This is a genomic window from Cellulosimicrobium cellulans, from assembly GCF_007679345.1.
GTDB classification, from domain to species: Bacteria; Actinomycetota; Actinomycetes; order Actinomycetales; family Cellulomonadaceae; genus Cellulomonas; species Cellulomonas cellulans_A.
The window spans coordinates 1-57,063 of the sequence record NZ_VEGH01000012.1 but is presented as its reverse complement, the minus strand read 5'-3'; the positions used below and the strand labels follow the sequence as shown (position 1 = coordinate 57,063).

The window sequence follows — 57,063 nt, the reverse complement described above, 5'->3', positions numbered from 1 at the left end:
TCCCGACCACGGTGCGCCGAGCGAACCGCGGCGCCCCGGCGCCCGGCCCGCTCTCGCTGACTTGCACGATCGGCTGCCGGACCACCTGTGGCGATGCCCGTCGCGGACCCCCTCGCGGGGCGCGACGCGCCGCACGCCACCTTCACGAGTGAAGAGCAGTCCGTGACCTCGACCGACCCCAGCACCACCGACGCCCTCGCGCCCGAGGACGTCGCCGTGGAGACCATCGACACCCCGACCGCCGCCTCCGTGCAGGCCGCCGACGTGACCTTCGCGGACTTCGACGTCCGCCCGGAGATCGTCCAGGCGCTCGCCGACGCCGGCATCAGCACCCCGTTCCCCATCCAGGCGATGACCCTGCCCGTGGCGCTGTCCGGCCACGACATCATCGGCCAGGCCAAGACCGGCACCGGCAAGACGCTCGGCTTCGGCGTCCCGCTGCTGCACCGCGTCGTCGCCCCCGGCGAGGACGGCTTCGACACCCTGCCCGCCCCGGGCAAGCCGCAGGCGATCGTCATCGTCCCGACCCGCGAGCTCGCGGTGCAGGTCGCCGGCGACCTGGAGACCGCGTCGAAGCGGCGCTCCGTCCGCATCGCGCTGCTCTACGGCGGCCGCGCGTACGAGCCGCAGATCGAGATGCTGCAGCGCGGCGTCGAGGTCGTCGTCGGCACCCCGGGCCGCATGATCGACCTGATGAACCAGGGCCACCTGGACCTGTCCCGCATCAAGTGCGTCGTGCTGGACGAGGCCGACGAGATGCTCGACCTCGGCTTCCTGCCCGACGTCGAGAAGCTGCTGGCCCGCACCCCCGCCTCGCGGCACACCATGCTGTTCTCGGCCACCATGCCGGGCGCCGTCGTCGCGATGGCCCGCCGCTACATGACGCAGCCCACGCACATCCGCGCCAGCGAGCCGGACGACGCCGGCCAGACGGTCAAGAACATCAAGCAGGTCGTCTACCGCGCGCACGCGCTCGACAAGGTCGAGGTGCTGTCCCGCATCCTGCAGGCCGAGGGCCGCGGCCTGACCATCGTGTTCGCCCGCACCAAGCGCACCGCCGCGAAGGTCGCCGACGAGCTCGTCGAGCGCGGGTTCGCCGCCGGCGCCCTGCACGGCGACCTCGGCCAGGGCGCGCGCGAGCAGGCCCTGCGCGCGTTCCGCAACGGGAAGGTCGACGTCCTGGTCGCCACCGACGTCGCCGCCCGCGGCATCGACGTCGACGACGTCACCCACGTCATCAACTACCAGTGCCCCGAGGACGAGAAGACCTACCTGCACCGCACCGGCCGCACCGGCCGCGCGGGCAACAAGGGCACCGCGGTCACGTTCGTCGACTGGGACGACGTCCCGCGCTGGGGCCTGATCGACAAGGCCCTCGAGCTCGGCTTCCCGGAGCCGCAGGAGACGTACTCCTCGTCGCCGCACCTGTACACCGACCTCGGCATCCCCGAGGGCACCACCGGGCGCCTGCCGCGCTCCAAGCGGACCCGCGAGGGCCTGGACGCCGAGGTGCTCGAGGACCTGGGCGAAACCGGCAAGCGGCACTCGTCGGGCCGGGACTCCGGCTCGCGCGACGGGGGCCGCGGCGGCCGGGACTCCGGCGGGCACGGCGCTTCGCGCGACGGCGGCCGCGGGCGGTCCGAGGGCGGCACCCGGTCCGAGGGCGGCGAGGGTGGGCGCTCGCGCAGCCGCCGGCGCGGCGGCCCGGGCTCCGACGCCGGGGACGCGGTGGCCGCCGAGGGCTCGACCGGGCCCGCCGAGTCGACCACCGGCCCCGCCGAGGGCCGCGAGGACGGCGCCGCCCCGCGCCGTCGCCGCAACCGCCGGCGCACCCGCGGCGGCCGCCCGGGCGGCGAGGGCGGCGCGGCGGAGCAGACGGCCCCCGCGGAGGCCTGAGCCTCCCGCACGCACGACGACGAGGGCGCCCCGGCCACCCGGCCGGGGCGCCCTCGCACATCCCGGGTCGCTCCCGGGCGAGGTCGAGGGTCTCCCGCCGAGGTCGAGGGCTCCCGGCGAGGTCGAGGGGTTCTCCGGGGGTCTCAGCCGCAAGCACTCGACCTCGGCGCCCGCAGCGCGGCGCCCGCAGCGCGGCGGCGTCAGGCCGCGGCGTCCGCGGTCGGCGGGGCGGGGGTCGTCGCCAGGGCCCACCGGATCACGCGGGTGATCGCGCGGCCGCCGGCCGGCGCCAGCGTCGCGTCCAGCCACGGCACGTCGGGCAGTCCCAGCGGCGCCCGGGCGGCGCGGGGCAGTCCGGCGATCGCCGCGGCCGCCAGGACGCCGTACGGCAGCCGGACCGGCACGGGCAGCGGCGGGTCGGCGAGCAGGAACTCGGCCGCCTCGCGCGCCTGCGGCGTCCCGCGCAGCTCCGGCAGGTACGAGTCCAGCGCCGCGTGCAGCCCGGCCGCCGTCTCAGGCAGGTCCTCGGCCCCGAGCGCCCGCCCCACCCGCGCCGACTGCGCCACGTAGGCGTCGCAGCCCGCGGCGTCGAGCGCCCGCGCCCCGTAGCGCTGGTGCGCGGTCAGGAACGCGTGCGCCTCCGTGATGTGCACCCAGCGCAGCAGGTGCGGGTCGGAGGCGGCGTAGGGCTCTCCGTCATCCGTCACACCGGTGATCCGGTCGTGGATCGCCCGGACGGTCGCCACCGCCTGCGCCGCGTGCTCCGCGGTGCCGAACGTCGTGACGGCGAGGAACGTGCTGGTGCGCTGGAGCCGGCCCCACGGGTCGCCGCGGTACCCCGAGTGCGCCGCGACGGCCGCCATCGCCAGCGGGTGCCAGGACTGCAGCAGCAGCGCGGTCAGCCCGCCGACGAACATCGAGGCGTCGCCGTGCACCCGCCGGATCGCGTCGTCCGGGCCGAACCAGCGCGGGCCGGGCGTGCGGTGGATCCGGTCGCGCACCTGCGGGCCGCGCGGGCCGGCGACGCGGGCGAACAGCTCGTCGCCGAGCCGCCCACGCAGGGACGAGGTGGAGGTGCTCACGCGCCGATCCTCACCCCGCGGGCGCCGCTCGGCGACCCCGGCGGCGCCCCGCCGGACCCGCGCGCCCCGGCGGCCGGGCGCGCCCTCACCCGCACGCAGGCCGCCCCGCCCACGCGCAAGCCGCGCCGAGCGGGCAACCGACACGTCGAGCGAGTAGTCGGCGGATGCTCGCTCGACGCGTCGGTTGCACAGTCGGCGGAGCGGAGACGATCGCCGGGCGGCGCGGCGTCGCGCCGGCGCTACGCCGCCTTCACGAACGCCGTCACCGCGTCCGCCACCAGCTGCACCGCGATCGCCGCCAGCAGCAGGCCCGCGATCCGGGTCACCAGCGTCGTCCCCGAGTCGCCGAGCAGCCGGTGGATGAACCCCGCGAACCGCATCGCCAGGTACAGGCACACGTGCACCAGCACGATGCCGACCGCGATCGCCACCCAGTCGGCGACCGTCCCGTCGCTCTGCTGCACGAACACCATGACCGCGACGATCGCGCCCGGCCCGGCGAGCAGCGGCGTCCCGAGCGGCACCAGCGCCACGTTGACCTTGGAGTTCCCCGACGGCTGCGGCTCCTCGGACTTGCCCGTCAGCAGCTCCATCGCGACGAGGAGCAGCAGCAACCCGCCGGAGGCCTGGAGCGCGGGCAGCGAGATGTGCATGTACGACAGCAGGCTCTGCCCGAACACGGCGAACGCCAGCACGACGCCGAACGCCACGAAGATCGCCTGCCGCGCGGCCCGGTTGCGCTGCTGCCGGGTCATGGTGCCGGTGAGGCCGAGGAAGATCGGCACGGTCCCGGGCGGGTCCATGATGACGAACAGGGTGATGAAGACCTCGGAGAGGAGCCGCCAGTCGAGCACCGCGCTCATGCGCGCACCACCGCCGTGCGTCCCCGGCGCTCGATCTCGGCGAGCACCTCCGGCGCGGTCGTGTTCTCCCCGAGCACGTTGTCCTTCCCTGTTCCGTGGTAGTCGCTCGACCCGGTGACGAGCAGCCCGAGCCGGTCGGCGAGCGCGGCGAGCCGGGCGCGCTGCTCCGGCGTGTGGTCGCGGTGGTGCACCTCGAGCCCGGCGAGGCCCGCCTCGGCGAGCTCCTCGATCGCGGAGTCGGGCACCACCCGCCCCCGCCCGTCGGCGCCGGGGTGCGCGAACACCGGCACCCCGCCGGACGCGAGCACCGCCTCGACGGCCTCGGCCGCCTCCGGCGCGTAGTAGGGCACGTAGTACCGGCCGCGCGCGGACAGCAGGTCGGCGAACGCCGCGGTCCGGTCCGGGACGACGCCCAGTGCCACCAGCGCGTCGGCGATGTGCGGGCGGCCGACGACGGTGCCGGGCTGCTGCTGGGCGAGCACGTCGTCCCAGGTGATCGGCAGGTCCTGCGACAGCCGCTCCACGATCGCCCGGCCGCGGTGCAGCCGGGCGTCGCGGGTCTGCGCGACGAGGCCCGCGAGCGCCGGCGCGGCCGGGTCCTGCAGGTAGGACAGCAGGTGCACGCTGACGCCGCGCGACAGGGCGGACACCTCGGTGCCGGGGACCAGGGCGACGCCGAGCCGGCGGGCGGCGTCGGACGCCTCGGCCCAGCCGGCCGTCGTGTCGTGGTCGGTCAGCGCGACGACGTCGAGGCCGGCCGCGGCGGCCGAGGCGACCAGCTCCCCCGGGGTCTCGGTGCCGTCGGAGACCGACGAGTGGGTGTGGAGGTCGATGCGCACCGCGCAAGGCTACTCACCGGTAGGGGCCAGACCTGCGCGCAGGCCCTCGGGGCGGCCCGCGGTGCCAGACTGGGCCCATGGCCACCGACCCCACGCCCGAGACCCCCGCGCCCGCCCTGTCCGAGCCCGCCGAGGGCGAGCAGACCCTCGCGGACCGCGGCTCGAACCGCAGCCAGCGTCCCCAGTCCGCCGCGTTCCTCGACTGGGTGACCTCCGGCTGGGCCGACCGCCCGGCGAGCACCGCGGTGCCGGGCGCGGCCGCCCCGTTCACCGCCGCCCGCCGCGCGCGCCTGGCCGCCGCGTTCCCGGGCGAGCGCCTGGTGGTCCCGGCCGGTGCGTACAAGGTGCGGTCGAACGACACCGACTACCGGTTCCGTCCGCACTCCGCGTTCGCGCACCTCACGGGCCTCGGCGCCGAGCAGGAGCCGGACGCCGTCCTGGTGCTGCACCCGGCCGCCGACGGCGAGGGCGACGAGCTGCCCGGCGGCGGCCGGTCCACGCACCGCGCCGTGCTCTACCTGCGCCCGCTCGCGGGCCGGGACACCGAGGAGTTCTTCTCCGACGCCCGGTACGGCGAGTTCTGGGTCGGGCCGCGCCCGACGCTCGAGGACATGGCGACGGTCACCGGGATCACGACCGCGCACAGCGACGACCTGCGCGACGCCCTGGCCAAGGACGCGGGCGCCGACGGCGTGCGCGTGCTGGTGGTCCCGGGCGTGGACGAGGCCGTCGAGGCCGTCGTGGAGGAGATCCGCGCGACGGAGGACGCCGGGGAGCGCGACGCCGCGCTGGTCGAGGCGCTGTCGGAGCTCCGGCTGGTCAAGGACGAGCACGAGGTCGCCGAGCTGCGCAGCGCCGTCGCCGCGACCGCCGAGGGCTTCGCGGAGGTCGTCCGCCGGCTGCCCGAGGCCGTGGCGCACCGCCGCGGCGAGCGGGTCATCGAGGGGACGTTCCTGTCCCAGGCGCGCGTCGAGGGCAACTACGTCGGCTACGAGACGATCGCCGCCGCCGGGCCGCACGCCACCACGCTGCACTGGACGGACAACGACGGGCAGGTCCGCGCGGGCGAGCTCGTGCTGATCGACGCGGGCGTCGAGGTGGACTCGCTCTACACCGCGGACGTGACGCGGACGCTCCCGGTCGACGGCACGTTCACCGACGCGCAGCGCCGGGTCTACCAGGCCGTGCTGGACGCCGCGGACGCCGCGTTCGCGGTCGCCGTGCCGGGCAACCGGTTCCGCGACGTGCACGCCGCCGCGATGGAGGTCATCGCGGCCCGCCTCGACGAGTGGGGCATGCTGCCCGTCCCGGCCGCCGAGGCGCTGACCCCGGAGGGTCAGCAGCACCGCCGGTGGATGGTGCACGGCACGAGCCACCACCTCGGCCTGGACGTGCACGACTGCGCGCAGGCCCGCCGCGAGATGTACCTGGACGCGGTGATCGAGCCCGGCATGGTGTTCACCATCGAGCCCGGCCTGTACTTCCAGGTGGACGACCTGCGGGTCCCCGAGGAGCTGCGCGGCATCGGCGTGCGGATCGAGGACGACGTGCTGGTGACGGCCGACGGCAACGAGAACCTCTCGGCCGCGCTCCCCCGCCGTCCCGAGGACGTCGAGGCCTGGATGGCGGAGCTGCTCGCCCGCTGACCGGCGCGGGACGCACGACGGCCCGGGTCCCCCTCGCGCGAGGGGGACCCGGGCCGTCGGTCGTCAGTCCTGCTTCTCGGCGCCCGGCTGCCCGGGCTCCGTGGAGGCGGGCGGCTGCGGCGCCGGGGGCTGCGGCGCGAGCTGGCCGTACCGCGGCTCGGCGGGCGGCTGGGGCGCGAGCTGCCCGTACCGCGGCTGCGCCGGGGGCTGACCGGGGGCGACCGGCGGCTGGGGCGCGGCCGGCTGGCCCGGCGCCGCCTGCGGGTAGGCCGCCGAGGGGTCGGACGGGCGGGCGCCCATCGGGTGGGCGGGCGGCACCGGGGTGGCTGCGCCGACCCGCACGCCGCCGACCTCGCGCAGCATCTGCCGGGCGTCGTGCGCGCGCTCGGCCCGGCACAGCACCGCGTACTGGGCGGCGACGATCTGGCTCTGCGAGGTGAAGTCCCGCTTGCCGCGGCTGGTGGCGTAGACGAGCACCGCGAGCAGCAGGCCCGCCGCGCCGCCGAACAGCACGGCGGCGAGCAGGATGCCGGACGACCCGCCGGCCATGAGGAACAGCAGGCCGATGAACACGCCGAACCAGGCGCCGGACCCGAAGCCGCCCATCGCGACGCGGGCGTAGGTCAGGCGGCCGGTGACGCGCTCGACCATGCGCAGGTCGGTGCCGACGATCGTCACCATCTGGACCGGGAACTCGTGGTCGGAAAGGTGGTCGACGGCCTTCTGCGCCTCGAGGTACGTGCCGTAGGACGCGACCGTCTCACCCTGGGGCAGGGTGGGCGTCTGGGGGATGCGGGCACCGCCGGAGAACGACATGCGTCCATCCTCGCCCCCCGGAGGCCCCCGGCGCCAGGCGGCACGGGCGGTACGCAGGGGTTTCGTGGCCCGCGTCCAGCCTCCGGCCAGGGACGCGCCCGGCGCGCGGCCGCCGGCGGACCACCCGCGTCGCGGCGCGCTGCCCGGTGGCCCGGCGTCTACGCTGACCACCGTGAGCGGCACCGGGACCCGAGTCTTCGTCGCGCGCCTCGCCGGCACCAACGTCTTCGACCCCATCGGCGACCAGGTGGGACGGGTGCGCGACGTCGTCGTGCTGCTGCGCCCCAAGGGCGCGCCGCGCGCGGTCGGCCTGGTCGTCGAGGTGCCCGGCAAGCGCCGCGTGTTCCTGCCGCTGACCCGGGTGACCGCGGTCGACGCCGGCCAGGTCATCTCCACCGGCCTGGTCAACATGCGCCGGTTCGAGCAGCGCCCGTTCGAGACCCTGGTGGTCGGCGAGCTGTTCGACCGCGCCGTGCAGCTGGCGGACGGCTCCGGCGCGGCCACGGTCGAGGACGTCGCGATCGAGCGGCAGCGCAACGGCGACTGGCTGGTGGCGAAGGTGTTCGTGCGCAAGGACACCGGCCGCGGGGGCCTGCTGCGCCGCCGCGGAGTGCCGGAGCTGCTCGACATCGACGAGATCGCCGGGCTCGCCCGCACGGCCGCCGATGCGCAGGGCGCCGCGCTGCTGCTCCAGCAGTACGACGAGCTCAAGCCGGCCGACCTCGCCGACGTGCTGCACGACATGGGGTCGACCCGGCGGATGGAGGTCGCGGCCGCGCTGGACGACGAGCGGCTGGCCGACGTCCTGGAGGAGCTGCCCGAGGACGACCAGGTGGCGATCCTGTCGCACCTCGAGCGCACCCGCGCCGCCGACGTGCTCGAGGCCATGCAGCCCGACGACGCCGCCGACCTGCTCGGCGAGCTCCCCGACGAGCAGCAGGCCGAGCTGCTCGCGCTCATGGAGCCCGAGGAGGCCCGGGACGTCCGGCGGCTGCTGGCGTACGAGGACAACACCGCGGGCGGCCTGATGACCACCGAGCCCGTGGTGCTCGGACCCGAGACGCCGATCGCCGCGGCGCTGGCCCACGTGCGCCGCAAGGACCTCACGCCCGCCCTGGCGTCGATGGTGTTCGTCGTCCGGCCCCCGCTGGAGACGCCGACCGGCCGGTTCATCGGCGTCGTGCACCTGCAGCGCCTGCTGCGCGAGCCCCCGCACGAGGCGATCGGCGCCCTGGTCGACACCGACATCGACCCGGTGCCGGCCGACGCGCCGCTGCTCGCCGTGACCCGCCGGCTGGCGACCTACGACCTGCTCGCGATCCCCGTCGTCGACGACGAGCGCCGTCTGCTCGGCGCGGTCAGCGTCGACGACGTGCTCGACCACCTGCTGCCCGAGGACTGGCGCGAGACGGACGAGGAGGTGCAGCCCGTCCCGACGGGCGAGGTGCCCGCCGTGCGCGCCGCCCGCGGCGGCCCGACCCCGAGGGGAGGCCGCCGTGGCTGACCGTCTCGACACCCCGAAGACCGCGCGCCGCAGCCTCCTGCCCAAGCTCGAGGACGACGCGTTCGGCAAGGTCTCGGAGGGGATCGCCCGGTTCATGGGCACCCCGCGGTTCCTGCTCTGGCTGAGCCTGTTCTGCGCGGCCTGGCTGATCTGGAACTCCTGGGGACCGGAGACCCTGCGGTTCGACAAGGCCGCGAACGGGTTCACCGCGCTGACGCTGATGCTGTCGCTGCAGGCGTCGTACTCGGCACCGCTGATCCTGCTCGCGCAGAACCGGCAGACCGACCGCGACCGGGTGCAGGCCGAGCAGGACCGGCAGCGCGCCGAGCGGAACCTGGCGGACACCGAGTTCCTGGCCCGCGAGATGGCGGCGCTGCGCATCGCGCTGTCCGAGGTCGCCACCCGGGACTTCGTGCGGTCCGAGCTGCGCAACCTCCTCGAGGAGCTGGTCGAGGAGCGCGAGGCCGCCGAGGACGACGCCGCGGACGCGGCTCGCGACCCGGCCGCACGGGACCGGGTGGACCGCGGGCGCGCGGACCGGGCGCGCGACCGGGACCGCCGCGCCGCCGCCGAGGAGCGCGGGCGGACCCCCGCGGGCTGAGCACCCACCCGGGCCCCGGGCGGAGGGTGCGGTCCGCGGCCGCGCCTACGATGGACGACATGTCGCCCGCCCTGGACACCCGCGATCCCGAGGCCGTCGCCGCCGCCGTGCGGGAGGCCCTCTCCCGGGTGGTCGACCCGGAGATCCGCCGCCCGATCACGGACCTGGGCATGGTCCGGTCGGTCGACGTCGACACCACGCCTGCCGCGGGCGCGCTCGTCACGGTCGGCATCGACCTGACCACCGCGGGCTGCCCGCTGCGCGACACCATCACGAAGGACGTCACCGCGGCGGTGCAGGCCGTCGAGGGCGTCGCGGACGTGCGGATGGCGCTCGGCGTCATGAGCCCCGAGCAGCGGGCCGCGCTGACCGAGCGGCTGCGGGGCGGGGCCGAGCCCGTCATCCCGTTCAGCAAGCCGACCTCGCTGACGAAGGTGTTCGCGGTGGCGTCCGGCAAGGGCGGCGTGGGCAAGTCGTCGGTCACCGCCAACCTCGCGGTGGCGATGGCCGAGCAGGGCCTGCGGGTCGGCGTCGTGGACGCCGACATCTACGGGTTCTCCATCCCCCGGATGCTCGGCGTGACCCAGCCGCCGACCCGGGTCGACGAGATGCTGCTCCCGCCGATCGCGCACGAGGTCAAGGTCATCTCGATCGGCATGTTCGTCCCGCCGGGCCAGCCGGTCGTCTGGCGCGGGCCGATGCTGCACCGGGCGCTCCAGCAGTTCCTCGCGGACGTGTTCTGGGGCGACCTCGACGTGCTGCTGCTCGACCTGCCGCCCGGGACCGGCGACATCGCGATCTCCGTCGCTCAGCTGCTGCCGGGCTCCGAGCTGGTCGTCGTGACCACGCCGCAGCTCGCCGCGGCCGAGGTCGCCGAGCGGGCCGGGTCCATCGCGACCCAGACCCGGCAGGGCGTCGTCGGCGTGGTCGAGAACATGGCCTGGCTCGAGCAGCCCGACGGGTCGCGGCTGGAGCTGTTCGGCTCCGGCGGCGGCGCCCGCGTGGCCGAGGGGCTGTCCCGGTCGACCGGCGGCACGGTGCCGGTGCTCGGCCAGGTGCCGCTGGACATCCGGCTGCGCGAGGCCGGCGACGGCGGGACGCCCGTCGTGCTCACCGACCCGGACTCCCCCGCCGCCGTGGCGCTGCGCGGGGTGGCGGCGGCGCTGACCGCGCGGTCCCGGGGGCTCGCGGGGCGGTCGCTGGGGCTCACGCCCGTCGGGCGCTGACGCCGCGCGGCGTCCGACCCGGGTCGCCGAGGCGCACCCACCCCCGGTCGCACGCGCGCCAGACGCCGGCACTGCACGGCACGGCGTGTTGGTTCCTGTGCGGTCGTGGTGGATACTGTCGCGGTGCTCGCCAGCCAGCGTCAGGACCGCATCCTCGCGGAGGTGCGCACCCACGGGGCCGTCCGGGTCGCCGACCTGGTGGAGCAGCTGGACGTCTCGGAGATGACCGTCCGCCGCGACATCACCGAGCTCGACCGCGCCGGCCTGGTGCGCCGGGTGCACGGCGGCGCCGTCGCCGCGGACGGCGGGGCGGGACGCCCGACCGACGAGCCCGGCTTCGCGGAGAAGAGCACCTGGGCCACCGCCGAGAAGCGGGACATCGCGGCCCTGGCCGCCGCCACCCTCGAGCCCGGCCAGGCCGTCGCGCTGTCGGCCGGCTCCACCGTGCACCTGCTGGCGCAGCGGATCGCCGCCGACCCGGCCCTGCGCCCGCTGACCGTCGTCACGAACTCGCTGCCCGTCGCCCGGACCCTGCACGACGCCGCGGCCGCGCCCGGCGGCGCGGGGCTCGACGTGATCCTCACCGGCGGCAGCCGGACGCCGTCGGACGCGCTCGTCGGCCCCGTCGCCGACACCGCGCTCGCGACCCTCCGGGTCGACCGGCTGTTCCTCGGCGTGCACGGGCTCGACGAGTCCGGTCTGATGACACCGAACCTCGCCGAGGCCGCCACCGACCGCGCGCTGCTCCGCTGCGCCGCCGCCGTGACGGTTCTCGCGGACCACACGAAGTGGGGGGTGGTCGGGCTCGCCCGCATCGCACCCCTGGAGGAGGTGGACGTCGTCGTCACCGACGCCGGCCTCCCCGAGCCCGCCCGGGCGGTGCTGGCCGACGCCGGCTGCACCCTGCTCACCCCGACCGACCACCAGCCCGAGGAGCGATGACGCGCATGGAGCAGCAGCACGAGGACACCCCGGTGTGGGTCGGGGCCTGGGAGCCCGCCGCCGGGGCCGAGCGCGTGCGCGCGCTGTTCGCCGAGCGGTTCGGCGCCGAGCCGGACGGCACCTGGTCGGCGCCGGGCCGGGTCAACCTCATCGGCGAGCACACCGACTACAACGGCGGCCTCTGCCTGCCGTTCGCGCTCCCCCACCGCACGTACGTCGCCGTCCGCCGCACCGACGGCGACGCCGTGCGGCTGGTGTCGGCGCAGGAGAGCACCGGCGTCCGCGAGCTGGCGCTGCCCGAGGTCGCGCCCGGGACGGTCAGCGGCTGGCCCGCCTACGTCGTCGGGGTGGCCTGGGCGCTGCGGGAGGCGGGGCACGCGGTCGGCGGCTTCGACATCGCGGTCGACTCCTGCGTGCCCTACGGCGCGGGCCTGTCCTCGTCCGCGGCGCTCGAGTGCGCGGCCGCCGTCGCGCTCGACGCGCTGTTCGGGCTGGGGCTCGCCGGCTCCGCGGACCAGCCGGACGACGCCGGGCGCGCCGCGCTCGCCGACGCCTGCATCCGCGCCGAGAACGAGATCGCCGGCGCGAGCACGGGCGGCATGGACCAGGCGGTGTCCCTGCGGGCCCGCGCGGGCCACGCGCTGCTGCTCGACTGCCGCGACGGGTCGACCCGGCACGTGCCGTTCGACCTGGCGGCCCACGGCCTCGCGCTGCTGGTCATCGACACCAAGGCCGAGCACGCGCTCGTCGACGGGCAGTACGCCGCCCGCCGCGCCGCGTGCGAGGAGGCCGCCTCCCGCCTGGGCGTCGCGACGCTGCGCGAGATCGACCTCGACGGGCTCGGCGACGCGCTGGCCGCGCTGGCGCACGGCACCGGGCCGGTCGGCGAGGGCCGCGACGAGGTGGAGGTGCTGGTCCGCCGCGTCCGGCACGTCGTCACCGAGATCGCGCGGGTCGAGGAGTTCGTCGGCCTGCTCGACGACGGCCGGGTCGAGGAGGTCGGCGCCGCGATGGACGCCTCGCACGCCTCGCTGCGGGACGACTACGAGGTGTCCTGCCGGGAGCTCGACGTGGCGGTCGAGGCGGCCCGCGGGGCCGGCGCGCTCGGCGCGCGGATGACCGGCGGCGGCTTCGGCGGCTCGGCGATCGCCCTCGTGCGGGCCGACGAGGTGGACGACGTGGCGGCGGCCGTCGCGGCGGCGTTCGTGGCCGAGGGCCTGCACGCGCCGGCGTTCCTGACCGCGACCGCGAGCGCCCCGGCGGCCTGACCGCGGGGCGCCGGCGCGCCGTCCGCGCCGCCGAGGTTGCACAACCCGCGGGGTTCCGACGCCTCGAACCCCGCAGGTCCTGCACCCTCGGCGGCGCCTGCCCCGGCTGGGGAGAAGCCCGGCGGCATCAGGGGCGCGGGAGGCGGCCCGCGTCCTCGTGCAGGGCGAACAGCACCGAGTACGGCCGGCCGCCGGGGGTCGGGCGGCGCTCGGCCAGCTCCGTGAAGAACGCGTCCACCCGGGACATCAGCTCGTCGTGCTCCTCGCCGCTGAGCCGCACGCCCAGCCGCGTCATCCGCACCGAGTCCGGGTCCGCCTCCGCGACCTCCTCGACGAACGTGGACAGCATGAGCTGCCACTTGCCGGGGAAGTCGGGCGCGCGCCAGGACTTGCGGGTGGCCCGGTACGGCACCTCGCGGGAGCCGCGCGCGCCGCGGCGCACCGGGTCGGCGGCGAGGAAGCCCCGGTCGACCAGCGTGCGGACGTGGTGCAGCACCGTCGCGGGGTTCTTGCCCAGGCGGTCGGCGATCTCGCGGTTCGTCAGCGCGTCGTCGAGGCACATCCGCAGGATGCGCAGCCGCAGCGAGGAGGCGAGGGCGCGCGCGTCGGCGTCGAGCTCGGCGGGGTCGGTCCCCGCCTCCGGGTCGCTCCCGCCGTCCGGCGGCGGCGCCCACTGCGGGTCCGGGTCGCGGTGCGGGGTCGGGCTCATGCCGCGATCCTAGCAACTGATTGACTTTCCCCAATCAGTGGCGCCACGCTGGAGCCATGTCGACCCCCGCCCCCGCAGGACCACCGCTCGGGACCGCCGGCCCCGCGGAACCGGCCCCGCCCGCGAAGCGCCGCTCGCTCGCCCGGCACCCGGACTTCCGCCGGCTCTGGGTGGGCGACGCGTTCGGGCAGCTCGGCTTCCAGCTGACGAGCATCGCCCTGCCCGTGCTCGCGGTGCGCGACCTCGACGCGACGGAGTGGCAGATGGGCCTGCTCACCGCCGCCGAGACCGCCGCGTTCCTCGTCATCGGCCTGCCCACCGGCGCCTGGGTCGACCGGATGCGCAAGCGCCGGGTGCTCATCACGGCCGACCTGGTGCGCGCCGCGACGCTCGCGGTGGTCGTCGCGCTCGCCCTCACCGGCCACGCCTCGATGGCGGTGCTGTACGCGGGCGCCCTGGTGATGAGCGTCGCGACGGTGTTCTTCGACGTCGCGCACCAGTCGTACGTCCCGGGTCTGGTCGGGCTCGCGCACATCGGCGAGGGCAACGCCAAGCTGCAGGCGACCCAGTCGGTCGCGGGCGTCGCCGGCCCCGCGCTCGGCGGCGCGCTGCTCCGGGTGGTGGTCGCCCCCGTGCTGCTCGCGGTCAACGTGGCGACCTACCTGGTGTCCGCGCTGGCGCTGTCCCGGATCCGGAAGGTCGAGGAGCTGCCCCCGCGGGAGCACCGGCGCCCGCTCAAGGACGAGATCGCCGAGGGCCTCGGGTTCGTCGTCCGGCAGCCGCTGCTGCGCCGGATCGTCGCCTGCACCGCGATCGGCAACCTGTTCACCGCGGCCGGCTCGGCCGTGACGGTGATCTTCGCCCTGCGCACGCTCGGCCTCGACGAGGCCGCGTACGGGACCGTGCTGTCCGCGTCGGCGGTCGGCGGCCTGCTCGGCGCGGTCGCGTCGGACCGGCTGGTGCGCTGGTTCGGCGAGGGCCGGGTGATCCCGCTGTCCGCCCTCGCGTTCGCACCCGGGGCCGCGCTGACGCCGCTCGCCGCGGTGCTGCCGTTCCCGCCCCAGGTCACGCTGATCGCCGGCGGCGCGCTGTTCTTCTTCGCCGTCGTGGTCTACAACGTCGCCCAGGTGAGCTTCCGGCAGCGGGTGTGCCCGCCGCCGCTGCTGGGCCGGATGAACGCCTCGGTCCGGTTCATCGTGTGGGGCACGACGCCGATCGGCGGGCTGCTCGGCGGCTGGCTCGGGCACTCCTACGGCGCGACCCCCACGCTCTGGGTCGCCGCCGCCGGCTCGGTCCTGGCGGCCCTGCCGGTGCTGCTGTCGCCGCTGCTGCGGATGCGCGAGCTGCCGGGGGCGCCGGCACCAGAATGACGCGTTTTCGCACGTCAGGGTGACGCCCGGTTTGAGTTGCTTCGCGCATCTTGGGCAGAGTGGGGTCCGTGATCCGCCTGCTGCTGTCCGCCGTCATCGGGTTCTTCGTCGCCTCGGTCGCCCTGCGGGTCGCCGGCCTGGACGACGGGTGGGAGTGGGCGTTCGGCGTCTCGCTCGGGATCATGGTCCCGCTGATGGTGATCACCTCGATCGGCCGGTCGTTCGCCGGTTCGCGGTCCGCGCGGCCCCAGGACGTCGAGGCGGCGCTCCGCGAGAACCGGGTCAGCCTGGCGAAGGTCCTGGAGACCCGCGCCACCGGGACCTCGATCAACGACCAGCCGCTGTGCGAGATCCGGCTCGTCGTCGCGTCCCGCACCCGCCCCGCGTACACGACGACCACCCGGACCGTCGTCAACCTCGGACGGCTGCCCGGCCTCCAGCGCGGCGCCGTCGTGGTGGTCGCGCAGCTCGACGCCGAGCGGCCCGACGTCGCGCTGCTGGACCCGCCGCCCGCCGGCTGGCAGGAGATCGCCGACCGGGACACGCACGTCCGCGACCTGCCCGAGGCCCCGGTCTGGGAGGCGCCCCCGGCGCCGGGACGCGACGGGCGCGGCCTGCTCCGCATCCCGGCCGTGCTGTTCCTCGTCTTCGCGCTCGTCGGGTTCGGCGCCCGCGTGTGGCCGGTCCGGGACGCGGCGCTCGACCTCGTGCAGGGCACGCCCCTGGAGGAGGTCCGCGCCGAGGCCCAGGAGGTCGTCGAGACCGAGGCGCCCCCGGTGTACGACGTGTTCGTGGCGGCGCAGACGCGGCAGGTCGTGGACGACCTGGTGGCGGTCGCCGGCGGCACCCAGTTCACCGAGCTCGTGATGTACCGGGAGTACGTCGTCTCGGAGGCCCCCACCACGCCCGGCGCCCCGACCACGGACCAGTACAACTGGCGCGACGGGGAGGCCACCCGCGAGGGCGCCGCCACCATCCAGCCCGACCCCGCGGAGCTCCCGGACGAGCTGTTCGACGTCACCACCGTCGACTGGTCGCTCGTCGAGCCGCTCGTGGCGCAGCTGCCGGAGCTCACCGGCATCGCCGACCCGCAGGGGGCGGGGGTGCTCGTCCGGCGCGCGACCGACGTGAACGTCACCACCCCGGTGGAGTTCCACCTGTCCCTCAGCGACGACTACTACGACGCGTACCTCACCGCCGACGCGACCGGGGCGATCGTGTCCATGCACGGCGGGCACCCGGACTCCCCGTCGGCGGCCTGGGAGGCGGCGCACGGCGGGTGACCGCGCGCGCCCGGGCCGGGCGCGCCGGGCACCGCGCGCCGGGCACCGCGCCGGGGCACCGCCGCCCCGGGGCCGCACCCGGGCGCTCCCGCGCCCGGTGCGTCAGACGTCGTACGTGACGACCACCGGGGCGTGGTCGCTGAACCGGGCGTCGTACGTCGCGGCGCGGTCGATCTCCACGCTCCGGGCGCGGTCGGCGAGCGACGGCGTCGCCAGCTGGTAGTCGATCCGCCAGCCCGAGTCGTTGTCGAACGCCTGCCCCCGCCAGGACCACCAGGTGTACGGGCCCGGGCCCTCGCCGCCGTGCTCGCGGCCCAGGTCGCGCCAGCCCTGCTCGTCGAACCAGGTGTCGAGGTACGCGCGCTCCTCGGGCAGGAAGCCCGCGGCCTTGCGGTTGCCGCGCCAGTTCTTGATGTCGACCTCGCGGTGGGCGATGTTGAGGTCCCCCGCGACCACGACGTCCGCGCCCTCCCCCGCCAGCTCAGCGAGCCGCTTGGTCATGACGTCGAGGAAGGCGTACTTCTCGTCCATCTTGGGGGTACCCGCCTGGCCCGAGTGCACGTAGGCGGACACGACCGTGAGCACCCGCTGCCCCGCGCCGTCGGCCGCGGGCAGCTCGAGGTCCGCCTCGACCCACCGCCCGCTGTCGGTCGGCACGCCGGTGCCGATGCCGATGCGCACCGCGCGCATCGGCAGCCGCGAGGCGATCGCGACGCCGGCGCGGCCCTTCGTCTCGCTGGCCTCGTGCGCCAGGTGCCACTGGCCCGCGGGGAGGTGGTCGGCGAGGATCTCGTCCGAGGCGCGCACCTCCTGCAGGAGCAGGACGTCCGGCCGCCGGGCCTCGATCCAGCCGGCCATGCCCCGCTTGAAGGCGGCCCGGATCCCGTTCACGTTCGCAGTCGCTACCGTCAGCACGCGGACCATCCAACCTCATGCCACCGACACGCACGGACGGGCCCGCCCGCGCTCACGCGCCGCCCGGCGCCCGCGCGGCCGCGCGCGCCTCGGCCCGGGCCACCACCGCCGCGACGCCGTCGAGCATCAGCCGGAGCCCCCAGTCGGGCCGCCCCTCGTCGTCCTCGGCCTCGGCGTCGTCGAACGCCCCGGCGGCCAGGGCCTGCGCGAGCACGGGGTGCTCGCCGGGGTCGGTCACCGCGCGCAGCAGCGACGCGTAGTCCACCAGGGCCGGGTGCCCCGCGGTCGCCCCGCCGGCCGGGGTCCCCTCGCCGCCCGCGGCCACCTCCACCTCGGCCGCCCGCGCCGCCTGCGCCTCGGCCGCGACCACCTGGCCCTCGGCGAGCACGTGCAGCGACAGCCGCCCGACGACCGCGGTCTTCTCCGGCCAGCTCAGCGGCGTGCCGTCGAGGGCCCGGAGCCCGCGTTCCAGGAACGCCACCCGCGCCGGCCCCGGGAGGGCCGCGGCGGCCGGGGTCTGCACGGCCCACGGGTGCCGCCGGGCCAGGTCGAGCTGGTCGGCGCACCAGCGCTCGAGGGCGGCGCGCCAGGCGGGCGTGCCGCCGGGGCCCGGGTCGCCGGGGCCGGCGTCGCCCGGGGCCGCGTCGCCCGCGCCCGCCACCGCCTCCGCCAGCGCGGCGTCCAGCATCACCGCGAGCAGGTCGTCCTTGCTCGACACGTATCGGTACAGCGCCATCGTGGTGACGCCGAGCCGCTCGGCGACCCGGGCCATCGACACCGCCGCGAGCCCGTCGGCGTCCGCGAGCGCGATCGCCGCGTCCGCGATCCCGGCGAGCGTCAGGCCCGGCCGCGGCCCGCGGCGCCCGACCGGCGCCGGCCGCCACAGCACGGCGAGGCCCGGCGGGAGGTCCGGCCCGGCCTCGTCGTCGCCCGGCTCCTGCGCCGCGAGCGCCCGCAGCCGCGCCCGCTCGACCTGCCGGGCGGCGCGCTGCGCGGCGAGCCGGGCGTCGAGCGCCGCCTTCTGCGCCTCGCGCTCGGCCCGGTCGGCCTCGCGCTCGACCTCGCGGACCGCCCGCTCCTGCTCGGCCCGCAGCCGCTCGGCCTCCTTCTCCGCGGCGCGGGCGGCGCGGTCGCGGTCGCGCTGCGCCTTCTCGGCGTCCCGGCGCGCGCGCTCCCGGTCCTTCTCCGCCCGGGCGGCCTCCTTCTGCGCGGCGCGCTCGGCCTTCTCGCGGTCGCGGCGCAGGGCCTCCGCGTGCTTGCGCGCGTCGGCGTCGGGCGTGGTGGCGTCGCGGGCGGCCGCGTCGGGGCCGGCCGTGCGCTCGTCCTCGGGCTGCATCGGACTCCTTGACCGTGGGCGGATCAACTGTGTACAACATACACACCGCACCATCCGTGTACGACGTAGACAGAAAGGAGCCGGCGATGGACGCCCCGATGATCGAAACCCGGGCACTCCGCAAGGCCTATGGGTCGACCACCGTGCTGACCGGCGTCGACCTCGCGGTCGGCAGGGGCCAGGTGCTCGGCCTGCTCGGCCCGAACGGCGCGGGCAAGACCACCACCGTCGAGGTCCTCAGCACGCTGCTGCGCCCCGACGGCGGCACGGCGACCGTCGCCGGGCACGACGTCGTCCGCGAGCCCGACCGGGTGCGCGAGGCGATCAGCCTCACCGGCCAGTACGCGGCCGTGGACGAGCTGCTGACCGGCCGCGAGAACCTGCGGCTCATGGCCCGGCTCGCCCACCTCCCCCGCGCCGCCGGGCGCGCACGCGGCGACGAGCTGCTCGAGCTGTTCGACCTGGTGGGGGCCGCCGACCGGCTCGTGCGCACCTACTCCGGGGGGATGCGGCGCCGCCTCGACCTCGCGGTCGGGCTGCTGACCCGGCCGGCCGTGCTGTTCCTCGACGAGCCGACCACCGGGCTCGACCCCCGCAGCCGCTCCGACCTGTGGGCCGTCATCCGCGACGTCGTGGCCGGCGGCGCCACGGTGCTGCTCACCACGCAGTACCTCGACGAGGCCGACGCCCTCGCCGACCGGGTCGCGGTGCTCGACCACGGCCGGGTGATCGCGCAGGGCACGGCGACCGAGCTCAAGGGCCAGGTCGGCGCCGCCCACGTGGAGCTGCAGCTCGCGGACGGCCGCGCCGAGCGGGTGGCGACCGACGCGTCCGTCGCCGACGTGCGCCGGATTCTCGCCGACGTGGAGGCCCGCCGCCTGCCCGTGGAGTCCTGGCGCGTCGCGACCCCGACCCTGGACGACGTGTTCCTGACGCTCACCGGCCGTCCCGCCGAGGCCGCGCCCGCCGACGCCGCCCTGCTCGTCGGGGAGGCGTCGTGACCGCCACCGCCACCGCCACCGCGCCCGCGCGCACCACGACCCGCCCGCCCGCGGGCGGCTGGGCGCTCCGGGACAGCGCCGCGATGATCGGGCGCAGCCTGCGCCGGTCGCTGCGCACGCCCGACACGCTCATCATGGGCATCGCCCTGCCGGTGATCCTCATGCTGCTGTTCGTCTACGTGTTCGGCGGCGCGATCCAGACCGACCAGGCCGCCTACGTCGACTACGTCGTCCCGGGCATCATCCTGCTCTGCGCGGGCTACGGCGCCGCCACCACGGCCGTCTCCGTCGCCTCGGACATGACGGGCGGGCTGATGAACCGGTTCCGCACCCTGCCCGTGCGGCCCGTCGCCGCGCTCACCGGGCACGTCGTCGAGTCCGTCGTCCGCAACGCCGTGTCGACCGCCCTGGTCGTGGGTGTCGCGTACCTCACGGGTTTCCGGCCGACCGCCGGCCCGGGCGAGTGGCTGCTCACCGCCGGGCTCGTGCTGCTCTACGTGCTCGCGCTGACCTGGACGGCCGTGTGCATCGGGATGATCTCCTCGGGACCCGAGGCCGCCAACGGGTTCACCTTCGCGATCATGTTCCTGCCGTACGTGTCGAGCGCCTTCGTGCCGCCCGAGTCGATGCCGCGGGTGCTCGAGGTGGTCGCCACGTACCAGCCGGTCACGCCGGTGACCGACACGGTGCGCGCGTGGCTGGTCGGCGCGCCGGGCGGCCAGCCGCTGGTCGCGCTGGCGTGGTGCGCAGGCCTGCTCGTCGTCGCGCGGCTCACCGCGGCCTGGCTGTTCCGCCGGCGCGCGACCCGCTGAGGGCGGCGGCCGCCCCCGGGGACCGTCGGCGCGCGTCGCCGGCGGTCCCCGTCGTCACAGCGCGACGCCGAGCCGGGCCGCCAGGCGCTCGGTGTCCGCGCGGTGCCGCGCGCCGCCGTCCGCGTACTCGAGGCACCACAGCAGCTGCTGGACCGCGGCCCGGTCGTCCGCATCCGCGGGCGACCCCGGCATCGAGTCCCACAGGGCGGCCCGGGCCGCGTCCGCGTCGGCCGGCCCGGCCCACGCGCTGTCCCAGTCGAGCACCGCCGCGAGCACCCAGCCCGGACCCGCGGGCCGCACGAGCACGTTCGCGTGGTGCAGGTCGCCGTGCACGAGCACCGCCCCGTGCGACCCGTCGAACAACGCCCCGTGCCGGTCGAGCGCCCGCTCGGCGGCCCGGAGCCGCCACCCGCCGGGGACCCGGGCGCGGGTCCGCCGGAGCAGCGCGTCCCGCTCGCCCGCCGGCGGGTCGCCCAGGTCGCCGAACCCCGGCTGCGCGACGCGCCGCAACCGCGTCAGCACGTCGTCCAGCGCGCCGAGGACCACCCGGCGGGTCTCGTCGGCGGCGCCCGGGTGCACGTCGGACCACCGGCGCCCCCCGACGTGCTCCGTCACGTGCACCTGCGCGCCGCCCACCACCCGCGCCGCGACCGTCCGCGGGACCGGCACCCCCGCGCCGCGCGCGGCCTCCTGCGCGCGCGCCGCCCGCAGCAGGTCGGGAGCGCGGCCCGCGGGCGCGCACTTCACCACCAGCCGCTCGCCGTCCGGCCCCGTCACGGCGAGCACGGCCGCGCCGCCGTCGCCCGCGAGCACGCCCGTCGTCCGCGCGCCGGGTCCGAGCACCGCCGCGAGCACCTCGTCCACGGACCCTCCTCCCGCCCGCCCCCATCGTGGCAGCCGCGGGACGCCACCCGGGGGTCCGCGACGCGCCGACGGTCGTCCCCAGGTCCCGGTCGAGGGGGTGACCGCGGGCGTCCGCGGTGGTGGGATGGGGTGCATGACCCTCCCTCCCCCGGCGGGCGCCGCACCCGCCGCCGGCCCCGGTGCCGGAGCCGCCCCCGACGCGGCGCCCGGCGGCACCGTCCCGCCCGGACGCGCGCTGGCCGTCGAGTCCGCCGGCGTGGACGTCATCGCCGACCGCGACCGCAAGGGCACCCCGCGCCAGCTGTTCTGGCCGTGGTTCGCCGCGAACGTGTCCGTCCTCGGCCTGTCCTACGGCGCGTGGGTGCTCGACTTCGGGGTCTCGTTCACCCAGGCCCTCGTCGCGAGCGTCGTCGGCATCGTGTTCTCGTTCCTGCTCTGCGGAGTCGTCGCGCTCGCCGGCAAGCGGGGCTCGGCGCCCACCATGGTGCTGTCCCGCGCGGCGCTGGGCGTACAGGGCAACCGCGTGGCCGCCGTGCTGTCCTGGCTGCTCACCGTCGGCTGGGAGACGATCCTCACCGCGCTCGCCACCCTGGCGACCGCCACCGTCGTCGAGGCGCTCGGCTGGGGCGGCGGCACCGGGGTCCAGGTCGTGGCGCTGGTCGTCGTCGCGGGGCTCATCATCGCGGGCGGCGTGTTCGGCTTCGACCTGATCATGCGGATGCAGACCGTCATCACCGTGGTCACCGCCGTGCTCACCGTCGGCTACGTCCTGCTCGTCCTCGACCACGTCGACACCGCCGCCGTGACCGCCCTGCCGTCGGGCACCGCCCAGGCGTTCATCGGGGCGCTCGTGTTCATGATGACCGGGTTCGGGCTCGGCTGGGTGAACATGGCCGCCGACTACTCCCGGTACCTCCCCCGGCACACCTCCGGCCGCGGCGTCGTCGGGTGGACCACCTTCGGCGCCTCGCTCGCGCCCGTCGTGCTGCTGCTGTTCGGCCTGCTGCTCGCCGGCTCCGACCCCGAGCTCCGGGCGGCCATCAGCGACGACCCCATCGGCGCGCTGACCACCATCCTGCCGACCTGGTACCTGGTGCCGTTCGCGATCGTCGCCGTGCTCGGCCTGATCGGCGGGGCCGTGCTCGACATCTACTCGTCCGGGCTGGCGCTGGTCTCGACCGGCCTGCCCGTCAGCCGGCCCGTCGCCGCCGGGATCGACGGCGTCATCATGGTGCTCGGCACCATCTACATCGTGTTCGGCTCCGACACGTTCTTCGGCGTGTTCCAGGGCTTCCTCATCACGCTCGGCGTCCCGATCGCGGCCTGGGCGGGCATCATGATCGCCGACGTGCTGCTGCGCCGCCGCGACTACGACGACCTCGACCTGTTCGACCCGCGCGGCCGCTACGGCCGGGCCGCCGGGGTGCCGCTCGCGCTGCTCGGCTTCGGCACGGTGCTCGGCTGGGGGCTCGTCACCAACGCGTCCGCCGGGTGGCTGTCCTGGCAGGGGTACCTGCTCGGGCCGTTCGGGCTGGGCGGGACCTCCGGGGCGTGGGCGTACGCCAACCTCGGGGTGCTGGTGGCGCTGGCGGTCGGGTTCCTCGGGACGCTGCTGCTGCGGCGGGGGGCGGTGCGGCGGCAGGAGGCGCGGCCGCCGTCGGCGGGCGTGGATGCGGAGGCCGGCGCGGGGGTGGCGCGGTGACCGGTGCGCAGGCCGCGGACGGCGCGGTCGACGTGGACCGCGCCGGCGGCGCGGGCAACGCGGGCGGTACGAGCGGCACGGGTGGCGCGGACCGCGCGGACCGCGCGGACGCCGCGAGCGGTGCGACGGCGCCGGGGGCGCACGGCCCCGGCGGCGCGACGCCGGGGCGGGCGGTGCTGGTCGTGGTCGACATGCAGCCGGTGTTCGCCGACGCGGACAGCCCCTGGGCCGCGCCGCGGTTCGGCGAGGCGCTGCCGGTGGTCCGCGCGCTCGCCGAGCAGGCCGGCGCCGAACGGACCGTGTTCACCCGGTTCGTGGCGCCCGACCGGCCCGAGGGGGCGTGGGTCGCGTACTACGCCGACTGGCCGTTCGCCCTGCAGCCCGAGGACGCCCCGGCGTACACGATCGTGCCCGCGCTCGCCGACCTCGCCGCAGGGGCCGCCGTCGTCACCGCGACCACCTTCGGCAAGTGGGGCCCGGACCTCGCCGCGCACGTCGGTCCCGGCGACACGATGCTGCTCACCGGGGTCTCGACCGACTGCTGCGTCCTGTCCACCGCCCTGGCGGCGGCCGACGCCGGCGTGGCCGTGCGCGTGGTGGCGGACGCGTGCGCGGGCGCGGACGACGCGGGCCACGCGCGGGCCCTGGACGCGATCCGGCTGTACGCCCCGCTGGCGGACGTGATCGACGCGACCACGGCGGGCGCGATCCTGGCGACCACCACGGCACCCCCGGCCGCCTGACGCCCCGCGCGCACCGTCCGACCCGGCACGAGGCGGAGCACGCGAGGTCGAGCGTTTCGGCCCAGGTCGAGCGTTTCGGCCCAGGTCGAGCGTTTCGGCCCGGCGCGTCGCGGCAAAACCTCGACCTCGGCGGACCGGGCACGGACAGCGCGACCCGGGCGTCGCGCTGTCGCTCAGGCCCGGCGCTCGGCGGACTCCACCACGTTGGCCAGCAGCATCGCGCGGGTCATCGGCCCCACCCCGCCGGGGTTCGGGCTCACCCAGGCAGCCACCTCGGCCACCCCGGCGTCCACGTCGCCCGCGATCCGGCTCTTCCCCGTCTCCGGGTCGGACACCCGCGACACGCCCACGTCGACCACCACGGCGCCCGGCTTCACCAGGTCGGCCGTGAGGATCCCCGGCACCCCCGCGGCGGCCACGATGACGTCGGCGTTCCGGGTGTGCTCGCCCAGGTCGGCCGTGCCGGTGTGCGTGAGCGTCACCGTCGCGTTCACCGCCCGGCGGGTCAGCAGCAGCCCGATGGACCGCCCGACCGTGGTGCCGCGCCCGATGACCGTGACATCCGCGCCCGCGAGCGAGACGCCGTGCCGGGTGAGCAGCTCGATGATGCCGCGCGGCGTGCAGGGCAGCGGGGAGTCGATCTCCTCGTTGACCCGGAGAACCAGCCGGCCGAGGTTGGTCGGGTGCAGGCCGTCGGCGTCCTTGTCGGGGTCGACGAGCTCGAGCACCCGGTTGGTGTCGATGCCGCGCGGCAGCGGGAGCTGCACGATGAATCCGGTGCACGCCGGGTCCTCGTTCAGCCGCCCCACCGCCGCCTCGATGTCCTCCTGGGAGGCGTCGGCCGGCAGGTCCTCGCGGATCGAGGCGATGCCCACCTCCGCGCAGTCGCGGTGCTTGCCGGCGACGTAGGACACCGAGCCCGGGTCCTCCCCCACCAGCAGGGTGCCGAGCCCGGGCGTGATGCCGCGCTCGGCGAGCACCGCCACCCGCTCCTTGAGCTCGCTCTTGATCGCGGCGGCCGTGGCCTTGCCGTCGAGCGTCTTCGCCGTCATGTCGCAGCCCCGGTCAGTACTGCTGGAGGCCGGGGTACAGCGGGAACGCGTCGGCCAGCTTGGCCACCCGCGCCCGCAGGCCCTCGACGTCGGCGGACGCACCGGCGGTCAGCGCGGTCGCGATGATGTCCGCGACCTCGGTGAACTCGGCGTCGCCGAACCCGCGGGTCGCGAGTGCCGGGGTGCCGATCCGCAGGCCGGAGGTGACGCGCGGGGGCCGCGGGTCGAACGGCACCGCGTTGCGGTTGACCGTGATGCCGACGTCGTGCAGGAGGTCCTCGGCCTGCTGGCCGTCGAGCTGCGAGTTCCGCAGGTCCACCAGCACCAGGTGCACGTCGGTGCCGCCCGTCAGCACGGACACGCCCGCGGCGGCGACCTCGGGCGACACCAGACGGTCGGCGATGATCCGCGCGCCGTCGATGGTGCGCTGCTGGCGGTCCTTGAAGTCCTCGCCGCCGGCGATCTTGAACGACACGGCCTTGGCGGCGATGACGTGCATGAGCGGGCCGCCCTGCTGGCCCGGGAACACGGCGGAGTCGATCTTCTTGGCGTACTCCTCGCGGCTCAGGATGAAGCCCGAGCGGGGACCGCCGATCGTCTTGTGCACGGTGGACGACACGACGTCCGCGTACGGCACGGGCGACGGGTGCAGGCCCGCGGCGACCAGGCCGGCGAAGTGCGCCATGTCGACCCAGAGCTTCGCGCCGACCTCGTCGGCGATCTCGCGCATCGCGGCGAAGTCGAGGTGCCGCGGGTAGGCGGACCAGCCGCCGATGATCACGGCCGGGCGGTGCTTGAGCGCGGCCTCGCGGATCGCCTCGGGCTCGATGAGGAAGGTGTCCGGGTTCACGCCGTACGCGCCGACGTCGTAGAGCTTGCCGGAGAAGTTGATCTTCATGCCGTGCGTCAGGTGGCCGCCGTGCGCGAGCTCGAGGCCCAGGATGCGGTCGCCGGCGTTGGCGAGGGCGTGCAGCACCGCGGCGTTCGCGGTGGCGCCGGAGTGCGGCTGGACGTTGGCGTGCTCGGCGCCGAACAGCTCCTTGGCGCGGGTGATCGCGAGGGTCTCCGCGATGTCGACCTGCTCGCAGCCGCCGTAGTACCGGCGGCCCGGGTAGCCCTCGGCGTACTTGTTGGTCAGCACGGAGCCCTGCGCCTGCAGGACGGCGCGCGGGACGAAGTTCTCGCTCGCGATCATCTCGAGCGTGCCCTGCTGGCGGGCGAGCTCCCCGTCCAGGACCGCCGCGATCTCCGGGTCCACCTGGGACAGGTTCTGGTCGAGCAGGGGCGTGTTCTCGGCGCTCATGCGTCTCCTCGGCAGTCGGCGGGCGCGGTCTGTCGACCGCACACCGATCGATGGTGTGGGGTGACCGCGGGGCCCAGGCGTCCGACCCGACGTCGTGCTGCTGCGTCGCTCCCCGGTGGTGACCCACCTGTGCGCCAGTCGCGACCCCGTCAGGGTAGCAACGTCCCCGGCCGATCGGGACGGGGGTCCGCGGATCGGTCCGACGGTGCGCCTCAGGCCGAGGCGGGGGCCTCCGCGTCGGCGTCCCCGAGGATCCGCCGCAGGTAGGCGTACGTGAGGTCGCCGACCGTCTGGTCGTGCTCGTGCGTGTAGCCGTGCTTCTCGTACAGCGCGAGGTTGTGCACCGAGTCCCGCCCGGTGAACACCCAGATCTCCTCCACGTCCTCGGGCAGGTGCGGCAGGATCGCGAGCAGCAGCTGGGTGCCGATGCCGTGGCCCTGCTGGTCGGGCGCGACGGCGAACCGGCCGAGCGTGGCCTTCTTGCCCTCGAGCACCACGCGGATCGACCCGACCAGGCGGTGGCCGGCCCACGCGCCCAGCGTGACGACGCCCTCGGCGGCGAGGTCCGCGCGCAGCTCCGACAGCGTCTGGGTCAGCGGCGGGATGTGCGGGTCGTCGTACTGCTGGGCCTCGGTGACGAAGGCGGCACGGCGCAGCGTCAGGAGCTCGCCGGCCTCGGCGTCGACGACGGGACGGATGGTCACCTCGGTCTCGCTCATGCCCCCATCGTCTCAGGAGGTGCGCGCCCTCGGCAGCCCGGAGGTCCCGGTGTCGTCAGGATTCCACCCGGCGGACACCCGCCCGCCCCTGGACGCCCCCGGCCGCCGTGCGCGGGCGCGGGTACCCTCCCCTGCGTGACGACCCCGACCTCCACGCCCGGCACCGCCACCTCCTGGGTGCTGTCGCTGTCCTGCCCCGACCAGCCCGGCATCGTCGCCGCCGTCGCGGGGCTGCTCGCCGAGCACGGCGGGAACATCACCGAGTCGCAGCAGTTCGGCGACCCGCTGTCGGGGCTGTTCTTCATGCGCGTCGAGGTCGTCGCCGAGCGCACCCGCGAGGAGCTCGAGCAGGCGCTCGCCGCGCTCGCCCCCCGGTTCTCGATGGACTGGTCGCTGGACGTCGCCGGCCGCAAGGTCCGCACCCTGCTGCTCGGCTCGACCGCCGCGCACTGCGTGAACGACCTCGCGTTCCGCCAGCGGTCCGAGGGCCTGCCGATCGACATCGTCGGCCTGGTGTCCAACCACACCGCGCTCGCCGACCTGGCCGCGTTCTACGCCATCCCGTTCCACCACGTGCCCGTCACGAAGGACACCAAGGCGGCGGCGGAGGCCCGGCTCCTGGAGCTCGTCGAGGAGCTGGACGTCGAGCTCGTGGTGCTGGCCCGGTACATGCAGATCCTGTCCGACGACCTGTGCCGCGCGCTGGCCGGGCGGGTCATCAACATCCACCACTCGTTCCTGCCGTCGTTCAAGGGCGCGCGCCCGTACGCGCAGGCCCACGACCGCGGCGTGAAGCTCATCGGCGCGACCGCGCACTACGTGACCGGCGACCTCGACGAGGGCCCGATCATCGAGCAGGACGTCGAGCGGGTGGACCACTCCCGCGCCGTCGCGGACCTGGTCGCCCTGGGCCAGGACGTCGAGCGCCGGGCGCTGGCCCGTGCGGTGCGCTGGCACGCGGAGCACCGGGTGCTGCTGGACGGGCACCGGACGATCGTCTTCCGCTGACGGCTGGCTGCTACTTTTCCATCAGAGCTGATGAAAAAGTAGCAGAGCGTGAGGTGTCCGTGGATCTGAGCAACCCGATCTCCGCTGTCGTCCCCAGCCTGGAGGGGCGGGTGCTCGTCGTCCTCAGCAGGGCCGAGGCTCCGCTGACCGGGTCCCGCGTGGCCGACCTCGTCCCCGGGGCGTCGAACCCCGGGGTGCGAGCGGCGCTGGCGCGGCTGGTGGAGCAGGGCACCGTGCTGGCCGCCCGGTCGTCGCACGCCGTGCTCTACCGCGCCAACCGGGAGCACCTCGCGTGGCCTGCCATCGAGGCCGCAGTCCGGTTCGCGGCGCACACCCACGACGCGCTGCGGGAACGGCTCGTCGCTCTCCTCGTCGAGCGCCTGGGCACGGATCGCGCGGCGCGGACCACCATCGCGCTCTACGGTTCGGTCGCACGCGGCACGAGCGACCGGCGCAGCGACGTCGACCTGGTGGTGCTCAGCCCGGACGACGTCGCCGCCGCCGAGGCCGAGCAGCTGCTCCTCGACATCACCGAGGGCGTCGAGCGGTGGACCGGCAACGCCTGCTCCGTCTACGAGCTGTCCACACATCGCCTGATGGCCCTTGTCCGGGCCGCCGACCCGATGGTTCGGTCGTGGCTGGACGATGCCACCACGATCAGCGGCCCGGACCTGAGGGAGCTGCTGCGAGCCCACGGAGCGTGACCACGTGCCGCCACGGACGACGAGGATGACCCCGGCGTCCGCCCGCGAGCGCGCCGAGATCGCGCGGGAGCACCTGCGCGTGGCGGAGGAGCGGCTCGCGGCGTGCACCGACGGGCCGTCCCGGGAAGCGAGCGTGTCCGCCGCCAACGCCATCAGCGCCGCGGCCGACGCGATCTGCGGCATCGCGCTGGGGCACCCCAGCAGCGGAGCGGACCACCGGGAGGCCGCGGCGCTGCTCGCGCAGGTCGCGGACGGCGCCCGGCTCGCACGACGGCTGGTGCGGCTGACGGCGCAGAAGTCCCAGGCCCAGTACGGCGACTACGTCACCGCCCGGGTCGCGCGGGACGTCACGGCGTCCGCCGGCCGCCTCGTGTCGGCACTCCCCCGGTACGGCGTCTGACCCGACCCACGCCTCAGAGCGTCGCCGGCCGGGTCGTCGGCCGCGCCGCGCGCCCCGTCGGCGTGATCCCCGTGATCGCCGCGATCAGGTCCTCGTAGGAGGCGTGCTCGGCGTCGAAGTCGCCGTTGATCCGCCCGAGCCGCAGCACCACGATCCGGTCCGCGACGGCCTGGACGTCGACCATCGAGTGGCTGATCATCACGACGCCGAGCCCGCTCTCGCGCAGCCGCTCGACCATGTTGAGCACCTCGGCGGTCTGCGAGATGCCGAGCGACGCCAGCGGCTCGTCCAGGACGACCACCCGCGGGTTGCCGACCAGGGTGCGCGCCACGGCGACGGCCTGCCGCTGCCCGCCGGACAGCGCGCGCACGGGCGCCCGGACGGACGGCACGCGCGCGGCGAGCTGGCTCAGCACCTCCCAGGCGCGGCGCTCCATGCGCCGCTCGTCGAGGATCCCGGCGCGGCGCAGCTCCTGGCCGAGGAACAGGTTCTGCACGACGTCGAGGTTCTCGGCGAGCGCGAGGTCCTGGAACACGGCGGCGATGCCGAGCTCGCGCGCGGCGCGCGTCGACGGCATGGTGACGGGCGAACCGTCGACCTCGATCGTCCCGGCGTCAGGGGCGAGCGCCCCCGACATCACCCGCGCGAGCGTCGACTTGCCCGCGCCGATGTCGCCGACGATGGCCACGACCTCGTGCGCGTGGATGTCGAGGTCCACGTCGACCAGCGCGCGCACGGCGCCGTAGTTGCGGGAGACGCCCCGCACGGACAGGACGGGGGTGCCCGGTGTCCGGCTCATCGGTCCTCCTCCGCTGCGTCCTTGCCGCGTGCCGTGCTGCACCGGCTCATCCTGCCACCGCCATCGACTGGGCAATACCGGCGTGGTCCAGCGCCAGGGCGAGCGCGCCCCGCACCTCGGCCGCCGTGCCCAGCTCCGAGACGACCACCTCGACCGGCCCGGCGGTGCTCGGCAGGGTGCGCTGCGCGAGCACGCTCCGGAACGTGTCCAGCAGGATCGGGCCCGCGTCGGCGAGCCGCCCGCCGACGACGACCAGCTCGGGGTCGAACAGGTTGCAGGTGTTCGCCGCGGCCACCGCGAGCAGCCGGCCGGCGTCGGAGATCACCCGGCGGCAGCCGGGGTCGCCGTCCTGCGCGCGGGCGATGACGTCCGACAGCGTGAGGTGCCCGTGGCTGGACTCGAGCATCCGGAGCAGGGCGGGCGCGCCGATGAGCGCGTCGAGGCAGCCGCGGTTGCCGCACCGGCAGATCGGGCCGTTGTCGTCGATCGTGATGTGCCCGAACTCGCCGGCCGCGCCCGTTCGGCCGTGGAAGACGCGCCCGTCGACGATGAGGCCGCTGCCGACGCCGTGCGAGACCTTGAGGTAGGCGACGTGCCGCTTGCCCCGGGCGGCACCGTGCCGCAGCTCGGCGAGCGCCCCGAGGTTCGAGTCGTTGTCGACCCGGACCGGCACCCCCAGCCGGCGCTCCAGCACCTCCGGCACCGACACCCCGTCCCAGCCGCGCAGCACGCCGACGGACACGATGCGGCCGGTGACCGGGTCGACGGGGGCGGGCACGCCGACCCCGACCGACAGCACCTCGGACATGGTCGCGCCGACCGAGTCGACGAGCTCGGTGAGCAGCAGCGACGCGCGTTCCAGGCCGGCGTCCGCGCGGTGGTCGGGCGGCAGCGGCATGCGCTGGTCGGCGACGATCCGCTGGGCGACGTCGGCGATGGTCACCCGCAGCGAGCGCGAGCCGAAGTGGATGCCACCGACCAGCCCGAGGTTGCGCGCGAGGGTGACCTGCTGGGCGCGGCGGCCGCTGCGGGAGGTGGGCGCCGTGGCGAGGACCCCGGCGCCGGTGAGCTCCTTGACGATGTTCGACACCGTGGCGGGTGACAGCCCCGTGACACCGGCCAGCTCGACTTGCGTGAGTGAGCCACGCTGCTGGACGGCACTCACGATCCGGGCGCGGTTGGCTTCACGGAGTGAAGATTGCGAACCCGGGGTCACTCTCTCAGTGCCCACGTAGCAGAGGATACAGGCGCACGCACTCCGATCCGGCACCCCGGGAGCACCTACCGATGTGCGTTCACTGCGTGACGGCAAGCGGGACGCGCACGGCCGCCGCCCGCGGAGTGCGGGCGGCGGCCGTCGGGGTCGTGCGGCGCGGGGGTCAGCCCAGGCGCGCGGCCAGGTTCTCGTCGAGGGCCGCGAGGAAGTCCTCGGTGGTCAGCCACTCCTGCTCGGGGCCGACGAGCAGCGCGAGGTCCTTGGTCATCTTGCCGCTCTCGACCGTCTTGACCACGACGTCCTCGAGGGTCTCGGCGAACTGGGTGACCTCGGGGGTGCCGTCCAGCTTGCCGCGGTGCTTGAGACCGCCGGTCCACGCGAAGATCGACGCGATCGGGTTGGTCGACGTCGGCTTGCCCGCCTGGTGCTGGCGGTAGTGCCGGGTCACGGTGCCGTGCGCGGCCTCGGCCTCGACGGTCTGGCCGTCCGGGGTCATGAGGACCGAGGTCATCAGGCCGAGCGAGCCGAAGCCCTGCGCGACGGTGTCCGACTGGACGTCGCCGTCGTAGTTCTTGCAGGCCCAGACGTAGCCGCCCTCCCACTTCATGGCGGAGGCGACCATGTCGTCGATCAGGCGGTGCTCGTAGGTGAGGCCGGCCTCCGCGAACGCGGCGGCGAACTCGGCGTCGAACACCTCCTGGAACAGGTCCTTGAACCGGCCGTCGTAGGCCTTGAGGATCGTGTTCTTGGTCGACAGGTACACCGGGTACTGCCGCTGCAGGCCGTACGCGAACGAGGCGCGCGCGAAGTCGCGGATCGACTCGTCGAAGTTGTACATGGCCATCGCGACGCCACCGGCGTCCGGGTAGGTCACGACCTCCTGCTGGATCGGCTCGGAGCCGTCCGCCGGGGTGAACGTCAGGGTCAGCGTGCCCGCGCCCTGCACGGTGAAGTCGGTCGCCTTGTACTGGTCGCCGTGGGCGTGGCGGCCGATGATGATCGGCTTGTTCCAGCCCGGCACCAGGCGCGGGATGTTGCTGATGATGATCGGCTCGCGGAAGACCACGCCGCCGAGGATGTTGCGGATCGTGCCGTTCGGGGAGCGCCACATCTTCTTGAGGCCGAACTCCTCGACCCGGGCCTCGTCCGGGGTGATCGTCGCGCACTTGACGCCGACGCCGTGCTCCTTGATCGCGTGCGCCGCGTCGATCGTGACCTGGTCGTCCGTCGCGTCGCGGTTCTCGATCGACAGGTCGTAGTAGCGCAGGTCGATGTCGAGGTACGGATGGATCAGGCGGTCCTTGATGAACTGCCAGATGATCCGCGTCATCTCGTCACCGTCGAGCTCGACGACCGGTCCAACCACCTTGATCTTCGCCATGCGGCCAGATTACTTGACGTCGAGAGACTTTGCGGGCGACCGGCGCCGGGTCGGGCGGCATCCAGGCGACGCACAGCGATCGGTGGCATGCTCGACGCGTGTGCCCGACCGGGGCTGCGCGTGACGCGCCCGCAGGTCGGACCCGGTGCGGGGCCGCCGAACGGCGCGGCCCGCGCCCGTCATCGCACCCGGACGAACGGATCATCATGTCGCAGGACAAGCCCGAGCCCGCCGAGGCCCCGGACGCCCCCACCGGCGCCACCGCCCCGCAGCAGGGCACCCCGGCCGAGCCCACGGCCCCGGCCGCCGGCTCCCCCGTGACCCCGACGCCGTCCGCGCCGCCCGCCGGCGCGGCCGTCCCCGCGCCCGCCCCGGCGAGCGCCCCCGCGCCGACCGCCGCTCCGGCGCCCGCCGCCGCGCCCGCACCCGCCGCGGTCCCCGTCGGCTACGGCGCGGCCAGCGGCTACGGCACCGCCTCCGCCGTCGCGGCGGACGAGGACGAGGTCGAGATCCAGGCCGTCCGCGCCACCCTCACCGGCCCCTCGCTCGTGGCCCGGGTGGGCGCCGAGCTGTTCGGCACGTTCGTCGTGGTCCTCGCGGGCCTCGGCGCGGCGCTGTTCGCCTCGGTCAGCGGCGCCGGTGTCATCGGCATCGCGCTCGGCTTCGGGTTCGGCACGATCGCGGCGTTCGTCGCCGTGTCGCACGTGTCCGGCGGCCACTTCAACCCGGCGATCACGCTCGGCAGCACGCTGGCCGGCCGCACGCCGTGGGCGCACCTGGTGCCGTACTGGCTGGCCCAGGTCGTCGGCGGCGCGCTCGCGTCCGCCGTCCTGTTCGTGGCGGCCACCTCGCTGCCCGCGCTCGAGGGCAACGAGCGGACCTTCTTCGGCGGCACCGCCAACGGCTACGGGGAGCACTCCCCGATCGCCCAGTCGACGGGCGGCGACGGGTTCGGCCTGATCGCCGCGCTGCTGCTCGAGGGCGTGCTGGCCGCGATCCTCGTCGGCGTCTACCTCGGCGCGACCGACCGGCGCGGGCGCACCCGCCAGCAGGCGGCGTTCGCGGTCGGTCTGACCGTGGCGTTCGGGATGCTCGTGGCGTACCCGGTCACCGGCGGCTCGCTGAACCCGGCGCGCTCGACGGCCGCGGCGATCTTCTCCGAGTCGTGGGCGTGGGGCCAGATCTGGGTGTTCTGGGTCGCGCCGCTCGTCGGCGCCGCGCTCGCCGCGCTGCTCTACCGCGCGTTCGCGACCGCCCCGGCGGACGACGACGTGCTCGACGAGGACCTGGAGATCGACGAGGTCGAGGTCGAGGTGCAGCCGGCGCGCTGACGCGCGCACAGCTCCCGCGCAAGGGCGGCGACCCGGTCGGGTCGCCGCCCTTCGTCGTCCCCGCGGCGGGCGCGGGGCCGGGCGGGGGGGCCGGGGCCCCGTCAGGGGACGTACGGGGCCGGGACGATCTGCGACAGCACGCCGATCGTCACCGCCAGACCCGCAAGCACCGCGACGTCCACGGCCCGCCGGCGCACGACCAGGGCCGCCGGGGCGCGCCGCACGACCGACCGGACCACCGCGCAGCAGGCGAGGAACCCGGCCAGCGCGAGCGCGCCCGTCGGGGTGCCGGCCGCGAGCGCGAGCGCGACGCAGAACAGCACCGCGCCCGCGATCACCCACAGCGACCAGTTCCGGTCCGCGGCGAGCGAGGCGCGGGCGATGGCGCGCGGGTCGAGCGGCTCGCCGTCGGGGCCGAACCGCTCGTCCTCGGGCGAGGGGCGACCGGCGGCCGCGGGGGGCACGACCCCGTCCTGGCTCACGTGCGCCTCCCTCTCCGCGGCGCGGCGACCGTCGCGCACCGTCACCGCCGAGGCTACCCCGCGCCGCTGAGCCGGCCGCGGCTCCGACGACCGCGTCCTGCGCGCCCGCCGCGAACGGCGCCGGCACACCGGATCGGGACCGGCACGCTCGATCGGGACCCCGCGACATCGGTGCCTTCGCCCGAGATCGGTGCTCCGCGGCACCGATCTCGGCGCGAACCGCCGATCTCGGCGCCCGGACGCCGGCGGCGCGACGGCTCGGCGGGCCCGCGGTGGCGCGGGGTCCGACGCCCTCGGGACCGGCGGCACGCCGCCCGGACGGGTCGGCGCAGGCCCGGGCGGCCCGGCCGCGGCGCGTCGGTGCAGGCTACGGTGGCCGGGTGCCTGATGCCGGACCCGCCACCGCCCGTCCCGACCCCGGCACCGGGACGCCCGGGCCCCCGGCCGCGCCCCGCTCCGTCGTGGTGGTCGGCGCCGGCATCGCCGGGGCGCGCACGGTCCTGGAGCTGCGCGCCCAGGGCTTCGACGGCCGGGTGACGCTGCTCGGCGCGGAGGGCGTGGCCCCCTACGACCGGCCACCGCTGTCCAAGCACCTGCTCGACCGGCCGGCTCCCGCGTGGCTGTCCGACGAGCTCGGCGCCGACGCGCTCGCCGCCGCCGACGACGTGCGGCTCGGCACGCCGGCGACCGCGCTCGCGGTCGACGACGGAGGCGTGCGGGTCGGCACCGCGGACGGGGACGTCGTCGCTGACGCCGTGGTCGTCGCGACCGGGGCCGCCGCCGTCCGCCCGGCCGGGTGGTCCGGCGCGCTGACGCTGCACACCGCGGCGGACGCGGAGCGGCTGCGGTCGGCGCTCGGGTTCCCGCACGGCCTCCCGCCCGGGACCGGGGCCACGGACGGCGCCGACGGCTCCCCCGCCTCCCCGCGCCGGCTGGTCGTGGTCGGCGCCGGCTGGGTCGGTGCCGAGGTGGCGACCGTCGCGGCGGCGGCCGGCGTGGACGTCACCGTGGTCGAGGCCCGTCAGGCCCCGCTGATGACGGCGCTCGGGCCGGAGGTCGGCGCCCTCACGGCGCGGTGGTTCGCCCGTGCGGGCGTCCGGCTCCTGACGGGGGTGTCCGTCGCGGCGGTCGAGACCGGCGTGACGGGCGAGCCCGGCGCGGTGCGGCTCTCCGACGGCACGGTGCTGCCGGCGGACGTGGTGCTCGCCGCGATCGGTGCTCGGCCCGCGACGGGTTGGCTGGCGGGCGCCCTGCCGCTCGAGCCGGACGGGTCGGTGCTCGTGGACGAGCGGCACGCCCCGGTCGGCGGCCCGTGGCGGGTGCGGGTCGTCGGCGACGCGGCCAGGCGCCGGTCCGCGCGGCACGGCTGGGTGCCGGGCGGGCACTGGGACGCCGCCCTGCGCGGGCCCGCGGTCGCGGTGGCGGGTCTGCTCGGCCACGAGGCCGCCGAGTCGGACCTGGCGCCGTACGTGTTCTCGACGCAGCTCGGGCACGAGCTCGCGCTCTACGGGCTGCCCGGCGCGGACGACGAGGTCGTGCTGCGCGGCGACCCGGCCGGCGACGACGGCTGGACGGCGCTCTGGTTCGCCCCGGGCGGCGGGGCGACCGGCACGCTGACGGCGGTGTTCGCCGTCGACCGGCCGCGGGACGTGGGCGGGGCGCGGCGGCTGCTCGCCGGCCCCGCGCTGCCGGTCCTGGACCGCGCGCGGGCGGCCGACCCGGCGGTCGCGCTGCCTCGGGCCGTCGCGGGCTGAGGCCGTCGCGCGCCGAGGCCCGTCGCGCGCCGAGGCCCGTCGCGGGCTGAGGCCGTCGCGCGCCGAGGCCCGTCGCGGGCCGAGGGCCGGTCAGCCCACCCGGTCCCGCGCGAGCCCGCCGGGCGCCGCCGACCGGGCACCGGTGTCCCGCGCGTCGGCGAGCTCGGCCCCGGTGAGCGCGTACGAGAGCCCTCGGTGCCCCCGGCTCCACGGGACCGACAGCACCCAGACCACCACCAGCACCGGCTGCGCGAACGCGGCGACGGCACCGGCGACGTCCACGACGTCCCGCGCCGGGCCGAGCCCCGACGCACCGCCCGGCCACGTCCCGGGCAGCGCCGCCAGCACGGTGAGCAGCCCCCACAGCCCCGCCCCCAGCGCGCCCCGCGCCGCCCGCACCCCGAGCGGGCCGCGCCCCGTCGTCCCGTCCGCCCGCTGCCACCGCGGCTCGAGCCACATCGCCCGCTGTCCGAGCGACGCCCCGCTCCCGAGCAGCGGCGGCAGCCACAGCAGGGCCGCGACGGGCAGCACCGTGCCGATCAGCAGCTCGACAGCGTCGCCGTCGCCCGGGAGCGGCCGCCCGCTCGCGAGCAGCAGGAGCCGGTACGCGACGGTGATCCCGTAGCCGACGAAGGTCACCAGCGCCGCGTCGACGAGCATCCCGGCCCAGCGCCGGGTGACGGTCACCGGCCGTGGCAGCGAGCGCCCCGCGGCGAGGTCACCGGGACGCGGCATCCAGCCGAGCACCACGGGCGCGACCAGGGCGCCGAGCAGCCCGCCGAGGGTGTTCGTGAGCAGGTCGTCCACGTCGCCCAGCCGGTACGCGCAGCCGATCAGGCCGAAGACGCCGGTCGCCTGGGTCGTCTCGACGAGCAGGGACGCGCCGGCCGCGGACAACGTGCTGCCGAGCACCCCCCAGCCGAGGTACCGCCGGGCGAGCACGCCCCACGGGACGAACAGGAGCACGTTGAACACCACCTGCAGCACCGCCGCGCTGCGCAGGGTGGCCCCGAGCCCGAGGCCCGCGGTGTCCCGCCGGATGTCGGCGACGAACTGGAGCGGTCGCAGCTGCGGACCACCCACGCCGTACCGCGCGCACCACGCGGCGAGGTCGCCCGAGGGCAGCGGCAGCAGCGTGTACGCCAGCAGCGCGACCCCGTACACGGCGACCGCCGCGGCGCCGACGAGCCGCCACCCGCTGAGCCGGCCGTACCGTCGGCTCTGCACCACGAGCACCGGCACCAGCAGCACGGCGAAGGCCGCGAGCCCGCCGACGACGCCCACCCACGCGGGCCAGGTCCACCGGTCCATGCCGCCACGCTAGGGGGCGGACGACCCGGTGGCCTCCCCGGTGGGCGCCTCGGACGCGGGCGTGGTGGGCTGGTCCGTCGCGGGAGCGGTGGGCGACGCGGTGGCCTCGGCCTCGGCCTGCGCGGCGAGCTCCGTGCTCACCTGCTCGATGAACGCCAGCAGCGCGTCCGCGTCGCCGAGGTCGCCGGTGTACGGCTGCCCGCCGACCAGCACGACCGGGCTGGTGGTGACGCTGCCGACGTCGTACGGCACGGACCGCGCCGCGCGGGCGGTCGCCTCGGTCGCCCAGTCGGTGAAGCCGCCGTCCGTGATGCAGCCGGCGACCGTCTCGTCGGCGACGCCGGCGTCCTGGACGAGCGCGAGCAGGTCGCCGTCGTCGATGCCGTCCTCGTCGAGGTCGGGCTGCGCGGCGAGCAGCGCGTCGTGCACGGCGAGCACGCTGTCCGGCGTCGTGTCGGCCACGCACGCGAGGGCGCCGGCGGCGCGGGCGGAGTAGTCGCCGGTCGTGACCATGCTGCCCAGCAGCGAGTCGTCCGCCGCCGGGGACGCCGACGGTGCGGCGGAGACCGCCGGGGACGGCGTGGGGCCGGTGCGCACCGTCGCCCCGTCCAGCAGTGCCAGCGGGTGGATCTCCAGCGTCGCGTAGCCGGCGGTCACCCACTGCTCGATGGACGCCGAGTTCGCCGTCCAGAACGTCTGCGCCTCGGGCGACCGGTAGTCCAGGTAGAGCACCAGGTCCAGCACCCCGGTGCTGCGGTCCACGGCGGTGGCGACCGGCGACTCCCCCGGGTCGAGCGCGCTCGTCCGGCTCGCGGCGACGGCGCTCCCGTCGCCGGTGACCACGATGCCGTCGGACAGCATGTTGTGCGGGCCGACCTGCCCGGCGCGGACGGAGGCCTGGACGGCGAGCGCCGTGATCACGCCGGCCGCGACGACCGCGGTGCCCGCGCCCGCCCAGCCGAGCCGCCGGTTCCGCCGCCGCCGCTGCGCCTGCCGCTCCCGCTCCAGGCGGGCGAGCTCACGGGCGAGCGCCTTGCGGTCCTTCTTCGGCAGCTTCTCCTGGGCCGGGGGTCGTGCGCTCATCGGTCGCTTCCTGTGCGGGGGGTCGGACGCCGGACGCGCCGCCGCACTCCGCGGCGCCGCGCCCACCAGCGCCGACGCTCCCGCCCCCACCTGCCGACACCCTGGGCCGACCCTGGGCGCAACCTGTGCGTCCGACGCCGGTCCGCGCCGCCCCCGCGCGCCGCCCGCGCCGACCCCGCGCGCTCGTCCGGCGCGCGCCGCCCCGCGCGCCGCCCCGGGCCACCCCGGTCCACACCGGCGCCGACGTAGGACCGTCGCGCCGAGATAGGACCGTGCACGGCCCTATCTCGGCGTGGAGGTCCTATCTCGGCGACAGCGGGAGCGCGCGGCCCGGCGAGCTGGAGCGCGCGGCCCGGCGGGCGGGGGCGCGGCCCGCCGCGGCGGCGCGGGTCAGCGCCGGCGGAAGCGGAGGGTGACGAGCTGGAACGGCCGGAGGTCGAGCGCGACCGCCGCGCCCGCCGCCCCGGCCGCCCCAGCGGTCTCGTCCGCCCCGGCGCCCCCGCCCGCCGGGGACCCGGCCGCCCCCGCGGGCACGACGGCCCGCGCCGCGACCTCGCGCTCCAGCAGGTCGACCTCGACCACGCCGGCGGCGTCGAACCCGGCGGACACGGTCGCCCGCGCCCGCCCGCCGTGCGCCTCGTACAGCCGCACGACCACGTCGCCCGACCCGTCGTCCGCCAGCTTGACCGCCTCGACGACCGCCCCCGGCCCGTCGACGGTCACCAGCGGCGCGACGTCCCGGCCGCCCCGGACCTCGCGCACCGGCAGGTTCGCCCGATACCCGTCGACGACCGCCTCGGGGACGCCCGCGCCGACGTGCAGCACGGACAGGAACCGGTGCCGGCCCTGGTCGGCCTCGGGGTCGGGGAACAGCGGGGCCCGCAGCAGCGACTGCCGGAGCACCGTGGCCGTCCGGCCGTCGTCGGCGACCGCCCGGGTGACGTCGTGGCCGTAGGTGGCGTCGTTGGCGACCGAGACGCCGTAGCCGGTCTCGCCGACGTGCAGCCAGCGGTGCGCGCAGATCTCGTACCGCGCCTCGTCCCAGGAGGTGTTCGTGTGCGTGGGCCGGTGCACGTGGCCGAACTGGGTCTCGGCGGCGGACCGGTCGGCGTGCACGTCGAGGCCGAACGCGAGCTTGAGCAGGCGCTGCCGCTCGTGCCAGTCGACCTCGGTGACGATCTCGACCGCGCGGGTGCCCGGCCGGAAGGTCAGCTCCTGCACGATCGTCGAGTCGCCGACGGTGCGCGAGGTGCGGATCACGGCGCGGTCGGGCTTCTCCGCCACCACCTCCAGCACGTCGGCGTCGAGCAGGTCCTCGACGGTGCGCCGGTACTCGGCGTCGATGTCCCACGCGTCCCACTGCCGGGGGACGTCGCGGTGCACCTGGAGCAGGTTCGCCAGGTGCCCGGGCGCGACCGCCTCCCGGTCGGCGGCCAGGTCGCGGACGGACGCGAGCTGCCCGCCGGGCGTGAGCCGCACGTCGAGCGCGTCGGTGCGCACCCGCAGCGCGTCGCCCTCGCGCAGCACCTCGACCGACCCCGTCGACCCCGGCACGGCGCCGTCGTCCGACGCCCGTGCCCCGCCCAGCGCCGGCACCCCGTCCCTCGGGTGCGGCGCCGCGTTCAGCCGCACCGTGCGGTCGCCGTCGCCGACCAGGACCGCGAGCGCCGCGTCGATCACGGCGGTGGCCCGGACCTCGACGTCGGCGTACGCCTCCTCCGCCTGCCGGTAGACCCAGCCGATCGACGACCCGGGCAGGATGTCGTGGAACTGGTGCAGCAGCACGACCCGCCACAGCGCGCGCAGCTCGTCGGCCGGGTAGGCGGCGCCGGTCCGCACGGCGGCGGTCGCGGCCCACAGCTCGGCCTCGCGCAGCAGGTGCTCGCTGCGCCGGTTGCCGCGCTTGGTGCGCGCCTGCGAGGTGTAGGTGCCGCGGTGGTACTCCAGGTACATCTCCCCGGACCACACCGCGGGCGACCCGGGCCCCGCGTCCGCCAGCTCGGCCTCGGCGCGCTCGAAGAACGTGTTCGGCGACCCCAGCTCGACCTCGGGCAGCCCGCCGAGCGACCGCGCCCGGTCCGCCGCGGCGAGCATCTCGCGCGTCGGCCCGCCGCCGCCGTCGCCCCAGCCGAACGGCACCAGCGACTCGGAGGCGACGTCCTTGTCCGCGAAGTTCCGCTCGGCGTGCGCGAGCTCCTTCGGCGACAGGTCGGAGTTGTAGGTGTCGACCGGCGGGAAGTGCGCGAGCACCCGGGACCCGTCGATGCCCTCCCAGTGGAACGTGTGGTGCGGCATCCGGTTGGTGTCGTTCCAGGACAGCTTCTGCGACAGGAACCACCTCGACCCCGCGGCGCGGACGATCTGCGGCAGTGCACCGGTGTAGCCGAACGAGTCCGGCAGCCACACGTCCTGGGTCTCGACGCCGAGCTCGTCGAGGAAGTACCGCTTGCCCTCGACCATCTGCCGGGCGAGTGCCTCGCCGCCCGGCATGTTGGTGTCCGACTCGACCCACATGCCGCCGACCGGCACGAACTGGCCCGCCGCGACCTTGGCGCGGATCCGCTCGAACAGCTCCGGGTGCCGCTCCGCCACCCAGGCGTACTGCTGCGCCGACGAGCACGCGAACACGAAGTCCGGCCGCTCGTCCATCAGCGCGACGACGCTGGCGAAGGTCCGCGAGCACTTCCGCACCGTCTCCCGGGCCGGCCACAGCCAGGCGGAGTCGATGTGCGCGTGCCCGGTCGCGAGCACCCGGTGCCCGCCCGGCGCGGCCGGCACGTCGAGCACCGGCCGCAGCACCGCCCGGCCCGCCGCGGCGGTGCCGGCGACGTCGGACGGGTCCACCGCGTCCACCACCAGGTCCAGCGCGCGCACGGCCCGGGCGTACCGGGTGGAGGCCGGGTCGACGACCTCGACCAGCCCGAGCACCGCGAGCAGGTCCTGCCACAGCTCCCAGACCTCGACGTCGCGCAGCACGACCTCGGCGGACCGCAGCGCGTACAGCGGGTCGGTGCCGGCGGTCAGCGGGTCGCCGAGCGGCGTCGGCCCGTACCAGGTGCTGCTGCCGACGTCCGGGTTGCCGGCGGCCTCGACGTAGACGTCGACCCGGCCCTCGGCCCACGGCACCGCCTGGTTCCGCGGCGACAGCCCCTTGACCGCGACGCCGTCCGGGCGGAGCACCAGGCCCTCCGCCTGGAACCCCGGCTGGGTCGTGGTGAACCCGAGGTCGATCGCGAGCTCGACCGCCTGCCGGCCCTCCCGCACCCCGTCGGAGTCGAGCCACCCGGCCGGGACGTCGCCGGTCATCCGGAACCACGTCGTGCTCCACGGGGCCCCCCACGGCGTCCCCGGCGGCGCCGCGGCGTACGCCTGCGCCACGGCCTCGGCGAACGGCACCGGCTCCCCCGGCGCCGTCCAGGCGGTGACGTCGAGGGGCGCGCGGTCGGCGACGACCGCCGGGGCGAGCCGCTCGTGCAGGAACCGCTGGACGCGCTGGACGACGGCGGCGGAGTGCTCGACGGGCATGGTGGACCTTCCTGACGGCGTGCGGTGATCGGGTCGAGAGGGCGGGGCGCGGGCGTCAGCCCTTGACGGCCCCGGACATGGCGAACGAGCCCCCGGAGAACCGCTGCACCAGCAGGTACAGCACGAGCACCGGGACCGAGTAGAGGATCGAGAACGCCGCGAGCCGGCCGTAGGCGACCGTCCCGTAGGTGCCGAAGAAGCTGTAGATGGCGACGGCCGCGGGCTGGTTGTCGGGCGAGAACAGCAGCACGAACGGGACGAAGAAGTTCCCCCAGGCCTGCGTGAACACGAAGATGAACACCACGGCGATGCCCTGGCGCATCAGCGGGACCACGATCCGGCGCAGCGCGGTCATGGAGCCGGCGCCGTCCACCCAGGCGGCCTCCTCCAGGGACACCGGCACGGAGTCCATGAAGTTCTTGGTCATCCAGATCGCCATCGGCAGCGACGTCGCCGCGAGGAAGAAGATCGTCCCCGGCACCGAGTCGAGCAGCCCCAGGTACACGAACAGCGCGTAGACCGGGACCATCATCGCCGTGATCGGCAGGCAGGTGCCGAACAGGATCGAGTACAGGAACGGCTTGCGGAACCGCATCTGGTAGCGCGACAGCGGGTAGGCCGCGAGCACCGACGCCAGCACCGTGACGACCCCGGTGCCGAGGGACAGCACCAGCGAGTTCCACAGCGGCCGGAAGGTGGCCTCCCAGGTGAGGATCTCGGTGAAGTTGTCCGTGGTGACCGACTCGGGCAGCTTGACCGACACCGTCGCGGCGGGGTCGAGCGACGCCAGCACGATCCACGCGAGCGGCACCAGGAACGCGATGCCGACCACCACCAGGGCGAGCGTGACCAGCAGCCGGCCGGTGCGGCGCCGGGGCGACGCGACGGACGGGACGTTGCGGCCGGCGCGCCGGCGGGCCGACGACGCCACCGGGGCGGTGGGGGCGGTGAGCGCGGCCATCAGTCCACCTCCGGCTTGAGCACGCGGATGTACACGATCGAGAACACGGCCCCGACCAGCAGCGTCACCGTCGCGATCGCCGTGCCGTAGCCGACCTGCGCGAACTTGAACGCCTCCTGGTAGGCCAGCACGGGCAGCGTCGAGGAGTCCGTGCCGGGGCCGCCGCCGGTCATCACCCAGATCAGGGTGAACACCGCGAGGGTCTGCAGGGTCGTGAGCATGAGGTTGGTCGAGATCGACCGGCGGATCATCGGCAGCGTGATCCGGAAGAACCGCTGCGGGCCGGTGGCGCCGTCGATCGCGGCGGCCTCCGTGACGTCGGGCGGCACCTCCGACAGCGCGGCGCCGTAGACCATCATCGAGAACGCGGTCCCGCGCCAGATGTTCGCGAGGATGACGGCGAGCATCGGCACCGAGATGAGCCAGGTCGGCCCCTCGAGCCCGAACCAGCCGAGCACCTGGTTGAGCGTGCCGTCGGTGGAGAAGAACGCGTACAGCGCGAACGCCGCGACGATCTCCGGCAGCACCCACGCCACGACGACCAGCGCGGACACCACGGCGCGCAGCGGCTTCGCGGCGGCCCGGAGCAGCAGCGCGAGCGCCATGCCGAGCACGTTCTGCCCGATCACGGCCGACGCCCCGACGAACACCACCGTCAGGACGACGGCCTTCCAGAAGCCGTCGTCGGTGAGCAGCTCGGCGTAGTTGTCCAGGCCCACGAACTCCGGGTTCGCCGCCTTGTAGCCGGTCAGCGCCTGGTTGGTCAGCGAGCCGTAGAACGACCACAGCACCGGACCGGCCAGGAACACCAGCATGAGCGCGACCGCGGGCAGCAGCGGCAGCAGCCGCAGCGCGGTCCGGCCGGGCCGGCGGCGGGGGCGGCGGAACCCGCCCCCCGCCGCCGGCCGGTCCAGCGTGGCGGCCGTCATCAGCCGGCGGCCTGCGTCGCGTCGTCGCCCACGATGGACGCCAGCCCCTCGTCGTAGGTGGCCGCCGCCTCCTCGGCCGTCGCCTGCCCGGTCGCCACCGACTCCGCGGCGACCTGGATGTTCGACGAGATCTGCGAGTAGTCCGGGGTCGCCGGGCGGAAGTGCGTGTAGTCGACCAGCGAGCTGAAGAACTCGAACGACGGGTTGAACCCCAGGTACTCCGGGTCCTCCGCGACGTCGGTGCGCACCGCGATCTGGCTGTTCTCGGTGTCGTACTTGAGCGAGTTCTCCTTGTTCAGCGCCGTGGCGATGAAGTCGAACGCCGCCTGCGGGTCGCCCGCGTGCGCGCCGACCGCGAGGGTCCAGCCGCCGGACATCGAGGTGAAGCCGGGCTCCTGCCCGTCCTGGGTCGGCATCGCGGCCATGCCCAGGGTCTCCTCCCACTCGGGCCAGGCGTTGTCGCCGGTGATCCAGCCGCCCGGCAGCCAGGAGCCGTCGACCGCCATCGCGAGCTTGCCCTGCGGCAGCAGCTCGGTGGCGACGCGGGCGCCGACCGACGCGTCGAGCGCGATGTCCAGCGACGGCGCGAGGCCCTCGCCGTAGATCGTCTCGAGGAACGCCAGCGAGTCGGTGAAGCCCTGCGAGCCGGTGATCCACTTCTGGGTGTCGGCGTCGTAGAGCTCGTCGTCGGTGCCGTAGAGCAGCATCTCGAAGCCCTGCATCGTCGTGGCCTCGCCCGCGGCCTTGCCGGCGTACACGTTGATCGGGGTGACGTCGGGCAGCTTCTCCTTGATCGTCCGGGCGGCGGAGAGGATGTCGTCCCAGCTCTCCGGCTGCCAGTCCGTCGGGAGGCCGGCCTGCGCGAACAGGTCCTTGTTGTAGTAGAGCCCGCGGGTGTCGGTGCCCATCGAGACGCCGTAGACCTTGCCGTCGTCCCCGAGCCCGGCCTGGCGCGCGGTGTCCGGGAACTGGTCCCAGTCCTCCCACGCCTCGACGTACTCGTCGATCGGCTGCAGGTAGCCGGCCGCGGCGTCCGAGCGGATCTGGAAGGTGTCCTCGTAGATGACGTCCGGCGCGGTGTCCGCCGACCCGTTCATCAGCGCGAGCTTGGTGAAGTACTGGTCCTGCTCGGCCTCGATCGGCACGAGGTCGACCGTCATGCCCTCGTTGGCGGCCTCGTACTCGGACTTGGCCTTCTGCAGCAGGTCGTCGAGCTGCACGAACTGCGCGGTCTTCTGGTAGGCGACGGTGATCGTCGAGTCGTCGGCGGCGCTGTCGCCGCCACCGCCGCTGCACGCGGCGGTGAGACCCAGGGCGAGGACGGCCCCGGACGCGAGGGCGGACTTCTGCAGACGCATGGATGCTCCTTTGCTCCACGTGCACGGCCCCGGGCGGCGCTGCCCCGGACCCGATAACTACAACGTCTGGATGAATTGCTGTCAAGGCTCGGGCGTGCGCCGAGACGCAACCGTGACGTCGGGCCGATGTCAAAGATGTTTGACATCACGCAGCGCGCGGCTCTACCGTCGGCGATGTCAAAGATCTTTGACATCCCTCGGCCGGAGCGGAGCGGGCCATGTCCTACCAGGAGAAGAACACCTGGGCCTTCGGCGTGATCGCCGTGCTCGGGTACGCCGCGTACGTCGCGGTGGTGCTGTCCCGGGCCGCGGGCGGACCGCTGACCGGCGTCGCCTACGCCGGCCCGATGCTCGCCTCGATCGGCGCGGCGGTGCTCGCCGGGATCGTCGCGGGGATCGTGCTGGGCGCCACGTCGCGGGACCGCGGGGTGCGGGACGAGCGGGAGCGCGGGATCGAGCGGATGGGCGAGCACGTGGGGCAGGCGTTCCTCGTGCTCGGCGGCGTCGGCGGCCTGGCCCTGGCGCTGCTGGAGGCGGACCACTTCTGGATCGCCAACGCCCTGTACCTCGGGTTCGTGCTGTCGGCGGTGCTGTCCGCCGTCGCCCGGGTCGTGGCGTTCCGCCGGGGGGTCGGCCCGTGGTGAGGCCGACCGCGGTGACCAACCGGATCCGTGCGCTGCGCACGGAGCGGGGGCTCACCCAGGCGCAGCTCGCGGAGCTGCTGGGCGTGACCCGGCAGACCGTCATCGCCGTCGAGCAGGGGCGGTACTCCCCCTCGCTCGAGCTGGCCTTCCAGATCGCCCGGGCGCTCGGGCGGTCCATCGACGAGGTGTTCGCGTACGAACCGGACGGGGGACGGCCATGAGCACGACGAGGACGACGAGGGCGACGAGGGCGACGAGGACGACGACGGGCACGACGGTGCGGGCGGTCGTGCGGGACCGGTACGCCGGGCCGGCGGACCTGCGGGTGACGCAGCGCGAGCTGCCGCCGCCGACCGGCGACCAGGTGCACGTGCGGGTGGCGGCGGCGGGCGTCGCGATGGGCGACTGGCACCTGGTGACCGGCCTGCCCTCGGTGATGCGCCTGGTCACCGGCCTGCGCGCCCCGCGGGAGCCGGGGGTGGGCCTGGACCTCGCGGGCACCGTGGCGGCGGTCGGGCCCGACGTGGCGGACCTGCGGCCGGGCGACCGGGTGCTCGGCTGCGGCCGGGCCGCCTTCGCCGAGGTCGCCGTCACGCGGGCCCGGCGGGTCGCCGCCCTGCCCGCCGACGTGCCGTTCACCGCCGCGGCCGCGGTCCCGACCAGCGGCACGACCGCCCTGCACGCGCTGCGGTCCGGCCGGGTGCAGGCCGGGTCCCGGGTGCTGGTCCTCGGCGCCGGGGGCGGGGTCGGGACGCTCGCGGTGCGGCTCGCGGTGCTCGCGGGGGCCGAGGTCACGGCGGCGACGGCCCGGGCCGGCGCGGCCGGGGCGCTGCTGGCGGCCGGCGCCACGGCGGTCGTCGACCGGTCCGCCGGCCCGGCGGCGCTCGGCTCCGGGTACGACGCCGTGCTGGTCACCGGGGGCCTCACCCCGCTGCGCGACCTCCGCCGCCTGCTCGGCCCGCGCGGGTCGCTGGTGCTGGTCGGCGCCGAGGGCGGCGGCCGGGTGCTCGGCGGCGGGCTCGCCCGCCAGGCGCGCGCCGCGGCCCTCGACCCGTGGGTCCGGCACCGGCTGCGCAGCGTCGTGTCCCGGGAGAACCCGGCGGACCTCGCGCGGCTGCGCAACCTGCTGGCCGGCGGCGACCTGGCGCCGGTCCTCGACCGGACCTACCCGCTGGCGGAGGCCGGCGCCGCGATCGAGCGCGTGGCCTCGGGCGCCGCGCGCGGCAAGGTGGTGCTCACGGTCGCCTGACGCCCGCCGGGGTCAGCTGACCAGCAGCAGGTCCGTCGGGCGCGGGGTGAACGCGCGGCTGAGCAGGATGCACCCGGCGCCGACGGCGCCGACCTGCGGCCCGAACGCCGACGACGACGCCGTGAGCGCGTGCCCGCCCGGCACCGGGTGCGCCGCGATCTCGGCCTCCAGCGCCGCGGCGGCGTGCGGCGCGATCCGGTCCCACAGCGGTCCCCCGGCCAGCACGGCGGGGACGTCGAGCAGGTCGGTGAGCACGCCCGCCGCCATGCCGACCCGCCGGCCCGCGAGCGCCAGCACCTCGCGCGCCCCCGGGTGGCCCGCGTCGGCGGCGGCGCACAGCGCGGTCACCGCGTCGTCCACGGCGCGCGGGTCCGTGCCGTCGCCCCAGGCCGGCAGGTCGACGCCCGCCGCGCGGCCCTGCTCCGCGAGCGCCTCCGCCCGCAGCACCGCCCCGAGGCAGCCGCGCCGGCCGCACCAGCACCGGGCGCCCTCGGGGTCGGCGATCAGGTGCCCGGACTCCCCCGCGTTGCCCGAGACGCCGCGCACCACCTCGTCGTGCAGCACCGTCGAGACGGCGACGCCGGTGCCGAGGTAGAAGAACACGAAGTCCGACGCGTGCTCGCCGGGGTGCCAGAGGTGGGCGCTCGCCGCGGCGATCACGTCCTTGTCGAGCACCGCCCGCAGGCCCGTGCGCTCGGCGACCGCGTCCCGCAGCGGCACGTCGTGCCAGCCGGGCAGGTGCGGCGGGTCGAGCACCACGCCCGCCTCGACGTCGATCGGTCCGGGCGCCGCGATCCCGACGCCGAGCACGCGGTCCCGGTCCACGCCCGCCCCGGCGATCAGTCCCTCGATCTCGGCCACCAGGCCGGCGACCACCGCCTCGGGGTCCTCCGGGACCGGCGTCGGCACCTGCGCCCGCGCGACGACCTCGCCCGACAGGTCGAGCAGCACGAACGTCATGGTCGCCGGGTCCAGGTGCACGCCGACCGCGAACCGGCTCACCGGGTTGAGCCGCAGCAGCGTGCCCGGCCGGCCGGGACCGCGGCGCGCCGCCTCGCCCTCCTCGACCACCAGGCCGAGGTCGAGGAGGCGGCGCGCCACGTTCGTCACGGTCTGCGGGGACAGCCCGGTCCGGCGGGCGACCTCGGCCCGGGCCAGGCCCCCGCCGGCACGCCGCACCACGTCCAGGACGACCGTCTGGTTGAAGTCGCCCATCCGCGGCAGGTTGGTCCCGCGACGCATCCGTGCCTCCGTCCGTCACCCGCCCCGGGGCGCGGCAGCGCGCGCCGGTCGGTCCGACGCATCATGGCAGACGGTCGGCCACCCCCTCGCGCGCGGCCGCGGCCGCGGACCGGGCCCGCGCGCGGACCAGCAGCGTGCCGCCGCCGACCGCCGCCAGGGCGGCGAGCAGGCCGAGCAGCAGCTGCGGGCCGGTGACGGCGAGGCCGCCGCCGGTGCCGGCCGGGGCCGACGCGGCGGGGTCGCCGGCGCCGCCGGGGGCACCGCCGGGGTTGCCGGGCGCGCCCGGGTCGGCGGGGCCGGGGTCGACGGGGCCGGGGTCGACGGGGCCCGGGGCGTCGCTCGGCCGGACCAGCACCGCGACGGTCCGCGCCGGCACGGTCACCGTCCCGGTCGCCGCGTCCCAGGTGGTGGTCCGCACGACGTCGTCCGCGCCCGCGGCCTGCACCGGCGACAGGGTGTAGGTCGCACCGGCCAGCCCCGGCAGCTCCTGCGTGACGGCGTCCGGCGACGCGTTGAACACGACGAGCAGCCCGTCGAGGTCGGCGTCGACGTCCGGACCGACGGTGTCGTCGACGTGCATGACGATCACGCCCGGGCTCGCGTCCGCCCCGGCGTCCGGGAACGTGAGCTTCTGCCGGATCAGGTCGGCGTCGCCGAGCCGGAACAGCGGCGTGGAGAACCGCAGACGCAGCAGGTCGTCGGCGGCCGCGCGGGCGGTGGTGATGTCCGCGGCGGTCGGCTTCAGCGCCGCGTCCTGGAGCAGAGGGGTCATCTGCGGCCACTTCTCCGCGTTCGCCCACGCGCCCGGCAGCCCGCGGCCGAAGCCGTTGTCCCGGCCGGTCCAGTCGATGGCGTTGAACCAGTCGCCGGAGTCGTAGCTGTCCCGGTCGAGCGACTTGGACCGCAGCTGGTCCGTGCCCGCGTGCCAGAACGACACCGTCTGGGAGAGGGCCGCGGTGGCCTGGGACAGCGTGTTCATCCGGACCCGGTCGGCCATCGAGGTGCCCTGCGGCAGCTTGATGGTCAGCAGGTCGAACAGCGTCTCGTTGTCGTGCGCGTCCACGTAGCCGACCACCTCCTCCGGGGAGTCCGCGTACCCGGCGGGCGCCCCGCGGTAGTCGACCTGGTCGCCGCGCAGCACGTCCCCGGTGTGCGTCGTCAGCACGTAGTCGCGGAGGTTGCCGGCCAGCCCGAGCCGGACGACGTCGGTCGCGAGACCCAGGTCCTCGTACTCGGCGGCCGACCCCGTGTTCACCGTCGACGCGTCGCCGAGCTGCGCGGGCTGCCCGTTCGGGTCGGTGGCGAGCCCGGTGCCGAAGCCCTGCGTGAACATCGACGAGCCCTCGACCGGCGACCCGCCGTGCACCGCGTCGCGGAGCCGGTCGGAGAACGTGCCGATCCCGGTGCCGCCGAGCTGCCCCTGCGTGGCCTGCTCGAACAGCGCGTTGCCGGCGACCTCGCCGAAGTCCCAGCCCTCGCCGTACAGGTACACCGCCGAGCCGTCGACGCCGTCCGCCTCGACGGTCAGCGCGTCCAGCGCCGCCCGCACGGCCAGCATGTTCGCCTTCGAGTGGTGGCCCATCAGGTCGAACCGGAAGCCGTCGACCTTGTAGTCGCGGGCCCAGGTGACCACCGAGTCGACCATGAGCTTCTCGGCCATCGCGTGCTCGGTCGCGACGTTCTGGCAGCAGGTGCTGGTCTGCACCTGGCCGGTGCCGTCGAGCCGGTGGTAGTAGCCGGGGACGACCCGGTCCAGCACCGACTTCGCGTCCTGCCCGCTCGCCGCGGTGTGGTTGAACACCTGGTCGAGCACGACGCCCAGCCCCATGTCGTGCAGCGCGCCGACCATGGTGCGGAACTCCGCGACGCGGGCGCCGCCGTCCGGATCCGTCGCGTACGAGCCCTCGGGCGCGGTGAAGTGCCACGGGTCGTAACCCCAGTTGAAGCCGTCGCGCTCGCGGATCGCGCCGACGGCGGCCTGCTGCTCCGTGCCCGCGGGGCCGAAGCCGGTCAGGTCGCCGGTCACCGCCTGGGCGGCCCGGTCCTCCTCGATCGACGCGATGTCGAACGTCGGCAGCAGGTGCACCGTGGTCAGCCCCGCGTCGGCGAGCTCCCGCAGCCGCGCGGTGCCGTCCGACTCCCGGGCGAACGCCAGGTAGGTGCCGCGCTCGGCCTCGGGCACGGTCTGGTCGGCGATCGAGAAGTCGCGCACGTGCAGCTCGTAGATGGTGTGGTCCACGGCCCGCTCGACGACCGGCTGGGCCGTGTCGGCCCACAGCGCCGGTTGGAACGCCGGGTCGGCCAGGTCGACCGCGACGGCGTGCGTGGAGTTCAGCGTCAGCGCGACGGCGTACGGGTCGGTGACGACGTTGGTCTCGACCCGGCCGGTCGACGGCACGTAGACCTCGACCTCGTACCGGTAGCGGGCGCCGGACCATGCGGGGTCACCGGTGACGGACCAGGTGCCGTCGGCGGCGCGGGTGGTCGCGACGCGGGTCGGGGCGGTCGCGAGGTCCGCGCCAGCCGCCCAGGTCAGCAGCGTGACGTCCTGCGCGGTCGGTGCCCAGAGCCGGAAGGTCGGGGCGCCCCCGGACCAGGTGACCCCGAGGTCCGCGTCGGCGGCCGAGGCGTACAGGTCGTCGAGCACGCCCGGGACCTGGACACCGGTGAGGGCGGCCAGCCCGTCGGCGTCCGCCTGGGAGACCTGGACCTCGCCGGTGAGGAGCGCGGCCGCGTCCGTCCCGGGCGCGACCCGGAGCGCCACGGCGCCCGCGAGCGCCGGGAAGTCGGCCCGCACGTCCGCGGGCAGCCCCGCCACGTCGTAGGTCAGCGGGACCTCGCCGGTCCCCGCGGGCCCGGTCACCGCGCCGTCGGTGACGCCGATCCCGCCCTCGGGCGCGTGGTGCAGCGCCCAGGTCAGGTCCGCCGGGTCGGCGCCGCCGAGCAGGTCGCGCGGCCAGGCGAGCAGGTCGGCGCGCACCCAGTGCGCCCGCTGCTGCCCGACGCCGGTCAGCGGCGGGTTCTCGACGGTGATCTCCAGCAGGTGCGTCGCGACGTCGTACGCGAACGACACCTGCTCGCCGTCGGACGTCGCGAACGTGTAGTTGTCGCCACCCACCGCGCCTCCCTGGCCGTAGTTGACGTCCCACGACATCCCGTGGGCGACCTTGACCTGGTACGAGCCTGCCGGGATCTGCGTCGTCGACCACTCGTACACGCCGTCGCCGTCCGGGTCCTTGGCCCAGGTGGCGAGGCAGTCGGGGGCCCAGTCGCCGGGGCAGCCGACCTCGGACTGGTACGAGCCGGGCAGCGTGACGACCGGACCCTGGGCGGTGCTCTGGAAGTCGCCGGACACCGGGTCCCAGTAGAACGTCACGTCCACCGGCACGCCGCCCGGGTCGCCGGGCACCGTGTACGCCACGTTCGCGCCGCCGACGACGCCGCCGGCGCCGTAGGCCACGTCCCAGGTCCCGTCGAGCGCGACCTTGTACTCGTAGTCGCCCGGCGGCAGCGCGAACGTGCCCTGCCAGACGCCGTCGGGGCGCTCGGCGAGCTGGGCGTCGTCGCAGTCGGGCTGCCAGTCGCCGGTGCAGCCCATCGCGGTGTTGTGGCTGCCAGGCACCGAGACGGACGTGAACCCGGCGGCCGGGTCGGCGGCGGCGGGACCGTCGGCGTCGGCGGGGTCGTCCGCCCCCGCCGTCGCGGCGCCGGAGACCAGCAGCGCGCCGGCGGCCAGCAGGGCGAGGACACGGCGGGCGCCGCGGGGTTCGAGGGGTGTCCGGGGCGCCACGGAAGGGCGCCTACGGGCGTGCGTCATCACAGGACTCCATCGTCGGGGGTGAGCGTCAGCAGCGCGGCCACCTGCGACTGTATCGGCTTGCAGAAAGGGACTGCAACGACTTGCAGGTGCCGGCTGCGCCCCCGACGGCACGAGGCCCACGCCTTCCGGCGCGAACCCCCGAGATCTCGGGAGGCGCGACCGGGAACCGTAGGCCTCGTGCGGGACCGCCCCCGCGTCAGTGGGCGAAGTGGCGCGTGCCCGTCAGGTAGAGGGTCACGCCGGCCGCCGCGGCAGCCGCGACGACCTCCTCGTCCCGGACCGAGCCGCCGGGCTGCACGACCGCGCGGACGCCGGCGTCCAGGAGCACCTGCAGGCCGTCGGCGAACGGGAAGAACGCGTCCGACGCGGCGACCGCGCCGCGCGCCCGCTCGGCATCGCCCGCGTTCGCCCGCTCGACCGCGAGCCGGCAGGAGTCGACCCGGTTGACCTGGCCCATGCCGACGCCGACCGACGCGCCGCCGTCGGCCAGCAGGATCGCGTTCGACTTCACGGCCCGCACCGCGCGCCAGGCGAACGCCAGGTCCGCGAGCGTCGCGGGGTCGGCCGCCTCCCCCGCGGCGAGCGTCCAGGTCGTCGGGTCGTCGCCCGCCGCGTCGATGCGGTCGACCTGCTGCATGAGCAGCCCGCCGCTGATCGGCCGCAGCTCGACGCCGGCGGACGGCGCGCCCTCGACGACGAGCAGCCGGATGTTCTTCTTGCGGCTCAGCACCTCGAGCGCCTCGGGCTCGTACGCGGGCGCGACGACGACCTCCGTGAACACCTCGGCGATCTGCTCGGCCGCCGCCCGGGTCACGGTGCCGTTCGCCGCGATGACGCCGCCGAACGCCGACACCGGGTCGCAGGCGTGCGCCTTCGCGTGCGCGTCCGCGATGTCCGCCCCGACGGCGATCCCGCACGGGTTGGCGTGCTTGATGATCGCGACCGCCGGGCCGTCGTGGTCGTGCGCCGCGCGCCAGGCCGCGTCCGCGTCGACGTAGTTGTTGTACGACATCGCCTTGCCGTGCAGCTGCTGCGCCTGCGCCAGCCCCGCGGCCCCGTACCCGGAGGTGTACACCGCGGCGCGCTGGTGCGGGTTCTCGCCGTAGCGCAGCACGTCCGCGCGGTCCCAGGTCGCCCCGACCCAGGCCGGGAACCCGGTGCTCACGCCGTCGACCTCGTCGGTCGTCGTCGCGACGTTGCCCATCCAGGACGCCACCGCGACGTCGTAGGTGGCCGTGTGCACGAACGCCTGCGCGGCGAGCCGGGTGCGCTCGGCCAGCGTGAAGCCACCGCCCTGCACGGCCGCGACCACCTCGTCGTACCGGGCGGGGTCCACCACGACCGCGACGCTCGGGTGGTTCTTCGCCGCGGCGCGGACCATCGACGGGCCGCCGATGTCGATCTGCTCGACGCACTCGTCCGGGGTCGCGCCCGAGTCGACGGTCTGCGTGAACGGGTACAGGTTGACGACGACCAGCTCGAACGGCGCGACGCCGAGCTCGTCGAGCTGCGCCAGGTGCTCGGGGCGGCGGGTGTCCGCGAGGATGCCGGCGTGCACGCGCGGGTGCAGCGTCTTGACCCGGCCGTCCAGGCACTCGGGGAACCCGGTCAGCTCCTCGACCCGGGTCACCGGCACGCCCGCGGACGCGATGGTCCCGGCGGTCGACCCGGTGGACACGAGCTCGACACCCGCGGCGTGCAGGGCCGTCGCGAGCTCGACGAGCCCGGACTTGTCGTAGACGGACAGCAGCGCGCGGCGCACCGGGCGGCGGGTGCTGTCCGCGGTCGGGTCGGCGACGGGCGCGACGGGCGGCAGGGCGTGGGACATGGCGGTCCTCCGGGTGGTCGGTCGGGCACCACGGTGGGTGCCGCTCGGGACCCTGCACCCAGGCGAACGGTGCGTCGGCGGGACTGCGTCGGTCGCTCCCCGGTGGTCAGTTCCACCTCTACGCCAGTCACGACCGAGGACGAGCCTAGCCGACGGCCGCGCGGTCGCGCTGCCGGGCCGCCCCGGCCCGCGTCGCCGCCCGCGCCGCCGTCACTCCGTGCGGCGGCCCTTCGCGAAGTACGCGATCGGGCCGACCCAGTTCACCAGGATCGCCAGGCCCCACGCGGCCTTCGGGCCGTTCACCTGGGCCGGCGGGCGCTTGGCGAGGTCCCGGTAGGCGGCGGCGGTCAGCGCGAGCTGCGCCGCCGTCACCACGACCGTGCCGACCTTGCGTCCCGCGCTCAGCTCCGACCAGCGCCTGCCTGCGTGTGCGTGTCCCATGGGCCGACGCTACGCGCGCCGGTCGCCACGGCGCGCGGGCCGGAGGTCCCTGCGTCCGCGGCCGTCAGCCGACCGTGACCGTGCGGCCCTCGACGGTCAGCCCACCCGCGACGATCCGGCCGACCCAGTCGACCAGCAGCCGGCGCTCGGCGACCTTGATCCGCTCGTGCAGCGTCGCCTCGTCGTCCCCGGGCTCGACGGCCACGGCCACCTGCGCGACGACGGGCCCCGTGTCCACCCCGGCGTCCACCACGTGCAGGGTGCAGCCCGTCACCTTCGCCCCGAACGCCAGCGCGTCGCGGACCGCGTGCGCCCCGGGGAACGCGGGGAGCAGCGCGGGGTGGGTGTTCACGACGCGGCCTCCGAACCGGTCGAGGACGGCGGCGCCGAGGATCCGCATGAACCCCGCCGACACGACGAGATCCGGGCGGAACACCGCGATCGCCTCGGCCAGGGCGCGGTCCCACGCGGCGCGGTCCTCGAAGTCGCCCGGCGCCACGACGGCGGTCGGCACGCCCGCCGCCCGCGCCAGGTCCAGCCCGCCGGCGGACGCGCGGTCGGCGACGACCCCGACGACGCGACCCGGGTACGCGGGCCCGTCGTGCGCCGCGAGCAGGGCCGCGAGGTTCGACCCTCCGCCCGAGACCAGCACGACGAGCCGTCCGCCGGCGCGCGTGGCGGGTCGGGGCGCGTCGGGGGTGCTGTGCGGTGCGGGGGCGGCCATGCCCGCACCCTAACCGTCCTTCCGCCGGGCCCGGATCCGCGCCCGCGCGCCCGGGCCGGGTCCGCGCGGGGCGGGCGCGACGCGGCGCGGGTGCGCGAGAATGGGCCGCGTGAGCAACCCGTACGCCCCGCCCTCGCCCGACCGCGCACCCGCGGACGGTCCCGGGCGCGCGGACGGCGGCGACCCCACCGACCCCGCGGACCCGACCGGTCCGACGCGCCCCGGTCCCGCGGGCCCCACCGGCCCCGGCCCGTCCGGCCCGGGCCACCCGCTGCCGCCGCACCCCGTGCCCGGCCCGCCCCAGCCGCGTCCGCACCCGGGGCCGGCCGCGCCCCCGCCGTCGCCCGAGGCGCTCGCCCGGGTGGGTCGGCTGGTGCGGCACTTCGGCGTGTGGCTGCTCGCCGGGGTCGCCGTCACGCTGCTGCCGCTGCCGTGGCGGTTCGCGGCGATCGCGTTCCTGGTCGGCGCCGTGGTGACCGGCGTCCGCGCGCTGCGCGCCGTCGTCCGGTCCGGGCTCCGGGGCGGCGTCGGGGCCATGCTGGTCGCGGGGCTGCTGATGACGGGCCTGGTGCTGGTCGGCTCGCTCGGCTCGCTGGCGACCTGGCGGATCGACGCCGACCGGCAGGCCTGCCTCCAGGGGGCGCTCACGCGCTCGGCGGAGGCGGCGTGCGAACGCGCCTACGACGACGCGGTGGGCGACCTGACGAACCGCCTCACCGGCGGGCGCGGCTAGCCCGTTCCGCGGCCCCGGGGGGCGCGGGCGAGGCGTCGGACGCCCCGGGGCGACCCGGGCTCAGTCCCGGCGGGCCCGCCCGGTCACGGCCGCCCACGCCCGCCGCGCCGCCCCCGCGACCGCCGCCCGCACGTGCCGGTCCCCCGGCAGCAGCACCACGAGCGCCCCCGCCGCCACCCCGCCGGCCACGGCGAGCGCGACCAGCACCGGCTCGGGCCCGAGCTCGGTCATCCGCCCCGGACCGATCCCCCCGCGCGCGAGCGCCGCGAGCACCAGGGCGCCGAGCCCCGCGACCACGGCGGCGACGAGCCCGGCGACCGGGGCGTCGAGCGCGCGCTCGGTGACCAGCCGTCGGCGCAGCACGAGCGCGGCGGCGGCGCCGGCGAGCAGGGTGACGACGGGGACGGCGACGAGCACCCCGCCGGCGACGTCCGGTGCCGGGAGCGCCCCGAGCAGCGGCACGGCCGGCAGCGCACCGGCCTGCACCCCGCCGACCGCGAACGACGTGCCCGCGCCGACCGCGAACCCCGGACCCGTCAGCCAGGCGAACGCCCAGAGCACCAGCGTCGGCGCGTAGGCGAGCTCCCCGACGGCGAGCACGATGCCCCCGACCGCGTCGAGCCGCAGGCTCCGGACCACCTCCGCGACCGCGCTGCGGCCGGTCACCACCCAGAGCGTCGCGAGCACGGCGGCCAGCAGCACCAGCGTCGCGAGCGCGGTCGTCCCCGCGGCGACGCCGTGCGCCACGGGCTCGGGCAGCCGCGACCGCACCGGCTCCACGACGTCCCGGAACCGGGGCGCCTCGGGGCGGCGCAGCAGCCCGGCGCCCAGCCCGAGCGCGGCGACCACCGCCCCGCCGAGCAGCCCCGCCCCCAGGTGCAGCAGCGGCACCCCGGTGGCCAGCCCGACCACGAGCACCACGCCCAGGTACGCGCCGACCCCCGCGCCGAACGCCGACCGGGTCGCGTACCCCGAGCGGCGCGCGGACGCGTAGCAGCCGAACAGCGCGAGCGCGGTCAGGCCCAGCGGCACCAGCGTCACCATCGGGGCCACGGTCATCGGGACGCCGTGCGCGAGCAGCCACAGCCCCGCGGCCACCTCGACGGCGCGGGTCCACGGGATGCCGGTCGTCGCCGGGGCGGCGGAGGTGGCGACGTAGGCGGCGATCGCCGGCAGCACGACGACGAGGAGCGAGAGCAGCGCCGCCTGCAGCCCGGCCAGCATGCCGCCGACCCACCGCGGGGCGCCGTCGAGGTCGCTGACGAAGAACCGCGGCGAGCCGGCGTCGTCCACGACGCGTCGACGCGACCGCCCGGAGCCACCGGCCCCCGCCCCGCCCGCGGCCGCGCCACCGCGCGGGCCCGCGCCACCGCCCGGGCCGGCACCGCGGCCCCCGGGCGCGCCGGAGCCGCGTCCGTCGGGGCGGGTGCCGGGCGGGGTGCTCACCGCCCCATGGTCCCCGCCGGACGCCGCCGGGCGGCCCAACCGCCCCGGCGCGCCGCGGGGTGGCGTGCCCCACCCCCGGGTGCGCGCCCGCGCCGAGCGCGCCGGTTCCGCGCGGGCCGGATCCGCGCGGGCCGGATCCGCGCGGGCCGGATCCGCGCGGGCCGGGTCCGCGCGGGCCGGATCCGCGCGGGCCGGATCCGCG

The 57,063-nt window shown here is 76.2% G+C and carries 49 protein-coding genes and 2 riboswitches; of the genes, 22 read left to right on the top strand and 27 right to left on the bottom strand.

Annotation, left to right across the window (positions count from 1 at the left end; all coding sequences use genetic code 11):
* Positions 1-162: 162 nt before the first annotated feature.
* Positions 163-1,896, top strand: coding sequence for a DEAD/DEAH box helicase (locus tag FS882_RS15560; RefSeq protein WP_410053291.1), 1,734 nt, complete (start codon positions 163-165; stop codon positions 1,894-1,896).
* Between the two features lie 200 nt (positions 1,897-2,096).
* Here FS882_RS15560 and FS882_RS15555 read toward each other — a convergent pair whose 3' ends face one another.
* The 3 genes from FS882_RS15555 to FS882_RS15545 form a co-directional block, all read right to left on the bottom strand.
* Entirely contained in the window at positions 2,097-2,978 is an 882-nt protein-coding gene (locus tag FS882_RS15555; protein WP_158374295.1) for an oxygenase MpaB family protein, read from the bottom strand.
* Positions 2,979-3,217: 239 nt separating this feature from the next.
* The gene (locus FS882_RS15550) at positions 3,218-3,841 is read right to left on the bottom strand and encodes a MarC family protein (protein ID WP_158374293.1); all 624 of its coding nucleotides are present in this window, start codon (positions 3,839-3,841) and stop codon (positions 3,218-3,220) included.
* Entirely contained in the window at positions 3,838-4,680 is an 843-nt protein-coding gene (locus FS882_RS15545) for a PHP domain-containing protein (protein WP_158374291.1), read from the bottom strand. The genes FS882_RS15550 and FS882_RS15545 overlap by 4 nt, the downstream gene beginning before the upstream one ends.
* 77 nt (positions 4,681-4,757) lie before the next feature.
* Here FS882_RS15545 and FS882_RS15540 point away from each other — a divergent pair, with 77 nt between their 5' ends.
* Positions 4,758-6,326, top strand: coding sequence for an aminopeptidase P family protein (locus tag FS882_RS15540; RefSeq protein ID WP_158374289.1), 1,569 nt, complete (start codon positions 4,758-4,760; stop codon positions 6,324-6,326).
* 63 nt (positions 6,327-6,389) lie between these two features.
* On the opposite strand, the gene FS882_RS15535 is transcribed toward FS882_RS15540, so the two are convergent.
* On the bottom strand, positions 6,390-7,142 hold the full coding sequence (locus FS882_RS15535; RefSeq protein WP_158374287.1) for a general stress protein: 753 nt from the start codon (positions 7,140-7,142) through the stop codon (positions 6,390-6,392).
* A 172-nt stretch (positions 7,143-7,314) separates the two neighbouring features.
* Between FS882_RS15535 and FS882_RS15530 the strand changes: the two genes are divergently transcribed.
* The 5 genes from FS882_RS15530 to galK all read left to right on the top strand — a co-directional run bounded on the left by FS882_RS15530 (position 7,315) and on the right by galK (position 12,683).
* Positions 7,315-8,646, top strand: coding sequence for a magnesium transporter MgtE N-terminal domain-containing protein (locus FS882_RS15530; protein WP_158374285.1), 1,332 nt, complete (start codon positions 7,315-7,317; stop codon positions 8,644-8,646).
* Entirely contained in the window at positions 8,639-9,247 is a 609-nt protein-coding gene (locus tag FS882_RS15525) for a DUF1003 domain-containing protein (protein ID WP_158374283.1), read from the top strand. The genes FS882_RS15530 and FS882_RS15525 overlap by 8 nt, the downstream gene beginning before the upstream one ends.
* 50 nt (positions 9,248-9,297) lie before the next feature.
* Positions 9,298-10,473, top strand: a complete 1,176-nt coding sequence (locus FS882_RS15520) for an Mrp/NBP35 family ATP-binding protein (RefSeq protein WP_410053290.1) — start codon at positions 9,298-9,300, stop codon at positions 10,471-10,473.
* A 123-nt stretch (positions 10,474-10,596) separates the two neighbouring features.
* The gene (locus tag FS882_RS15515; protein WP_158374279.1) at positions 10,597-11,415 is read left to right on the top strand and encodes a DeoR/GlpR family DNA-binding transcription regulator; all 819 of its coding nucleotides are present in this window, start codon (positions 10,597-10,599) and stop codon (positions 11,413-11,415) included.
* Between the two features lie 5 nt (positions 11,416-11,420).
* The gene (galK, locus tag FS882_RS15510; RefSeq protein ID WP_158374277.1) at positions 11,421-12,683 is read left to right on the top strand and encodes a galactokinase; all 1,263 of its coding nucleotides are present in this window, start codon (positions 11,421-11,423) and stop codon (positions 12,681-12,683) included.
* Between the two features lie 127 nt (positions 12,684-12,810).
* Here galK and FS882_RS15505 read toward each other — a convergent pair whose 3' ends face one another.
* Positions 12,811-13,392 carry an ArsR/SmtB family transcription factor gene (locus FS882_RS15505; RefSeq protein WP_158374275.1) on the bottom strand — a complete coding sequence of 194 codons (582 nt, stop codon included), beginning with the start codon at positions 13,390-13,392 and terminating at the stop codon, positions 12,811-12,813.
* Positions 13,393-13,448: 56 nt separating this feature from the next.
* Between FS882_RS15505 and FS882_RS15500 the strand changes: the two genes are divergently transcribed.
* A complete protein-coding gene (locus FS882_RS15500; RefSeq protein ID WP_158374273.1) occupies positions 13,449-14,762 on the top strand; it encodes an MFS transporter in 1,314 nt (437 codons plus the stop codon).
* 68 nt (positions 14,763-14,830) lie between these two features.
* Positions 14,831-16,045 carry a hypothetical protein gene (locus FS882_RS15495; protein ID WP_158374271.1) on the top strand — a complete coding sequence of 405 codons (1,215 nt, stop codon included), beginning with the start codon at positions 14,831-14,833 and terminating at the stop codon, positions 16,043-16,045.
* 102 nt (positions 16,046-16,147) lie between these two features.
* Here the strand turns inward: FS882_RS15495 and FS882_RS15490 are convergent, their stop codons facing one another.
* Together FS882_RS15490 and FS882_RS15485 are read right to left on the bottom strand one after the other, a co-directional pair.
* On the bottom strand, positions 16,148-16,960 hold the full coding sequence (locus FS882_RS15490; RefSeq protein WP_158374269.1) for an exodeoxyribonuclease III: 813 nt from the start codon (positions 16,958-16,960) through the stop codon (positions 16,148-16,150).
* Between the two features lie 52 nt (positions 16,961-17,012).
* Positions 17,013-18,296, bottom strand: coding sequence for a TetR family transcriptional regulator (locus tag FS882_RS15485; protein ID WP_187365324.1), 1,284 nt, complete (start codon positions 18,294-18,296; stop codon positions 17,013-17,015).
* 98 nt (positions 18,297-18,394) lie between these two features.
* Between FS882_RS15485 and FS882_RS15480 the strand changes: the two genes are divergently transcribed.
* Together FS882_RS15480 and FS882_RS15475 are read left to right on the top strand one after the other, a co-directional pair.
* Positions 18,395-19,297 (top strand): ATP-binding cassette domain-containing protein, encoded by a 903-nt coding sequence (locus FS882_RS15480; RefSeq protein WP_262348342.1) that lies wholly within the window; start codon positions 18,395-18,397, stop codon positions 19,295-19,297.
* Positions 19,294-20,109 carry an ABC transporter permease gene (locus FS882_RS15475; protein ID WP_262348341.1) on the top strand — a complete coding sequence of 272 codons (816 nt, stop codon included), beginning with the start codon at positions 19,294-19,296 and terminating at the stop codon, positions 20,107-20,109. The genes FS882_RS15480 and FS882_RS15475 overlap by 4 nt, the downstream gene beginning before the upstream one ends.
* A 54-nt stretch (positions 20,110-20,163) precedes the next feature.
* On the opposite strand, the gene FS882_RS15470 is transcribed toward FS882_RS15475, so the two are convergent.
* Positions 20,164-20,973, bottom strand: coding sequence for a phosphotransferase family protein (locus tag FS882_RS15470; RefSeq protein WP_187365323.1), 810 nt, complete (start codon positions 20,971-20,973; stop codon positions 20,164-20,166).
* Positions 20,974-21,106: 133 nt separating this feature from the next.
* On the opposite strand from FS882_RS15470, the gene FS882_RS15465 reads away from it, so the two are divergent.
* Together FS882_RS15465 and FS882_RS15460 are read left to right on the top strand one after the other, a co-directional pair.
* Positions 21,107-22,675 (top strand): purine-cytosine permease family protein, encoded by a 1,569-nt coding sequence (locus tag FS882_RS15465; RefSeq protein ID WP_158374261.1) that lies wholly within the window; start codon positions 21,107-21,109, stop codon positions 22,673-22,675.
* A complete protein-coding gene (locus tag FS882_RS15460; RefSeq protein ID WP_316043649.1) occupies positions 22,672-23,418 on the top strand; it encodes an isochorismatase family protein in 747 nt (248 codons plus the stop codon). Before FS882_RS15465 ends, FS882_RS15460 begins: the two co-directional genes overlap by 4 nt.
* A 173-nt stretch (positions 23,419-23,591) precedes the next feature.
* Here the strand turns inward: FS882_RS15460 and FS882_RS15455 are convergent, their stop codons facing one another.
* The 3 genes from FS882_RS15455 to FS882_RS15445 all read right to left on the bottom strand — a co-directional run bounded on the left by FS882_RS15455 (position 23,592) and on the right by FS882_RS15445 (position 26,492).
* Positions 23,592-24,470: a bifunctional methylenetetrahydrofolate dehydrogenase/methenyltetrahydrofolate cyclohydrolase gene (locus FS882_RS15455; protein WP_158374259.1), complete on the bottom strand. Its 879-nt coding sequence runs from the start codon at positions 24,468-24,470 to the stop codon at positions 23,592-23,594.
* A 13-nt stretch (positions 24,471-24,483) separates the two neighbouring features.
* Positions 24,484-25,773 (bottom strand): serine hydroxymethyltransferase, encoded by a 1,290-nt coding sequence (gene glyA / locus FS882_RS15450; protein WP_158374257.1) that lies wholly within the window; start codon positions 25,771-25,773, stop codon positions 24,484-24,486.
* A 64-nt stretch (positions 25,774-25,837) separates the two neighbouring features.
* Positions 25,838-25,925: riboswitch (ZMP/ZTP riboswitch) on the bottom strand.
* A 60-nt stretch (positions 25,926-25,985) separates the two neighbouring features.
* Positions 25,986-26,492 (bottom strand): GNAT family N-acetyltransferase, encoded by a 507-nt coding sequence (locus FS882_RS15445; protein ID WP_158374255.1) that lies wholly within the window; start codon positions 26,490-26,492, stop codon positions 25,986-25,988.
* A gap of 135 nt (positions 26,493-26,627) precedes the next feature.
* Here FS882_RS15445 and purU point away from each other — a divergent pair, with 135 nt between their 5' ends.
* The 3 genes from purU to FS882_RS21080 are packed head-to-tail and all read left to right on the top strand — an operon-like array spanning position 26,628 to position 28,604.
* On the top strand, positions 26,628-27,500 hold the full coding sequence (gene purU / locus FS882_RS15440) for a formyltetrahydrofolate deformylase (protein WP_158374253.1): 873 nt from the start codon (positions 26,628-26,630) through the stop codon (positions 27,498-27,500).
* Positions 27,501-27,559: 59 nt separating this feature from the next.
* A complete protein-coding gene (locus FS882_RS21085; protein ID WP_187365322.1) occupies positions 27,560-28,204 on the top strand; it encodes a nucleotidyltransferase domain-containing protein in 645 nt (214 codons plus the stop codon).
* 25 nt (positions 28,205-28,229) lie between these two features.
* Positions 28,230-28,604 (top strand): hypothetical protein, encoded by a 375-nt coding sequence (locus FS882_RS21080; protein ID WP_187365321.1) that lies wholly within the window; start codon positions 28,230-28,232, stop codon positions 28,602-28,604.
* A 13-nt stretch (positions 28,605-28,617) separates the two neighbouring features.
* Here FS882_RS21080 and FS882_RS15430 read toward each other — a convergent pair whose 3' ends face one another.
* From FS882_RS15430 to FS882_RS15420, 3 genes are all read right to left on the bottom strand, one after another.
* Entirely contained in the window at positions 28,618-29,403 is a 786-nt protein-coding gene (locus FS882_RS15430; protein WP_158374249.1) for an ATP-binding cassette domain-containing protein, read from the bottom strand.
* 46 nt (positions 29,404-29,449) lie between these two features.
* Positions 29,450-30,568 (bottom strand): ROK family transcriptional regulator, encoded by a 1,119-nt coding sequence (locus tag FS882_RS15425; protein ID WP_316043651.1) that lies wholly within the window; start codon positions 30,566-30,568, stop codon positions 29,450-29,452.
* Between the two features lie 214 nt (positions 30,569-30,782).
* Positions 30,783-32,000, bottom strand: a complete 1,218-nt coding sequence (locus FS882_RS15420) for an NADP-dependent isocitrate dehydrogenase (RefSeq protein ID WP_158374245.1) — start codon at positions 31,998-32,000, stop codon at positions 30,783-30,785.
* Positions 32,001-32,206: 206 nt separating this feature from the next.
* On the opposite strand from FS882_RS15420, the gene FS882_RS15415 reads away from it, so the two are divergent.
* A complete protein-coding gene (locus FS882_RS15415) occupies positions 32,207-33,331 on the top strand; it encodes an MIP/aquaporin family protein (protein WP_158374243.1) in 1,125 nt (374 codons plus the stop codon).
* Positions 33,332-33,432: 101 nt separating this feature from the next.
* Here FS882_RS15415 and FS882_RS15410 read toward each other — a convergent pair whose 3' ends face one another.
* The gene (locus FS882_RS15410; RefSeq protein WP_158374241.1) at positions 33,433-33,813 is read right to left on the bottom strand and encodes a DUF3017 domain-containing protein; all 381 of its coding nucleotides are present in this window, start codon (positions 33,811-33,813) and stop codon (positions 33,433-33,435) included.
* A gap of 380 nt (positions 33,814-34,193) precedes the next feature.
* Here FS882_RS15410 and FS882_RS15405 point away from each other — a divergent pair, with 380 nt between their 5' ends.
* Positions 34,194-35,567: an FAD-dependent oxidoreductase gene (locus FS882_RS15405; RefSeq protein ID WP_158374239.1), complete on the top strand. Its 1,374-nt coding sequence runs from the start codon at positions 34,194-34,196 to the stop codon at positions 35,565-35,567.
* A 90-nt stretch (positions 35,568-35,657) separates the two neighbouring features.
* Here FS882_RS15405 and FS882_RS15400 read toward each other — a convergent pair whose 3' ends face one another.
* The 6 genes from FS882_RS15400 to FS882_RS15375 form a co-directional block, all read right to left on the bottom strand.
* Complete coding sequence (locus FS882_RS15400; protein ID WP_158374237.1) at positions 35,658-36,878, bottom strand: VanZ family protein; 1,221 nt, start codon at positions 36,876-36,878, stop codon at positions 35,658-35,660.
* Between the two features lie 9 nt (positions 36,879-36,887).
* Complete coding sequence (locus tag FS882_RS15395; protein WP_158374235.1) at positions 36,888-37,961, bottom strand: DsbA family protein; 1,074 nt, start codon at positions 37,959-37,961, stop codon at positions 36,888-36,890.
* A gap of 390 nt (positions 37,962-38,351) precedes the next feature.
* Positions 38,352-41,486, bottom strand: coding sequence for an alpha-mannosidase (locus FS882_RS15390; protein WP_158374233.1), 3,135 nt, complete (start codon positions 41,484-41,486; stop codon positions 38,352-38,354).
* A 55-nt stretch (positions 41,487-41,541) separates the two neighbouring features.
* Positions 41,542-42,447, bottom strand: coding sequence for a carbohydrate ABC transporter permease (locus FS882_RS15385; protein WP_158374231.1), 906 nt, complete (start codon positions 42,445-42,447; stop codon positions 41,542-41,544).
* A complete protein-coding gene (locus FS882_RS15380; protein ID WP_158374229.1) occupies positions 42,447-43,376 on the bottom strand; it encodes a carbohydrate ABC transporter permease in 930 nt (309 codons plus the stop codon). The genes FS882_RS15385 and FS882_RS15380 overlap by 1 nt, the downstream gene beginning before the upstream one ends.
* Positions 43,376-44,734, bottom strand: a complete 1,359-nt coding sequence (locus FS882_RS15375; RefSeq protein WP_158374227.1) for an extracellular solute-binding protein — start codon at positions 44,732-44,734, stop codon at positions 43,376-43,378. The genes FS882_RS15380 and FS882_RS15375 overlap by 1 nt, the downstream gene beginning before the upstream one ends.
* 218 nt (positions 44,735-44,952) lie before the next feature.
* Between FS882_RS15375 and FS882_RS15370 the strand changes: the two genes are divergently transcribed.
* From FS882_RS15370 to FS882_RS15360, 3 genes are read left to right on the top strand one after another with little or no spacing between them, the layout of a single operon-like run.
* Positions 44,953-45,378, top strand: a complete 426-nt coding sequence (locus tag FS882_RS15370) for a hypothetical protein (protein ID WP_158374225.1) — start codon at positions 44,953-44,955, stop codon at positions 45,376-45,378.
* Complete coding sequence (locus FS882_RS15365; RefSeq protein ID WP_158374223.1) at positions 45,372-45,599, top strand: helix-turn-helix transcriptional regulator; 228 nt, start codon at positions 45,372-45,374, stop codon at positions 45,597-45,599. Before FS882_RS15370 ends, FS882_RS15365 begins: the two co-directional genes overlap by 7 nt.
* Positions 45,596-46,627, top strand: coding sequence for a zinc-binding dehydrogenase (locus FS882_RS15360; RefSeq protein ID WP_222848239.1), 1,032 nt, complete (start codon positions 45,596-45,598; stop codon positions 46,625-46,627). Before FS882_RS15365 ends, FS882_RS15360 begins: the two co-directional genes overlap by 4 nt.
* Positions 46,628-46,639: 12 nt before the next feature.
* Here the strand turns inward: FS882_RS15360 and FS882_RS15355 are convergent, their stop codons facing one another.
* From FS882_RS15355 to purN, 5 genes are all read right to left on the bottom strand, one after another.
* Entirely contained in the window at positions 46,640-47,869 is a 1,230-nt protein-coding gene (locus FS882_RS15355) for an ROK family protein (RefSeq protein ID WP_158374221.1), read from the bottom strand.
* A 61-nt stretch (positions 47,870-47,930) separates the two neighbouring features.
* The gene (pulA, locus tag FS882_RS15350) at positions 47,931-51,659 is read right to left on the bottom strand and encodes a pullulanase-type alpha-1,6-glucosidase (RefSeq protein ID WP_316043648.1); all 3,729 of its coding nucleotides are present in this window, start codon (positions 51,657-51,659) and stop codon (positions 47,931-47,933) included.
* A gap of 226 nt (positions 51,660-51,885) precedes the next feature.
* On the bottom strand, positions 51,886-53,517 hold the full coding sequence (gene purH / locus FS882_RS15345) for a bifunctional phosphoribosylaminoimidazolecarboxamide formyltransferase/IMP cyclohydrolase (RefSeq protein WP_158374216.1): 1,632 nt from the start codon (positions 53,515-53,517) through the stop codon (positions 51,886-51,888).
* A gap of 49 nt (positions 53,518-53,566) precedes the next feature.
* Positions 53,567-53,658, bottom strand: a riboswitch (ZMP/ZTP riboswitch).
* Between the two features lie 69 nt (positions 53,659-53,727).
* A complete protein-coding gene (locus FS882_RS15340; RefSeq protein ID WP_158374214.1) occupies positions 53,728-53,958 on the bottom strand; it encodes a PLDc N-terminal domain-containing protein in 231 nt (76 codons plus the stop codon).
* A 64-nt stretch (positions 53,959-54,022) separates the two neighbouring features.
* Positions 54,023-54,682 carry a phosphoribosylglycinamide formyltransferase gene (gene purN / locus FS882_RS15335; protein ID WP_158374212.1) on the bottom strand — a complete coding sequence of 220 codons (660 nt, stop codon included), beginning with the start codon at positions 54,680-54,682 and terminating at the stop codon, positions 54,023-54,025.
* 109 nt (positions 54,683-54,791) lie between these two features.
* Here purN and FS882_RS15330 point away from each other — a divergent pair, with 109 nt between their 5' ends.
* A complete protein-coding gene (locus FS882_RS15330; protein WP_158374210.1) occupies positions 54,792-55,415 on the top strand; it encodes a hypothetical protein in 624 nt (207 codons plus the stop codon).
* A gap of 60 nt (positions 55,416-55,475) precedes the next feature.
* Here FS882_RS15330 and FS882_RS15325 read toward each other — a convergent pair whose 3' ends face one another.
* Positions 55,476-56,708, bottom strand: coding sequence for a DUF6350 family protein (locus FS882_RS15325; RefSeq protein ID WP_158374428.1), 1,233 nt, complete (start codon positions 56,706-56,708; stop codon positions 55,476-55,478).
* Positions 56,709-57,063 lie beyond the last annotated feature (355 nt).

Bases quoted from the DNA above. Each gene is read 5' to 3' on its own strand.
- FS882_RS15540 (WP_158374289.1), top strand. From the start codon at position 4,758: ATGGCCACCGACCCCACGCCCGAGACCCCCGCGCCCGCCCTGTCCGAG.
- glyA (WP_158374257.1), bottom strand. From the start codon at position 25,773: ATGAGCGCCGAGAACACGCCCCTGCTCGACCAGAACCTGTCCCAGGTG.
- FS882_RS15550 (WP_158374293.1), bottom strand. From the start codon at position 3,841: ATGAGCGCGGTGCTCGACTGGCGGCTCCTCTCCGAGGTCTTCATCACC.
- FS882_RS15385 (WP_158374231.1), bottom strand. From the start codon at position 42,447: ATGGCCGCGCTCACCGCCCCCACCGCCCCGGTGGCGTCGTCGGCCCGC.
- FS882_RS21080 (WP_187365321.1), top strand. From the start codon at position 28,230: ATGACCCCGGCGTCCGCCCGCGAGCGCGCCGAGATCGCGCGGGAGCAC.
- FS882_RS15480 (WP_262348342.1), top strand. From the start codon at position 18,395: ATGATCGAAACCCGGGCACTCCGCAAGGCCTATGGGTCGACCACCGTG.
- FS882_RS15455 (WP_158374259.1), bottom strand. From the start codon at position 24,470: ATGACGGCGAAGACGCTCGACGGCAAGGCCACGGCCGCCGCGATCAAG.
- galK (WP_158374277.1), top strand. From the start codon at position 11,421: ATGGAGCAGCAGCACGAGGACACCCCGGTGTGGGTCGGGGCCTGGGAG.
- FS882_RS15520 (WP_410053290.1), top strand. From the start codon at position 9,298: ATGGACGACATGTCGCCCGCCCTGGACACCCGCGATCCCGAGGCCGTC.
- FS882_RS15415 (WP_158374243.1), top strand. From the start codon at position 32,207: ATGTCGCAGGACAAGCCCGAGCCCGCCGAGGCCCCGGACGCCCCCACC.
- FS882_RS15445 (WP_158374255.1), bottom strand. From the start codon at position 26,492: ATGAGCGAGACCGAGGTGACCATCCGTCCCGTCGTCGACGCCGAGGCC.
- FS882_RS15465 (WP_158374261.1), top strand. From the start codon at position 21,107: ATGACCCTCCCTCCCCCGGCGGGCGCCGCACCCGCCGCCGGCCCCGGT.
- FS882_RS15395 (WP_158374235.1), bottom strand. From the start codon at position 37,961: ATGAGCGCACGACCCCCGGCCCAGGAGAAGCTGCCGAAGAAGGACCGC.
- FS882_RS15400 (WP_158374237.1), bottom strand. From the start codon at position 36,878: ATGGACCGGTGGACCTGGCCCGCGTGGGTGGGCGTCGTCGGCGGGCTC.
- FS882_RS15505 (WP_158374275.1), bottom strand. From the start codon at position 13,392: ATGAGCCCGACCCCGCACCGCGACCCGGACCCGCAGTGGGCGCCGCCG.
- FS882_RS15535 (WP_158374287.1), bottom strand. From the start codon at position 7,142: ATGTCGTTCTCCGGCGGTGCCCGCATCCCCCAGACGCCCACCCTGCCC.
- FS882_RS15340 (WP_158374214.1), bottom strand. From the start codon at position 53,958: ATGGGACACGCACACGCAGGCAGGCGCTGGTCGGAGCTGAGCGCGGGA.
- FS882_RS15355 (WP_158374221.1), bottom strand. From the start codon at position 47,869: ATGCGTCGCGGGACCAACCTGCCGCGGATGGGCGACTTCAACCAGACG.
- FS882_RS15375 (WP_158374227.1), bottom strand. From the start codon at position 44,734: ATGCGTCTGCAGAAGTCCGCCCTCGCGTCCGGGGCCGTCCTCGCCCTG.
- FS882_RS15390 (WP_158374233.1), bottom strand. From the start codon at position 41,486: ATGCCCGTCGAGCACTCCGCCGCCGTCGTCCAGCGCGTCCAGCGGTTC.
- FS882_RS15420 (WP_158374245.1), bottom strand. From the start codon at position 32,000: ATGGCGAAGATCAAGGTGGTTGGACCGGTCGTCGAGCTCGACGGTGAC.
- purH (WP_158374216.1), bottom strand. From the start codon at position 53,517: ATGTCCCACGCCCTGCCGCCCGTCGCGCCCGTCGCCGACCCGACCGCG.
- purN (WP_158374212.1), bottom strand. From the start codon at position 54,682: ATGGCCGCCCCCGCACCGCACAGCACCCCCGACGCGCCCCGACCCGCC.
- FS882_RS15485 (WP_187365324.1), bottom strand. From the start codon at position 18,296: ATGCAGCCCGAGGACGAGCGCACGGCCGGCCCCGACGCGGCCGCCCGC.
- FS882_RS15370 (WP_158374225.1), top strand. From the start codon at position 44,953: ATGTCCTACCAGGAGAAGAACACCTGGGCCTTCGGCGTGATCGCCGTG.
- FS882_RS15380 (WP_158374229.1), bottom strand. From the start codon at position 43,376: ATGACGGCCGCCACGCTGGACCGGCCGGCGGCGGGGGGCGGGTTCCGC.
- FS882_RS15500 (WP_158374273.1), top strand. From the start codon at position 13,449: ATGTCGACCCCCGCCCCCGCAGGACCACCGCTCGGGACCGCCGGCCCC.
- FS882_RS15360 (WP_222848239.1), top strand. From the start codon at position 45,596: ATGAGCACGACGAGGACGACGAGGGCGACGAGGGCGACGAGGACGACG.
- FS882_RS15430 (WP_158374249.1), bottom strand. From the start codon at position 29,403: ATGAGCCGGACACCGGGCACCCCCGTCCTGTCCGTGCGGGGCGTCTCC.